The sequence below is a fragment of the Pseudomonas sp. SDO52101_S400 genome (assembly GCF_054071635.1).
Genome location: NZ_JBSVWF010000043.1, coordinates 1 through 55569 on the forward strand (window position 1 = coordinate 1; position 55569 = coordinate 55569).

The following is a 55569-nucleotide window of genomic DNA, read 5'->3' on the forward strand; positions in this document are numbered from 1 at the left end:
TCCGAAACCCCAATTGCGAAAGCAGTTGGGGTTTTGTTTTGCCCGCAGGAAAGTTTTTTGTCCGCGACAGCGAACAAATTTGCACAGTTATTTTCGAATCAGAACACTAGAATAGATCCCAACTTTTTCGGAGTCAGAGCCCTTATGTCAGATTCGGTTGACGCCCCCGGGCTGTCAGAATTACCGCTGGATGACTTGGTGGCCTGTCACGAGTGCGATCTGCTGATGCGCAAGCCCAAGCTTGCCCACGGCGAAAAAGCCCTCTGCCCACGCTGCGGTTACGAACTGTATGCCCACCGCCATAACGTGGTGCAGCGCAGCCTGGCCCTGGTCATTGCCGCACTGCTGCTCTACGTGCCTGCGAACTTTTTACCCATCATGCAGCTCAATGTACTCGGGCAGTCGTCGCAGGATACTGTCTGGAGCGGCGTTGTCGGCCTGTTCAATACCGATATGCGCGGCGTTTCAGTTGTCGTGTTCCTTTGCAGCATGGCAATTCCACTGCTGAAACTGCTGTGTCAGTTGATCGTGTTGCTGACGATCCGTTTCAACATCGGCCGTAGCTATGGCCTGTTGCTCTACCGCATTTATCACCACCTCAGAGACTGGGGCATGCTCGAGGTCTACCTCATGGGCGTTCTGGTGGCGATCGTCAAACTGGCGGACATGGCGGCCATCACCATCGGTCTCGGTCTCGGGTGTTTCATCGGTCTGTTATTGGTTCAGGTCTGGCTCGAAGTGGTGATGTCACCGCACCAGATCTGGCAGGCGTTATCAGGAGAAGATGCCCATGCGGGCGATTGATGCGGGCATTCTGATCTGTACTGAATGCCACGAACTGAACAAGCAGGATGCCGACAGCGATGTGCAGACCTGCACTCGATGCGGTGCGCTGGTTCACGCCCGGCGGCCCAATAGTCTCGCGCGAACCTGGGCGCTGCTGATCACGGCCGCGATTGTCTACATTCCGGCCAACGTCCTGCCGATCATGACGGTCAGCTCACTGGGCCAGGGTGATCCGAGCACAATCATGTCCGGTGTCATCCAACTGGTGCAGCACGGCATGATTCCAATCGCTGCCGTAGTGTTCGTCGCCAGTATCCTGGTGCCGACATTCAAACTGGTGGGCATCGCGCTGCTGCTGTTTTCGGTGCAGCGCCGCCAGCCATTGTCCGCACGCCAGCGAATCTGGATGTACCGCTTCATCGAGTTCATCGGTCGCTGGTCGATGCTCGACATTTTCGTGATCGCCATTCTGGTGGCGGTCGTCAACTTCGGCCGGCTTGCCAGCGTCGAAGCCAATCTTGGCGCCATCGCCTTCGCCAGTGTGGTGATTCTGACGATGCTCGCCGCTGTCACTTTCGATCCCCGACTGATTTGGGATAACACGGAGTCGGACGCCGACCATGACTGATTTGCCCGTAGCGAAAACCCGACCGGCTTCGAACTGGTCTGCCATTTGGGTACTGCCCCTGATCGCCCTGATCATCGGCGGCTGGCTTGGATGGCGAGCCTATACCGAAACCGGCATCGAGATTCAGGTGCGCTTCGAAAGTGGTGAAGGTATCCAGGCCAACAAGACCGAAGTGGTCTATAAAGGCATGCCCGTCGGCAAGGTCAAAGCCCTCAAGCTCGATGACGAAGGCGGCACCAAAGGCGTGATCGCCACCATCGAGATGAACAAGGATGTCGATCAATACCTGAAAACCAGTACCCGCTTCTGGCTGGTCAAACCGAGTGTGACGCTGGCCGGTATCACCGGTCTGGAAACTCTGGTATCGGGTAACTATGTCGCAATCAGCCCGGGCGAAGGCGAACCGACCCGCAAGTTCAAGGCCCTGGCCGAAGAGCCGCCGCTGTCGGATTCAAAACCCGGCCTGCACCTGACGATCAAGGCAGACCGCCTGGGTTCGCTGAACCGGGGCAGCCCGGTGTTCTACAAGCAGATCAAAGTCGGCCAGATCAAGAGTTACGTCCTGTCGGAAGACCAGAGCACTGTCGAGCTCAAAGTTTTCATCGAACCGACCTACGCCAAACTGGTGCGCAAACACACGCGTTTCTGGAACGCCAGCGGCATCAGCATCGACGCCAACCTGTCCGGGGTGAAAGTACGCAGTGAATCCCTGGCCAGCATCGTCGCCGGCGGTATTGCCTTCGCTACGCCAGAGAATCGCAAGGACAGTCCGCCCACGGATCCGAGCCTGCCGTTCCGTCTTTATGAAGACTTCGATGCGGCCGCGGCGGGCATCCGCGTGAAGGTCAAACTCAGCGATTTCGAAGGCTTGCAGGCCGGGCGCACCCCGGTGATGTACAAGGGCATTCAGGTCGGTAACCTGAAAGCGCTGAAGATCGATCCCGATCTGTCCAGTGCCACTGCCGAGCTGACTCTCGATCCTCTGGCTGAAGAATATCTGGTGACCGGCACCCAGTTCTGGGTGGTCAAACCGTCGATTTCCCTGGCCGGCATCACCGGTCTGGAAGCGTTGGTCAAAGGTAACTACATCGCTGTGCGCCCTGGCGACAAGGGCGGGGCTCCGCAGCGTGAGTTCGAAGCCCGGCCGAAAGCGCCGCCGCTGGATTTGAAGGCGCCGGGCCTGCACCTGGTGCTGTTCACCGATAGCCTCGGTTCGATCGAGGTTGGCAGCCCAATCCTCTACAAGCAGGTCAAGGTCGGCTCGGTGCAGAGTTATCAGTTCTCCAAGACCCGGAAGCAACTGGTGATCGGCGTCCATATCGAGAAGGAATACGAAAATCTGGTCAACGCCTCGACCCGGTTCTGGAACGTCAGCGGCATCACGCTGACCGGTGGTTTGACCGGCGGCATTCAGGTCAAGAGCGAATCGTTGCAGACCCTGATGGCCGGCGGCATCGCGTTCGAAACGCCGCAAGCCAAGGCGCCGTTGCAGAAGCGGATTCCGCGCTTCCGCCTGTTCGCCAATCACGACGAGGCCAATCAGAAGGGTGAGGTGGTGACCATCAAGGTGGACCGTGCCGACGGTTTGCGCAGTGGCACGCCGGTTCGCTTCAAGGGCCTGGACGTCGGCAAGATCGAAAGTGTCGACCTGACCGATGATCTGCAATCGGTGATCCTCACCGCGCGCATTACTGAAGTGCCGGAGAAGATTGCCCGGGTCGGCAGTCAATTCTGGGTGGTCAAGCCGGAACTGGGTCTGATCAAGACCTCGAATCTGGAAACCCTGGTTACGGGTCAGTACATCGAAGTTCAGCCAGCGGCGAAGAGCCTCGGTCCGCAGAAGAACTTTGTGGCCCTGGCCAATCCACCGGAAGTGAGCAAGCAAGAGGCCGGCCTCAGTCTGGTATTGAGTGCCGCCCGCCGTGGTTCTTTGAAGCCTGGCGTGCCGGTAACCTACCGCGAAATCACGGTGGGTAAAGTCACCGGTTACGAACTGGGTCAGACCGCCGACCGCGTTCTGGTGCATATCCTGATCGAGCCGAAGTATGCGCCGTTGGTTCGCAGTGGCAGCCGTTTCTGGAACACCAGCGGTGTCGGGTTCGACATCGGCTTGTTCAATGGCCTGACCGTACGCACCGAGTCTCTCGAAACGGCGATTCAGGGCGGTATCGCCTTCGCCACACCTGACGGCGAGCGGATGGGCAACCCGGCTCGGGCTGAACAGACCTTCCCGTTGTTCGACAAGTTCGAAGACGAGTGGCTGACCTGGGCGCCGAAAATCCCCCTCGGCAAATAATCCCGAGCCCATGAAAAAGGGCCGCGATCCAATGGATCGCGGCCCTTTTTTGTGTCCGTCAGCTAAGCATCAAACCGCATCCAGCTCCGGCTCGTCCGCTTCGACATTGATGGTGGCCTTCACCACATCGTGGCGACGGATGTACTTCCAGTCCGCCTCGTCGATGTAGATCCCGGCCGGGCCACTGCCGCCTTCCAGGTCGATGGCGACACTGGCGCAGACCTGCGGCTTCACACTCGCCAGAATCGGCACGAAGCCCAGTTGCAGACTGGTTTCCAGCAGGGCGGCCTGGTTCTTCTCGTCGATGTCCGCCGCCTCGTCGAGGTAGTACGGCAGACGCACACGACCAGCCAGGTCGCGGTCCATCAAGTGCAGCAACAAGTACATGTTGGTCAGCGCCTTGATGGTCATCGTGGTGCCGTTGGACGCCGCGCCGTCGATGTCGGTGTGGATAACCGGCTGGCCGTTGACCTTGGTGATCTCGAACGCCAGTTCGAACAAGTCCTTGAGGCCGAGCTGGTTGTGGTTCGCCGCCACCAGCCGCGCCAGGTATTCCTTGGCTTCTTCATTCTTGTTGTCCTGCTCGGCGCTCTGGCTCAGGTCGAACACCGACAGGGTTTCGCCTTCTTCGTACTGACCGGCGCTGTGGATGATCTGGTCGATGTGCTTGAGCGCTTCCTTGTTCGGCGCGAGCACGATGCGGAAACTCTGCAGGTTGGACACCTGACGCTTGTTGATCTCGCGGTTGAACAGCGCCAGTTGATGCTCGAGGCTGTCGTAGTCGCTGCGGATGTTGCGCAGGGTCCGCGCAATATCGGTGACCGCCGCGCGACGGGCCTTGCCCAGAGTCAGCGCTTCATCGGTACGGTGCGCGTAAGCGTTGATCAGCAGCGACAGACGGCGCTCCATGTCGTCTTCGCTGTCGAACTTGGCGACGCCTTTCAGACGCACCTGTGCGTACAGCGCTTCGATCTGGCCATCGGCGCGCAACAGGCCTTGCCAGCTGTCCTGATAGTCGTTGAGCAGCGGCAGCAGGTTGTCCATCGAATCGTCGACCGGATCCATGAATGGCGTACCGAACGGCAGGTCTGCCGGCAGCAACTGACGACGGCGCAGGGCATCGTCGAGGGTGCGTTGCTTGGCTTCCATGTCGGCGATCTGGCGGCCGACCAGTTGCAGCTTGGCCGACAGTTGCTGGACGCGCTCGGTGAACGCATCGCTGGAACGCTTGAGTTCGTCCTGCGCGGCTTCCATCTGCGCCAGTTGCTCCAGTTTGTCGCCTTCTTCGGCGCTCAGGGTCTGGGTGCGACGGAAATCTTCCAGAGCCTTCTGCGCATCCAGCACCTGCTGGTACAGCGCTTCGGTCTGGGTCTTGCTCGCGGCCCGGTCGGCAGCCACGGCTTGCTGGGTTTTCAGTTGCTTGAGCTCTTTTTCCAGACGCTCTTTCTGATCGCGCAACGCGGCACGGTCAGCCAAGGCCTGCAGAGCCGGCGGCTCGATGTTCGAGATGTCGATCGACAGGCCCGGCACTTCGAAACGCTCGCCCTTGAAGCCGTCGAGGATCAGCTCCACCGATTTGACCCACTCTCCGTCCTCGTCGAGGGTGATGCCGTGCTCACCCAGCGGCAGGCTGAACAGCGCGCTGTTGAACAGTCGCATCAGGCGCTCGACGTCCTGTTGCGAGAACTCTTCGCGCAGGCGGGCGTAGCTGTTGTTGTCGGCGTGATCGAGTTGCTGCTTCACCGACTTCAGGCGTTTTTCCAGATCTCGCATTCGCTCTTCGAGATCTTCGGCGCTGAACTGACGAGACTGCGCGAGCGCACCGGCGAGTTCATCGTGAGCGTCCTTGGCCGACAGCAGTTGCTGCTCCAGCACTTTGACGTCATCGACCAGCGCAAAGCGGTTCTTCAGTACCGACAACTCACCCAGCCAGCGCTGGATGCCGGAGATTTCCCGCTCCAGACGCATCAGCTCCTGAGTGCCGCCGCGCTGATCGTTTTGCAGATCGTCCTGCTCACGACGGTAGTGCTCGGCCTGAATGGTCAGCTCCTCCTTGCGCGCCGTGGCGTAGTCCGACCAGGTGCCGAGCAACGAGTCGAGCAACGGCGACAGGCGATGCAGCTTGCCGCGCAGCACATCACGCTGTTTGACGCCGTTGGCCAGGGCTTCGACCAGTGGACCGGCAGCGACCAGCGAGTTGTAGTCCTGTTCCATGCGACGCACGTCGCGAAACGCTTCTTCGCACGCCGCGATGTAATCGACGCTGCCGGAACGCAGGCTGTGTTCGAAGGCATCGAGGAACAGTTGCTTGAGCTTGGCTGCGGTGATTTCGCGCATGTGCAGCAGGTTGATGAACAGCGCGCGGAAAGTCTTCAGGCTCTGCTCGCTGGTGGAGCGCAGCGGGATCAGGGTCAGGTCGAGCGGGATCGACGTATGACCGCCAACCAGCAAACGCCGCAGTTCATCAGGCTTGAGTTCGTAAGCCTTCAGGCCTTCCTTCTCAAGGTTGCTGAACAGCTCTTTCTGGCGCAGGCAGGTATCGTTTTTCTGGTAATGCGCCAGATCGAGCTTGCCGGCATAGGCGAAGAACTGGTGACCGAAACCGCCACCCGGGCCGCGACCGACCACGCCGATCACATGCGGACCGTGGGGCAGGTTGACTTCGACGAGGATGTAGCTGGTGTCGGAAGCAAAGTAGAAGCGCCGGGATTGTTCCAGGCTGTATTTGCCGAAACTCATGTCCGACATGCGCGCCAGGATCGGGAACTGCAAAGCGTTGATCGAGGCGGATTTACCGAGGTTGTTCGCGCCGTAGACCGACAGCGGTTCTTCCAGCGGAAACAGGCCAAGGCTGTAACCGGCGGTGTTCAAAAGGGCAAAGCGGCGGATGCCGTAGCGTTCCTGACTCATGCGTCGGACTCCTGTTCTTCGGCAATGGCGCGGGCCAGTGCGTCTTCTTCGCTCTCTTCTTCAAATTCGCTGAGATCGAGCGGGTCGTCGGTGGCGAGGAATTTCGCCTCGGCCTCCTCGTCGATCAACACTGGCGCCGGCAATGGCAGAACGCTGTGCACGCTGGCCGCCAGATCGCGGTCCTGCTGGACCGACAGACAGACGTCGAGGAAGCGGTGCATCGGCGGCAGGAAACGGTACACGCCGTTTTCTTCGCCGGCGAAACCGAGCTGGGTCATGCGGCGCATGATCTTTTCTTCGAGCTCTTCAACGGTCTGCACTTCGGCCTGGATGAACAGGTCGCGGTACTTTTCCAGCAGCGATGGCAGCTCTTCGCGGCCGAGGCTGCCGCCGTCGAGCACGGCGATCGGATCGCGGCCCTGATCGGCGAGATGCTCGACGAGGATGAAGGTGAACAGCGCCAGACGCTGGGCGGTCTTGTTCACCGCCGCAGCGGCCATGTCCGGCACGAAGTAATAGAAACCACGGGTGTCGCAGACCAGTTCGAACCCCAGCGCCTTGAACAGCGTGCGGTACTGGTCCTGGAAGTTCGACAGTTGGGCGTACAGCTCCGGATCGCGGCGGCTGACGTGGTAACCCTTGAACAGCTCGCGGAAGATCGGCGCGAGTTGCGACAGTTCGGAAAGATCAAGATGCATTGGGGATGCTCGCAGAATCCTCGGCGGCGGCGTCGCCGGCCGAGAGCAGGGCGAAGGAGCGCAGGCTGACCTGGTGCTCGTGAGTGTGGTATTCGCGGCGTTCCAGACGCTCGCGCTTGAAGCGTTTTTCCCGCGACAGGCGCGAGAACCAGTAAAGCAATTCGTCGGTAGCGCCGTCCGGCTCCTGCTCCAGCAGCCAGGTCATCAGGTCCGGCATCGGCAGGGATTCTTCGCAGCGGTCGACCATCTCGCGCACGGTGCGCGGTGCGCGCGGGGCATCGCCGGTCTTTTGCGACTTGTGCGCCTTGGGGAAGCGCGCCGGTTTCGGCTCGAAACGGGCCAGGGCGTAGACGTAGGCTTCAACCTGACTGGCGCTGCCGAGAAAGGTGCTTTGAGGCCGGGTGAACAGCGGCATCGCGGCTTGCGGCACGGCGTCGATGCCTTTGCGGCGGATCGCGGCCAGCGCCAGCGCAGCTCCACGGGTCACGGCGTTGTGCCGGCGGGCTTCTTCACGCAACGGCAGCAGCAGTTCCCGGGCATGACGCAGGGTCAACTGGGCGCTGGTCTGCATTTCGAGGATGCGTGCGTGGGTGCGCAGCAGCATGTCGTCATCGACCAGATGGCCGAGGCGCTGCTGTTCGCTGAGCATCTTCAGCAGCACGGTTTCGACCTTGCGCACGCCTTGTTCGAAGGCGCCGTCGGCGTTCACCAGATCGATCATCGGCTCGACGTATTCGTCCCAGGTCGCCAGTACTTCGGCGTAACGCTGACGCAGCGGGATCTGCCGATCACTGGTCTTGGCCCGTTCGGCCACGGCCACCAGCGCCTGTTCGTCGTTGTCGAGCTTCTTCAGAACGTCGCGCACGCGCATGTCGAGCAGACGCAGCTGGCGCGCCAGATCACTGCCGTCACGGACGTCGAACGCATCCTGGATGTAACCGGCCAGACGTTCGAGGTGACGCAGATAGGCTTCGATCTCCAGGCACAGGCCCAGACGGTGTTCCCGACGCAGGTAGGCGAGGAAGTCGTGAATCTGCGCGTTCAGCTCGAAACGGTTCGGGCTTTTGGCCACAGGCACCAGAATGTCGAGGCGAATCCACACGTCGAGCAGGCTGGTGATGTCCTGCGGCGTGCTGTCCAGTTGTTGGGCGGCCAGTTGCGTGCGCAGTTCGTTGAGGCTCAGGGTGCCTTGGTCGAAGTGCTCGCACAGTGGCTCCAGAAGTGCCCAGTGTTCAGCGAGGGCGCGCAAGACGCGCTTGGGTTCGATCATCGGAATGGCCGGCTGGTTGGCGATTAAAAGCCGCGATTGTACTGCATCACGCGGGATGCGATTCACTCTCGGGACGGGCTGTCGCTTTTCTTTGCGTCAAGGTATCGGTCAAGACTATCGATCAACAGCGGGCGATCTTGAGCGAAGGGCGGTAGAATCAGCGCACTTCAGTTATCCACAAGTGGCCGACCCTTGCTAATCGAGTCCCGCCGCCGCGCCTATTTGAACGCCATGCAGGTGGTCAACTGGCTGCCGCGCACCGAATTGCCCTTTGCCGCGCCGTCACGGCCCGAGCTGCTGGATGTTGTCGAGCCTGAGCCCGAAGCTCCGGTGCTCGTGGCACCAGCACCGCAGGCGGATGCGCCGGTGCAACCTGCCGCACGTTCGGTCGAACGGCCGAAGGTCGAGGTCCCGCGACCTTCGCTGGCCAGCACCCGCACGGGCGCCAAACCGGTGGAAGAGGTCGACGAAACGCCCGTGGTGGTCAAAGCGGCGCCAATACCACCACCGCGTTTTACCCTGCAATTGCTGCGGGCCGGTCGCTGCCTGCTGTTGGTAGAGTTACCCACAGGCGATTCTTTCCAGTCCCGCGATCCGGCCTATCTGTTGCTCAAGGACATGCTGCGCGCCGCCGGTCTGCCGGATGCGCCGCAGATCGTCGGCGACCCGGTGCGTTGGCCGTTGCTGGTGCGTGGCTCGATGGATCAGGGACCTGACGCGGCCCGGGACTTCGTCCAGGGGTTCCTGTCGGTTCAAATGGAGACTGCGCCGTGCGCCTGCCTGTGGCTGATCGGCCTGCCGGCGGTGCGTTTTGCCGGCGAAGCGGATGCCGAAGCGTTCAACCGCGAGTTGCAAATCGAGGGTCTTGGCCTGGCGTGGGCCGTGCCGGGGCTTGAATTGTTGATGGAAGAGCCACAGCGCAAGGCCGCCGTGTGGCAAGCCATGCGTCGGCTGATGGCGCGCTGGAAAGAATCGAATGAGTGACGCTGTAACGTTTCGCCCGATGATCGAAGCCGATCTGGACGCAGTGCTGAAAATTGAATTCGCGGCCTATAGCCATCCCTGGACTCGCGGGATTTTTCTCGATGGCCTGGGCAAATACCAGATCTGGCTGATGTTCGAAGGCGAGCAACAAGTCGGACACGGCGTGGTGCAGATCATTCTGGATGAGGCGCACCTGCTCAACATCACGGTCAAACCGGAGAATCAGGGGCGGGGCCTTGGGCTGATTCTGCTTGAGCACCTGATGTCCCGCGCCTACGCGGCGCACGCGCGGGAATGTTTCCTCGAGGTGCGCGACAGCAATACCTCGGCATTTCGCCTGTATGAGCGCTATGGCTTCAACGAAATCGGCCGGCGCCGGGATTACTACCCGGCGGTCGGCGGGCGTGAAGACGCCGTGGTCATGGCCTGCACCCTGGTCGACTGATCGGATTCAAAAAGCATTGCCCGCCGCTCCCACATTGGAATGCATTTCCGTGTGGGAGCAAGCCTGCTGGCGATAGCACGCTGACCGGCGATGCAGATCAACGATTCCCATCCATCGGATCGCGCCGCGCCAGTTCCGCCTCGTCGAGCCCATTGCCACCGCCGATGTCGTCCTCATGGACAATGCTCAAGTCCCAATCGGCCTGATTGCCTGTCCCGAGTTCGTCCGCATCGCGCGCGCCGTCTTCGTGGATCAGGGTTTCCGGGCTCAGGTCATCGTCGGTCGGCTCGTGATCAGCTACAGAGGCGCCGGTCATGCCAGCCTCCCGCACCCGTTCACGCGGCATCAGATGTTCACGCTCGGTTTCCGGCAGTTCATCACCGATCCTGGCGCTGGGCTGTTCGTCGTCGAAATCCAGCTCGTGCACCGATCCCATGCGGTCTTCGTTGTCATCGATGGGCTCCGGTTGCGCCGCGTCGAAGGGACGTCGTGAATCAGTCATGGCAAATCCTCATACTGTGGGCCTTACTGAGGTGGACTCACCGGGCACACGAGAAATTCCAACGAAATCACCTGCGATCCTTTCGTGACCCCGACGGACGGTTGTCTGTCAAAGCAGGGCATCTTTCTTGAGGCCTTACAGCATGCATGACTTACAAGACCTGATTGATAACAACGAGCGTTGGGCTGACGCGATCACCAAGGAAGACCCGGATTTCTTCGCCAAGCTGGCTCGCCAGCAGACGCCGGAATATCTGTGGATCGGTTGCTCCGACGCGCGGGTACCGGCCAATGAAATCGTCGGCATGTTGCCGGGGGATCTGTTCGTTCACCGCAACGTTGCCAACGTGGTATTGCACACAGACCTTAATTGCCTGTCGGTGATCCAGTACGCCGTGGACGTGCTCAAGGTCAAACACATCCTGGTCACTGGCCACTATGGCTGCGGCGGTGTGCGGGCGTCGATGCAGGATCGCCAGTTCGGCCTGATCGATGGCTGGCTGCGGTCGATCCGCGATCTGTATTACGAAAAGCGTGAAGAACTGGCCAGGTTGCCGACCGAAGAAGAGCAGGTCGATCGTCTGTGCGAGCTCAACGTGATCCAGCAAGTGGCCAACGTTGCCCACACCAGCATCATCCAGAACGCCTGGCATCGCGGGCAGAGCCTGTCGATCCACGGCTGCATCTACGGCATCAAGGATGGTCGCTGGAAGAGCCTGAACACGACCATCAGCGGTTTCGAACAACTGCCACCGCAATACCGTTTGCGGCCGGTCGGCGCGCCTTGATCCGCTGTTCAGCGTAAACCCTGGCGCCACCAGGCCTGCAAATAGCGCTGGCCTTCAAGATTGGGTGATTCGTCGTAGCCGGTGATCCACCCACGGCAGCGTGAACATCCGCAGCCGCAGGCAAACTGCCGCAACAGTTTGTCTTCGGTGGCGGTGTAATCCACGGTCAGTCGTTCTCCCTCGGCGATGTCTCGCAATGCCCATAGCCATAACTCGCTCATGTCGAGAAAGGTATTGGGATCGCAAGAGTGCTCGAGCACGCCGCAAAAGCGCGGATCGTAAAGATGGATGCCAACCTGCAGTTGCCGGGTCTGTCGGCACCGATAGGGCAGCAGTTGCCCTGAAACGCGGCACATTCGGCTGATGCGCAGGAAATCCCGGCACGCGACGACGGCGGTGGCCACTCCCTGTGGATCGTGAACAATCTCGAAGTCGCGCTTTGAAGGAAACCCCAGGCGGACCGGGAGTCCGGCAAAAGGATAGATGCCTTCGGTATCGTTCGGCGGTAATCCCTGTCGAGCATGAGTGTTCATAACGATCCCTGTTGGCCCAAGTGTCACGACTTTTACGGGCTGACCTCCTGTCAGTCCTGTAACACAGCAATTGGATCCAAGATCCATTAAATGACACTAGCGGTCTACTGTCAGATCTGACAGGCGAGATAGACGTTTTCCCGAGTCAGCCAAGGCTGACACGGGAATTTCACGCGTTGTTTCAGAGGTGGGGAGCCGGTGCGGCCATGGCCGGCAGCGGACCGTTCAGCTGTTGCAACTGGGTCTTGATCGGCGCGGTGGCGCACTTGGCAGCCGCCTGTTCGGCAGTCAGGTTGCGGATCGAGGTGTAGAACAGCTCACAGGTCTTGACCTTCTGCGTTACTTGCCAGGTCTGCGTGCAACTGTTCAGCAAGGTTTTCGGATCAGTGCCCGGTTTGCTGCCCATCCCGGCCTGCCAGCAGGCAGCGCTCAAGTCTTGCCCCATCACTTTCAAACCTGCCGCATCGGCCTTGGCCTGGGCATCGTCGCCGGTGTAGTTGGCCGGGTCGGCGGCGTACCAGATGTAACTCGGGTGGTTGGAACCCAGCACCGGCACGTTCACACCTGCACTTGGACTGATGGTGGCCAGGCCCAGTACATTCACGGTGGCGCCGTATTGCTGTTTGATCCAGTTACGCACTGGCGCGCCGAAAGCGACCATTGGCAGAGTGGCGCCTTTGGCGTTCTGACTGACTTCCTTGACCATGGTGGTCTGGTAGTCCTTGAAGTAGTCGTAGACCCCTTCCAGGGTGCTGCCTGCGCTGGCGGGCGCGGCAATCGGCGCGATGTCGATGATGGTCTGGTAGCCCGGCGTCTGGTCGGCAGGAATGCCGTTGTCGGTCAGCAGCGCAGCCCAGCGGTCGGTGGTATTGGAGCGCAGGTAATCCTGGGCCTGGGTCAGCGAGTAATCCGGCGGGAAGTGCAGCAGTTCGACGCTTTTACGGTTTTCCAGGGCCATGCCCAGTGGCAGGAACAGATACCAGCTGTACGCCCATTTGCCATCGGCGTTGAGCTTGCTGGCGCCGGTGTAGGCCAGGTCGCCGGCGTCCAGCAGCGCGGTCAGCGGCTTGTCATAGCCTTTCGGCACGCCGCTGATCTCGGCATAGATCTGCCCGTTGTCATTCTTCACCAGCACCTTGGCACCGGCGTAGCCATCGCGCTGCACGCTTTGGCTCAGGTAATGGGCGACCGTCTGCTCAAGCGTCCAGTTGCGAAAGCAGATCACGCTGCAATTGTTGGGATAAGCGAAGAGGCGGGTGACGCGTTCGGTGCTGCCCAGTTTCAGATCGACATCGGCATGGGCGGCTGCGCTCAATGTGAGCGCAGCGAGGGTGAGTCCTGCGAGTTTGAACATGCTCAGATCCTTTTCAGCGTGGGTTCCCCGTTGTTCGGGTGCGCCACATATTGGATCAGCTGTGTGATGGCGAGAAGCCGTCAGTCACAGTTTTTTGAGCTGTACTGCAGGACCTGTCCTCAGGCCTTGAAATGCAGGGCGTTGGTCAAGTCGCCCATTGGCTTCTGGCCCCGGCCGATCATCGCATCGTCACGTTGCTTGATACCCGCCAGTGTCTCCAGCTGGAAGACTCGGGTAATCAGACGCAGGATCGAAGCGGTGTCATAGACCGTGTGATCCACCGTGCCTTTGCGGGCAAACGGTGACACCACCAGCGCCGGCACCCGTGATCCCGGGCCCCAGCGATCGCCCTTGGGTGGCGCGACGTGGTCCCACCAGCCGCCGTTCTCATCGACGGTCACGATCACCACCATGTTTTTCCACTGTGGGCTTTCCCGCAGCACTTTCAGGGCACGAACGATGTGGCGGTCGCCCGAAGCCACGTCGGCGTAACCGGCGTGCATGTTCAGGTTGCCCTGGGGCTTGTAGAAGCTCACGGCCGGCAACTTGCCCGCTTCGGCATCGGCGAAGAATTTGTTGGTGCTCGACTCATCGCCCAGGCCGGCGTCGCGCAGGCGCTTGCTGCGCTCTTCGGGATGCTCCGGGCCTTGTTGCTGGAAGTAGTTGAACGGCTGATGGTGGTACTGGAAGTTGGGGATTTTCGGGATGCCACCCGAATCCTTGTACTGATCCAGCGTCGCCTGCCAGGCACCGGCGTACCACGCCCAGTCGATGTTCTTCTTCGACAGCTTGTCGCCGATGTGCTCGTGGGTCTGGGGCACCAGGACGTTCGGCAGATCGGCTTTGGAATAGGCCGGACGCTCCGGGTCGCGGATCCATGTCGGCCAGTAGGGCGGGGCGAGGGTGTTGACCCCGTAACCGTCCGGGGTCAATGCGCTCGGGCCGAACTGTGGCGGCCCGGTCATGGCGCTGGCCGGGGATGGCTCAAGCGGCTTGAGGCGCGGATCCGCCGGGTCATCACTTTGCAGCGCGGCGATCTGGCTTTTGGCGACCGAACTGGCGGCGTTCGGGTAGAACGGCGCGGTGGCGCTGATCAGGTATTGATGATTAAGGAACGAGCCACCGAAGGCGCCCTGGAAGAAGTTGTCGCACAGCACGAATTCCTGGGCCACGTCCCACAGGCGCAGGGAATAACGGCTCTGGGCGTAGTGTCCCATGGTCAGACCACCGGAGTCGGCCCAGGCGACAAAACCGTCGTTCTTGCCGCCGTTGATCTGCATCTGGTTCTGATAGAACACGTGCCACAAGTCGCGAGTCACCAGACCGAGCGGCAAGTCCTCGGCGTTCGGGCCTTTGAGGGCGAAAGGCGCGTTGGGCAGGTTTTCCTGAAACTGCACGGCGTTGGGATAGGTCACGCCGTCGAGCGTTTGCGGGCCGATCTGCAACACACCGCCCCAGGCCGGCGGCAGGGTCTGCAGCAGGCTGCCGTCGCGGTCGCGCTGTTGGTATTCCTCAGGCTTGAGTGCTGACAGCGGTTTCTCGACACCGGGGAAATCACCGAACAGGTTATTGAAGCTGCGGTTCTCGGCGTAGATCACCACGACGGTCTTCACCTGATCGCGCAAGGCCTTGTCCAGTTCGGCAGGCGAGAGTGGGCGCTCCTCGGGTTTGCCTGGCTGATCGCCGGCATTCCCACACCCGGCCAGCGTGGCGCCCACACCCAGGACGGCGACACCGCCGAGAAAGCGGCGGCGACTGGTATCAGTGGGATTGTCGGATTCAGGAGAGGAGGGATCTTTGCCGTCGGTGTCGTCGTTCATGTAGAAGTCCGTTTTTTGCTTAATTGTTTCAGTATGTTTCGGGCGGACGCTAGCAAGGGAATGTGACGGTTGGGTGACAAAAGGTGCGGTGTTTGCCACCCGCCACCACTGCTAGACTGGCGCAGTATTGAATCCGGCCCAGGTGAAACCATGAAGCCTTCAGTAGTACTTGATCTGCAACGAGCCGCCATTCGTGAATTGGTCGATCGCTTTCCGACGGCCAACCCTCGTGTCTTCGGTTCGGCATTGTTGGGGACTGACGTAGAAGGCAGTGATCTTGACCTGTTGGTCGACCCACTTCCCGGGGCAACGCTGTTTGACCTTGGCGGGCTTCAGGTTGAGCTTGAAGACTTGTTGGGCATTTCTGTCGATCTGTTGACGCCGGGAGACTTGCCCGTGAAGTTCCGTCAACAGGTGCTGGATCAGGCCCGTCCCGTATGATCGAGAATCGGATTGGCGATTACCTCGAACACATGCGCCAAGCCGCAGGCGATGCGCTGATCTTTGTCGAGGGACTGAATAAAGACGAGTTCGTTGAAGATAAGCGCACCCAGCAAGCGGTGATCATGAGTCTGGTCATCATTGGCGAAGCGGCTACCAAGATCATGGATCGTTTCCCGGAGTTCGCGGCTCAAAATAACCAGGTTCCGTGGCGCAGCATGCGCGGTATGCGTAACCGGATCGCTCACGGCTATTTCGATATCAATCTCGATGTGGTTTGGGACACGGTTCAGAGCGCCCTGCCTGAGCTGTTGAAAGTCTTACCTCTACAGCCAAGCTGACCACGCCTGCTGGAAACAGGCGTGGTCATTTCAAATTACGGCATCACCGGCGGCGTATACGCCAATGTCGTCCCCAGCGCCCACAGCAACAGCAGCACCAGCGGCGTGTGCACCAGCAGTTGCACGAACGAGAAACCGATCAGGTCCCGCGCCTTTAACCCCAGCACGCCCAGCAGCGGCAGCATGTAGAACGGGTTGATCAGGTTCGGCAGGGCTTCGGCGGCGTTGTAGATCTGCACGGCCCAGCCCAGGTGGTACTTCAGATCGGTGGCCACCTGCATCACGTACGGCGCCTCGATGATCCACTTGCCGCCGCCGGACGGAATGAAGAAACCGAGAATCGCCGAGTACACGCCCATCAGCAGCGCATAGGTGTCGTGGGAAGCGATGCTGACGAAGAACGTCGAGATGTGATGGGCCAGGGTCTGGGCGTCGGTGCCCTTGACCGTGGTCATCAGCGCGGCAATCGAGCCGTACAGCGGGAACTGGATCAGTACGCCGGTGGTGGTCGGCACCGCGCGCGCCACCGCATCGAGGAAACTGCGCGGGCGCCAGTGCAGCAAGGCGCCGAGCATGATGAACAGAAAGTTGTAGGTGTTGAGCCCGGAAATCGCGGTGATCGCAGGTTTGGTCGAGAACTCGTGGAACAGCCATCCGGCGGCGAGCAGCACCAGCACGATGATCAGCAGCGGACTGTGTTCCAGCCATTCGCCGGGCCGTGTGCGCGGTTGCAGCGGAGGCAGGTTGAAGGCCGGGTCGATGCCGCAGGCCTTGGCATCGCGCGCCGAGTTCGGGCCGGGTGCGGTGGCGTAGGCGATGATGATCGAGATCACCACCAGCGCAAGCAGCATCACGCCCGACTGCCAGAGAAAAATCGTCTGAGTGAAGGGAATCACCCCGGTGATCGACAGAATCGACGGCGGCAGGCTGGCGGGGTTGGCTTGCAACTGTGCGGCAGAGGACGACAGGCCCAGTGCCCACACCGCGCCAAGGCCCAGATAAGCCGCGGCACCGGCAGCACGGTAGTCCATTTTCAGATCGGTGCGGCGGGCGAGGGCGCGCACCAGCAGACCGCCAAATACCAGCGACAGGCCCCAGTTGAGCAACGATGCGACCATCGAGATCAGCGCGACCCAGGCCACGGCGGAGCGGCCGTTCTTCGGGATCCGCGCCAGTCGATCGATCAGTTTCACGGCGGGCGGTGAGCTGGCCACCACGTAACCGCCGATGACCACGAAAGCCATCTGCATGGTAAAGGGGATCAGGCTCCAGAAACCGTCACCGAAGGCCATGGCGGCGTCGCCAGGTTTGGCCCCCATGGCCAGGGTGGCCAGCGCGACGATGATCACCGCCAGTGCAGCGAACACCCAGGAGTCGGGAAACCAGCGTTCTGCAAAACTGGAGCAGCGCAAAGCAAAGCGCGCAGAGCGGCTATCTTCGATATCAACGGCCACGGGAGTACCTCGGATTTTTATGTTTATTGTGGTCTTCGGGGCTTGGCCGGCCCGTCTGGACAGGTGCCAACAGTAAATCAACCGGCGGATTTTTGTGACCGTGTTTTGCTGAATCAGACTATGGTCTAACGGGTTGTTCAACGGCCCATTTGCGTAGACCATGGGCGCCTTGGTTTTTCGCCTGCCAGAGTTCTTTGACATGACTGCCCATTCCACTGCCCGACCGGCGCCGTTCAGCCGTTCCGACTACAAGACCCTCGGCCTTGCGGCCCTGGGCGGGGCGCTGGAGATCTACGATTTCATCATTTTCGTGTTCTTCGCCCTGACCCTCAGCCAACTGTTCTTCCCGCCGGAAATGCCTGAGTGGCTGCGCCTGCTGCAAAGCTTCGGGATCTTCGTCACCGGGTATCTGGCGCGGCCGTTGGGCGGGATCCTGATGGCGCATTTCGCCGACCGGCTGGGGCGCAAGAAGGTCTTCAGCCTGAGCATCCTGATGATGGCGCTGCCGTGCCTGCTGATCGGGATCATGCCGACCTACGCGCAGATAGGTTATTTCGCACCTTTGTTGCTGTTGGCGTTGCGCATCCTGCAAGGCGCGGCGGTGGGCGGTGAAGTGCCGAGCGCCTGGGTCTTCGTGGCCGAGCACGCGCCGGCCGGCCATCGCGGTTATGCACTGGGCTTTCTGCAGGCCGGGCTGACCTTTGGCTACCTGATCGGCGCACTGACTGCGACCTTCCTCGCACAAGTCTTCACCCCCGCCGAAGTGCTGGATTACGCGTGGCGCTATCCGTTTCTGCTCGGTGGTGTGTTCGGCGTGATCGGCGTCTGGCTGCGTCGCTGGCTGAGCGAAACCCCGGTGTTCATGGCCATGGAAGCGCAGCGTGAGACACGGGTCGAACTGCCGTTGCGCACGGTGTTGCGCGAGCATCGTCTGGCGATGCTGCCGGCCATGCTGCTGACGTGTGTGCTGACTTCGGCAGTGGTGGTGTTCGTCGTCATCACCCCGACGATGATGCAAAAGACTTTCGGCATGACTGCCAGCCATACCTTTGCACTGAGTGCCCTGGGCATCGTTTTCCTGAACATCGGTTGCGTGATTGCCGGCGGGCTGGTCGATCGCATCGGCGCCTGGCGCACTGTCATGCTCTACAGCCTGTTGTTGCCACTGGGCATCGGCGTGCTCTACACCTGCCTAATTGTCGGCGGTGACTGGGTCGGTCTGGCTTACGCCATCGCAGGGCTTTGCTGTGGCGTGGTCGGTGCGGTGCCGTCGGTCATGGTCAGTCTGTTTCCGGCACGTATTCGCGTATCGGGCATTTCCTTTACCTACAACATTGCCTACGCCGCCTGGGCCAGTGTCTCACCGTTGCTGCTGATCGGTCTGATGCCGTGGAGCCCATGGATCTGCGTGATGTTCTGTGCGGTGATGGGTCTCGTGGGCATCGCCAGCGCGGCGTATTTCGGCTCGCGGATGCTGCGTGCAGGACATTGTCAGGTGGCTGGAGCAGCCTGATTTACCGAGGCGTAACTATTTTTGTAGGACAAGGCTAAAACGCACTTCAGAAAAGATCTCCAAGGCCGATGGTTAGGCTGCAACCCCGCTTTCCATCCAGTCCATCGGTGCTTTCCCATGTTCAACAAACGCCTCAAGCAAGAGCTGGCGGCTCTTCGTGAAGAACTCTCCAGCCTTCTGCAAGTGAAGGAGAGCCTGGAAAGCGAGATGCTGGTGCTGACCCTTGAGCCCGACGGGCGGATTCAATCGGTCAACCAGAACTTCCTCAATGAAATGCTCTACAAGAGCCATGACCTGGTCGGTCGCGCCATCGAAGACATCGTGCCGGCCCATGTGAAGTCCGACGAATTTCATCACCGTTTCAAGGCTGCATTGACCCGCGGCGAGCATTTCGCCGGTGCCGTGCGTCTGTCGCGCGGCAATGGCGAAGAGGCATGGCTGCGTTCGATCGTTCAGCCGATCCGCTCATCGGACGGGCGGATCAAGCATTTCTCGATTTTCTCCAGCGACCTGACCCGAACCATCGAAGCCTCCCGCGAGCACGAAAACCTGATCGGCGCGCTGGTGCGTTCGACGGCGGTGATCGAGTTCGACCTCAACGGTAACGTGCTGAGCGCCAACGATCGCTTCCTTCAGGGCATGGGCTACAGCCTGGCGCAGATCAAGGGCAAACATCACCGTATGTTCTGTGAGTCGGGCGAGGCCAACAGTGCCGAATATCAGAATTTCTGGCGTCGCCTGAATAACGGCGAATTCGTTGCCGGACGCTTCAAGCGGATCGACTCCCATGGTCGGGAGGTCTGGCTGGAGGCGTCCTACAACCCTGTACTCGACGCCAACGAAAAACTCTACAAAGTGGTGAAGTTCGCCACCGTGATCACCGATCAAGTCAATCAGGAGCAAGCCGTCGCCGAGGCCGCCAACATTGCCTACAGCACGTCCTTGCAGACCGACAGCACCGCCCAGCGCGGAACCCGTGTGGTGACTGAAGCGGTCAATGTGATGCGCGATCTGTCGAAGCACATGCAGACCGCCGGCGAAGGCATCGAAGCGCTGAACGAGCAATCGCAAGTGATCGGCACCATCGTCAAGACCATCAGCGGCATCGCCGAACAGACCAACCTGCTGGCGCTCAACGCCGCCATTGAAGCCGCCCGTGCAGGGGAGCAGGGCCGTGGTTTTGCGGTGGTGGCCGACGAAGTGCGGCAACTGGCTTCACGCACCAGCCAGGCGACCGAGGAAATCGTCGGAGTGGTGCGCCAGAACCAGGACATGGCGCGCAACGCCGTGGCGCTGATGACCGACGGCAAGCTTCAGGCAGAGCAAGGTCTGGCCCTGGCGGCGGAAGCGGGGACGGTGATCGTCGAGATCCAGGATGGCGCGCAGAAAGTGGTGGACGCGGTGGGCCAGTTCGCCAACCAGCTATCCAGCTGATGCCTGCCAGGCGAAGGGATTGTCCATGGCAATCCCTTCGCTGTTTTTATCCCGCTACAATCGGCTCTTTTTCCCGGAGCAGATCCCATGAGCGAGTCCTTCCGTCGCCCGGTTCCCCTGAACAAAGCCTACCGTTTGCTCAATCACGGGCCGACCGTGCTGGTCAGCGCCGCCCATGACGGGCAGCGCAATATCATGGCTGCAGCCTGGGCCATGCCGCTGGATTTCGAACCGCCGAAAATCGCGGTGGTGCTGGACAAGTCCACCTGGACCCGGCAACTGCTCGAGGCCTCGGGCACCTTCGTTCTCAACGTTCCTTGCGTGAATCAGGCCGACATTGTGCAGACCGTCGGTTCGACTTCGGGCCTGGAAATCAATCGTGAACAAGGGCAGGACAAGTTCCAGGCATACGGCTTGCTGAGCTTCTCTGGCGAGCAGGTCGAGGCACCGATGCTCGACGGTTGCGTAGCGTGGCTCGAATGCCGGCTGCTGCCGGAGCCGCGCAATCACGAACAGTACGATCTGTTCCTGGCCGAGGTGATTGCGGCGCAGGCTGATTCGCGGGTGTTCAGCGATGGGCGTTGGCATTTTGAAGGGCATGACGGTTTGCGCACTTTGCACCATGTGGCCGGTGGGCATTTCCTGACGATTGGTGATCCGGTGGATGGCAAGACGCTGTCCGTCTGAGCGCCGCTTGATGGCAAAACGTCGCTGGATGTTGCAAGGTAGGGGCATTGTCTAATCCATCAGGCGTCTGCCCCATGTTTTCCAGTTACCTTGCACCGTTGTTGTCGCTGGCGCTGCTGTGGACGGTTGCCGTGGTGACCCCCGGGCCGAACTTTTTCAACATCGCGCAGCTGGCCGTCAGTCGTTCCCGACGCCATGGAGTGGTGGCGGCGCTCGGCGTGGCGAGCGGAACGGTGTTATGGGGGCTGGCCGGTGGCCTGGGCATCCAGTCGTTATTCAGTGCCGCACCAGCGCTCTATCTGAGCTTCAAGATTGCCGGCGGCTGCTACCTGATCTATCTCGGACTCAAGCAATTCAAGCGAAAGGCCCCTCTCACGCAAGGGGCACCTGACGCTACTGAGCAAACGTTGCTCGGTGCCTATGGGCGAGGTTTTCTGGGCAACATGACCAACCCCAAATCGGCGCTGTTCGTGGCGACGATCTTCGCCACCGCCATGCCGGCCCATGTGCCGCCGATGCTGCTTGCGCTGGCGGTCCTGACCATGGCAACGCTGTCTTTCAGTTGGTACTGCAGTGTGGCGCTGTTCTTCGCCAGCCGACGGATTGCCGGCGTCTACGAGCGCTCACGCACATGGCTGGATCGGCTGGCGGGTGGTTGCTATTTGCTGTTCGGTGCGCATCTGGTGGCGAATCGCTGACCGGAAATCAGGCGGCGGATGACGCTTGTTTCGCTGTCATCAATTGCTCGACGGAGCTTAGATTCTGACCATCGGAATGCTCGGCCGAACGGATTCATGGACATACAAAAAAGGCTTACCTCTCGGTAAGCCTTTTTCAGTTGGCTGGGAGATTCAGCGTAGGCAATACATTTTGAGGTGCCTGCATGGCTGTTTTTTTCAGACTGACTTCATGGGCTTGATCAGACTTTCCGCCGGAATACCGAACAACTCGTGAAGTTTCCAGATCATGGGAAGCGTCAGAGCACGTTTGCCATTCAGCACCTCATAAACGCGATTTGTCCGGCCAATTGCAGGGGCGAGATCGGCTGCCGACAGCCCGGACTGCTCCATCCGAAACCTTATGGCATCAATCGGGTTGGGCAGATCAAGTGGGAAGTGCCTGGCCTCATAGGACTCGATAAGGGTGATCATGATGTCGAAGTAATCACCTTCAGGCGTGCCGGGTTCTGGCTCATTCTCGAAAAGAGCGGACACGTCTTTGAGCGCCGCACGGTAGTCTTCTTCGGTATGAATCGGACGTATGTTCATGGGTTACTCCATTTCGACGGTATCAGCGTCGATTGCGTTGTACTGTTTGTGAGAGCTCTGCATGCACTCTATCCCGGACAGCATTTTTCCGATGTAGGAAAAGGCAATGTGATTTAGCCGAATCGGATTCATGGACATACAAAAAAGGCCTACCTCTCGGTAAACCTTTTTCAGTTGGCGGAAGGGATTTCAATCCCCCAACGCTACGCCTTCACGCCGAGGATCCGCCCCACCGGCCAGTGTTGATTTCCCCTGCGTATCCTTGACCCGCACGATGGCCTGGGTGCCGCTGGTCATGTCGATTTCGCTCACGGCGTGGCCCTTGTCCTTGAGCGCCTGAATCAATCCGGGGGTGAACTGACCCTGCTCCAGCTCCGTCGGGCCGTTGCGGCTGCCGAAGTTGGGCAGGCTGATGGCGCTTTGCGGGTCGAGGTTCCAGTCGAGCAGGCCGACCGTGGTTTTGGCCACGTACTCGATGATCTGCGAGCCGCCAGGGGAGCCAACGGTGGCGACGAACTCGCCGCTGTTGCGATCGAAGATCAGGGTCGGGGCCATTGATGAACGCGGGCGTTTGCCGGGTTCTACGCGGTTGGCGACTTTCTGGCCGTTTTCTTCGGGGATGAACGAGAAATCGGTCATCTGGTTGTTGAGGAGGAAGCCCTGAACCATCAGGTGCGAGCCGAACGCTGCCTCGATGGTGGTCGTCATCGACACGGCGCCACCGAAGTCATCCACGGCCACCACTTGCGAGGTGGAGATGCGCAGCGGCGAGCGGTCTGGTGCGTAGGCCACCTGCACGCCCGGCGGTGTGCCGGGTTTGGCGCTGCCCATGCTGCGTTCGCCGATCAGGCTGGCACGGCTGGCCAGGTAACCCGGATCGACCAGGCCCTTGACCGGCACCGGCACGAAGTCGGTATCGGCTACGTACTGCGCGCGGTCGGCGTAGGCCAGGCGCTCGGCTTCGGCGATCAGGTGCACGGCTTGCGGCGCAGGTTCGGTACCGGCGGGCTTATCGGTCTTCACAGGCTTGAGCGGCGTCAGGGACAGACGCGGGTCGCGAGTCTCCAGTGCCTGCAAGGTGCCGAGAATCTGCGCCACCGCAATCCCGCCCGATGAGGGTGGCGGCATCCCGCACACCTGCCAGCGTTTGTAGTCGGTGCACAGTGGCGCGCGCTCCTTGGCCTGATAGTGCTGAAGGTCGTTCAGCGACAGGCTGCCGGGGTTGGCGTGGCCCTGAACCTTGGCCACGATCTCTTCGGCGATCGGGCCTTTGTACAGTGCATCCGCACCTTCATTGGCGATGCGTTTGAGCACGGCGGCCAACGCCGGGTTCTGCAAGCGAGTGCCGACGGCTTTGACGCTGCCGTCGCTGTTCAGAAAATACCTGGCCATGTCCGGCGAGCGGCGAATCACCGGGTCGGATTCCAGCAGCGAATACAGGCGCGGCGAGATCGCAAAACCCTGCTCAGCGAGTTTGATTGCCGGCTCGAACAACGTCGCCCACGGCAAGCGGCCGTGCTTTTTGTGCGCCAGTTCCAGCGCTCGCATCACGCCCGGCGTGCCGACGGAGCGTCCGCCGATCTGCGCCTGAGGGAACGGCATCGGTTTGCCGTCGGCCTGTAGAAACAGCTTCTCGGTCGCACCGGCCGGTGCGGTTTCGCGACCGTCGTAGGTGCGCACCTGTTTGCCATCCCACAGCACGATCATCGCGCCACCACCGATCCCCGAGGACTGCGGTTCGACCAGGGTCAACACGGCTTGCATCGCGATGGCGGCATCGATGGCGGAACCACCCTGACGCAACATTTCGCGACCGGCTTCGGCGGCCAGCGGATTGGCAGCGGCGGCCATGTGTTTCTCGGCGTGGCTGGCTTGCAAGCCAGTGCGGTAACCGGAGGCGGCTTCCGGTGCCAGCGGCAAGGTCGAGGAGGGCGGTGCGTTGCAGGCGGCGAGGGTGATGGCGCTGACAATCAAGGTCAGCGCAGGCAGGCGAAAGCGGCTCAGGGGCAGGGCTGGAAACACGCGGGGCTCTCCGTCCGTGGGATAAAAGTCTGACGGACTGTATCGGCCGACCGTGCAGGACGCAAACCGTCGGTACGTTTGCCCTTCATGCCTTGGCGAATTTTCTGTAGGGTCAGGGGCAAATGTGAAGCCAGAACAATCAACAAGAGGCCACCATGCACAGCGAGTTTCCGACTCAGTCCAGCTACCGCCATCAACGCGAACAGTTTCTTGCCGCCGCCACCGCGGCCGGTGCGACGCTCACCTCCTACGCACATCCGCGCTGCGGGCCGTCTGGCGAGCCGTTGAGCTCCGACGTTGCAGTGCTGGGTGATCCGCAAGCCAAACGGCGTCTGGTGGCGCTCAGCGGCACCCACGGGGTGGAGGGCTATTACGGTTCGGAATGTCAGATCGACTGGTTGAAGCATTTCACTCCAGGCTCGCTGCCAAAGGATGTGGCGGTAGTGATGATCCACCTGATCAACCCTTGGGGCACCGCGTGGCTGCGGCGGGTCAACGAAGACAACATCGACCTCAATCGCAATCATCTGGATTTCAATCAACCGCTTCCGGACAACCAGGCTTACGCCGCGCTGCATGAGATCTACGCCTGCACCGATTTGAACGGCCCCGAGCGGCAGCGCGCCGATGCCTTGCTCGATGCGCAAATCGCCGAGCACGGCTGGCCGGCGGTAATGTCCATTGTCGAGGGCGGGCAGCACAGTCATCCCGATGGATTGTTCTTTGGCGGACTCGCGCCGAGCTGGTCGAATCGCACGCTGCATTCAATCATCGAGAGTCATCTGGCCGGTGCTGAAACCGTGATGTGTTTTGACCTGCACACCGGCGCTGGCGAGTACGGGCATCCGATGCTGCTGACGATAACCCAGGCGCCGTATCCGGCACAGGCCCAGGCGCAATCCATTTACGGCCCGTGGCTCTACACGCTGCACACCGGTGCCGAAACCTTGAGTGATACCGGCGTTGCAGCAACCGCCACCGGGTACACCTCGCAGGCACTGCTCAATGCGCTGCCGAATGTGCAGCTGATGCCGTTCGTGATCGAGTGCGGCACTTATCCGGGGCCGGACGTGCATCGTTACTTGCGCGACGATCACTGGTTGCATCTGCATGGCGATCCGCTGGACGCGACGGGGCGCGAGATCAAATTGAATCTGCTGGAGCAGTTCTATCCGGCGGATCCGGACTGGCGGGCGATGGTCGGTTTGCGCACGCGGCAGATCTGGGCGAAGGGGTTGGCGGCGTTAGTGGGCGAGGGATAAACAAACGGCTTACCTTTTGGTAAGCCGTTTTGACTATTAGGTCGTGCGCAGCCTTGGACTATGAGTGCCAGATGGTTACTGCTTGAAGCCTGGCAGCCCGTTGGCAGCGCGCCACTTTTTCACCGTTTCTGTGATGCCTTCGGGAGTGCATTGCGCGTCGTCCTCTGGCCAGTAGATCAAGTCGGATCCTGCCGGGTGCTCACTGAGACGTTCAAACTCAAAAAGTAACGGATCAAGTATTTCATCGGGACTTGTATTGGCCGCCAGCACAGAGTTCAGAAAATCAATGAACTCGGCTTCTGTGTAGTCAGAAATGGTTTTTTTCATGGCTGTCCACTTCGGTGGTTTTCAATGTGGTTTTTTGGAGTGTTCACTCGTAAGTTGTCTATGTCGTATACCGCACCGTTATTGGCAATATGCTCGACGTGATGCAACTCATAAGATGTTCTATCTCCCGCTCTGTCTTGCCTACGAGCCTTTGGCGACAAACCAGCGCGCATTCGCTCGAGGTTCCCCTGTATGAAGTGTTCCGCCAGATCGGGATCATTAGCCACTTCTTCCCAAAACGCCTCCCTGAATTTGTCAAAGCTAGAAAACTCTCGCCCTTTGAGGCGATCCGCAATCCGTGTCGGGATCGGCACACCAATCCCCGTTCCTGCTCCCGCCAGCCATACACCGGAAACATCCTCACCAATCCCGGTCACCGTCCCCGGCATCAATCTGGCCGGTTTCGAAAACACCACATACAACGACTTGAGCCCGGTCTCCGCCGGAAACACCAGAATACAATCCTCGGCGGTGATGTCTTCGCCGGGCAGGATTTCTATCTGGCTGTCGGTGTTCGCAGCGATCGGGTGGACGAGGATCGTGCTCAGTGCTTCGCCGTGCTCCGGATGAACCAGCGGCGGCATCGATCCCAGAGGCCCGCGTTGCGGCGTCCACAAAATCGTGATGCCGTTGAGCTTGGCCTCCATGGCGGTCTTGTCGTTGTTCCACCCGACTTTTACGGTACGCACGGAGTCGTCGCCAAAGGCGCCGGTGTGGATGCCGTAGACCTGCATGACCCCTTCGGCATCACGCCGGAACTGGAAGCGCACGCGAGTGGTGGCGTGGGGCAGGTTGCGCAGTTGTTCGTCGGTATAAAGGGTGCCGTCGCCCATTCTGGTCGGCAGCATCCCGAGGATGAACACACTGGCCGGCCCGCCTGCACCCCGTATGGCCCAGTTGAGGCGTTGCTGCAGGATTCCACCACCTGCCATGCGCCCCAAGGCCAGATCGGCGCCGATTGCTTTCGCTACGACCCTGCTGGCAGCGGGAATGCGCATGGCGCCCGCCACCATGACTTTGCCGAAGTGAGAGGCGGGCTCAGGTGTTGTGCCTGCATCCGTTCGGCACCAGTTGCCCGGCATGCAGGACTTGGCAAAAACCAGATCGTCGCGAGGTTTTGGGGATGGCCATTCGTCTGTCGGGACGTATACGGGCTCTGGTTCTCGGGGCGGATTCCAGGCAACCCACGAGGCGCCGCCGTTCGGACGCTTTCGGCGCCGGATATCACCGAAAAGGTCTTTGTCCAGGTCCATGACAACTCCCTGTCTGTCTTTGGATAGAGACAGGGGAGCTTGTCGGTCAGTCGGGATGGCGATCAAATCGACTTGCAGGGATGCAGGTGCTTGAACGAACGAAAAGTCCTCTTCGTACGCTTTTCGAACTCTGTTCCTACGGAATCAGATGGCACACGGAGGAGGGCACTTTTCTCGAGGCATAAAAAAACGGCCTACCTTTCGGTAAGCCGTTTTTAGTACTTGGTGGCTACACAGGGACTTGAACCCCGGACCCCAGCATTATGAATGCTATGCTCTAACCAACTGAGCTATGTAGCCAAGTGGCGCGCATTATTCCCCTGAAATGGAAAAGCGTCAAGCGTAAATTCAAAATATTTCTTCTTATTTTCAACCGCTTATCCTCCCGCGCCGAAAATCGGGGCGGGAAGGGCTTTCATCGCAGCTGAAATCTCCCGGTATTCGCACTCAAGGCATGGCTGCCCTGACTCAAGGTGTCCGCCGCGAGGTTCACCGCTCGTGCGCCTTCAAGCAGGCGAACTGCCGCCTGATCCACCTGTTGGATATTGCCGCTGACCTCATCGGCGGTGCTCGCTTGTTCTTCGACTGCCGTGGCGATTTGCGCGAGGGTGTCAGTGACGCTCTGCACCGCGCTTGCGATTTCACCAAGTCGTTCGCCCAGCCCGGTGACGGCTTCGGCATCCGATTGCGCCTGGCCGCATGCCGCTTCCATCAGGCTGACCGCTTCGTTGACTGTCGCACGCAGGCTGTCGACCGTGCCGGCGATCTGCGCGGTGGACGATTGCGTGCGTTGCGAGAGGCTGCGCACCTCGTCGGCCACCACAGCAAAGCCGCGACCCTGTTCACCAGCGCGAGCAGCCTCGATGGCCGCGTTGAGCGCCAGCAGGTTGGTCTGCTCGGCGACTCCGCGAATGGTATCGACCACCAGTTGAATCTGCTGCCCTTGCTCGCTGACCCGGCCGAGCGCTGCGGCAGTTTCGTTCAGGCGTTGATTGAGCTGTTGAATACTCGCCGTGGTGCGCTGACTGTCGCGGCTGCTGTCAGCGGCAATGCGTCGGGTGTGCTGGGCGCTTCCGGAGGCCTGTTCACAACTCTGCGCGACGCCCTGGGAGGTGGCAGCCAGTTGCGTGGCCGCTGCGGCGATCTGGCTGATCTGCAATTGCTGCGCTTCGACTTCGCTGAGAGCACCGCTGGAGTGATCGTTGAGGCTGCGCACCGCGTTGCTCAGTTGTGAAGTCTCGTGATCGACGCCCAGCAGGCTGTTACGCAATTGCACCACGGCCACGTTGAGCGCGGTGCTGATCGATGCCAGTTCATCTCGGCCCACGACGGGCACTTGCAGGCTCAGATTGCCGTCGCGCAAGGCTTCGGCGAGCACCGTAATGCCGCTGGCACTGCGGCGGATCGAGGCTTGCAGGCAGACGAACAGATAAAGTGCCGCCAGCAACAGGCAACCGAAGACGGTTGCCACCACGATGAACTGACGAATCGCCGATCCGTGATAGTCATCCAGGCGCTGGTCCAGCGACACCAGCGATTGCTGGCGCAGCGTGGCGAGGTTGCCGAGCAGGGCGTCCAGGCTGCGCTCGAAATCTTCCGGCTTGAGATTGATGCTGCCGCCGAACACGCCGTCATCCAGCACTTTCAACCCGGCATCCAGTTGCTTGAGGCTGTCGTGGTATTGCCCGGCCCAGCCTTGCAGGGCGCTCGGCAGACGCGCTTCTAGCAGGCCGGCTGTTTTTACAAGCTGTTCGCGGGCATCACCGATGCGGCTGCGCAGATCGCGCAGTTGCAAACGACTTTGCAAGGTGAACTGACCGGACACCACAGACGCCTGGCCAACGGCTGCCAGTCGGCCGACCCGTTCGATCAGGTCTGGTGCGTGCTGGGTGGAAATCTGCGTCAGCAGATAGGTTTCCAGCCATGGCGCGAGGATCAGGCGATTATCCATCGCTATTTGCTCGCGCAGGGCTTGCAGGGCGCTGAGGGCATTGGTGAAGCGATCGTAACCGTCCGGCCACCAGCCGACGCCGGCCAGGCTCTTGGAGTCCAGGCCGCCAAGCGCAGTCTGGAGGGCCTGATAACGAGCCAGTGTTTCACCTTCCGCGCCTTCGGCTTTCAGCGCATTACCCAGATCCAGCGTGGCCTGAGCGACGGCGGGTTGCACGCCATCGAATGCGGCCATGGCCGCGAGAGTCGCGGGCGTCGGTTGGCGGTTGGTTTCCGTGGCACGCCAGCGGGCAGCGCGGTCGCGCTGAGCGGCGAGCAGGTTGTCGAGCGCATCGAGGGCGAGTAACTGACGCACACCTGCGCGTTCGCCGGAAATCAGGTTGAGCTTGTCGCGATAGTCCTGGCCGATCATCAACAGGCTGCCGGCCAACGGCAGGATAAACAGCAGAAACAACAACTGGAATTTACGCGCGAAGCCAAACCGCCCCAGCAATCTGATCCCCGGTGATAAAAAAGCCTGCATGCCCCATGACTCCTCTGGACACCACGCACCATTGGCGTGCACCGCGTTCGTTGCGAGCGCGATCAGTGCCCTGCTAAAAGGCTTCGAAAGTCCACTCTTGTCCGCTCTGTAGGCCGACTCTGTAGCAAAACTTCCCATTCTCGATCCCCTTTGTAAGGGGGCCGCGTTCAAGCGGAGAAGCAAGGCAAGAATCAGACCATGGCTTTGCGCTATCACCTTCGTCGCGACGACTGAATAGTTCGTTAGCTGGCTAAGGGGATGGCGCTGGCGCACCGAAAAATGGCACATTGGCGCACCTGCCTGTGTGCACCCATCTGCTGTACGGAAACTCCCATGGCTATCAGCAACGTTCAGACCGCCGCTGCGTCGGCGTCCGCTCCTCCCCAAAGCAGTCCTCTGGTGATGCGCATCATCGGCGCGGTGGCGCTGGCGCATTTGATCAACGACCTGATCCAGTCGGTGCTGCCGTCGATCTATCCGATGCTAAAGGCCAACTACGGTTTGAGTTTCACCCAGGTCGGCCTGATTACCCTGACGTTCCAATTGACCGCGTCACTGTTGCAGCCCTGGGTTGGTTATCACACCGACCGGCATCCGAAACCGTGGCTGTTGCCGGCCGGTTCCGTGTGCACGCTGATCGGTATTGTGATGATGTCGATGGTCGGCAGTTTTCCGTTGATTCTGCTGGCGGCGGCGCTGATCGGCATCGGCTCTTCGACCTTCCACCCGGAAGCTTCTCGTATCGCCCGGCTGGCCTCGGGCGGTCGTTTCGGTCTGGCGCAATCGACGTTCCAGGTCGGTGGTAACGCCGGTTCGGCATTCGGTCCGTTGCTGGCGGCGGCAATCATCATTCCCTTTGGGCAGGGCAATGTGGCGTGGTTCGGGCTGTTCGCCGTGTTTGCGCTGTTCGTGCTGTACCGCATCAGCCGTTGGTACGCTCATCACCTGAACCTGTTCAAGCTCAAGGCCGGCCAGGCAGCGACCCACGGGCTCTCGAAGGGCAGGGTGACCAGCGCGTTGGTGGTGCTTGGGCTGCTGGTGTTCTCCAAGTATTTCTACATGGCCAGCCTGACCAGTTACTTCACCTTCTACCTGATCGAGAAGTTCGACCTGTCGGTGGCAAGTTCCCAGCTGCATCTGTTCCTGTTCCTCGGCGCGGTGGCGGCGGGCACGTTCTTCGGTGGACCGATTGGCGACAAGATCGGGCGCAAGGCGGTGATCTGGTTCTCGATCCTTGGCGTGGCGCCATTCACGTTGCTCATGCCGCATGTCGACCTGTTCTGGACCACTGTCCTGAGCGTGGTGATCGGCTTCATCCTGGCTTCGGCGTTCTCGGCGATTGTGGTGTACGCGCAGGAACTGGTGCCGGGCAACGTCGGGATGATCGCCGGGGTGTTCTTCGGTCTAATGTTCGGCTTCGGCGGTATTGGCGCGGCGTTGCTCGGGCATCTGGCGGACATTCACGGCATTGAGTACGTGTATTTCCTGTGTTCGTTCCTGCCGTTGTTTGGTGTGCTGGCGATCTTCCTGCCGAGAACCAAAAAGGCCTGACGGGCTGAATGTCAGGCACAAAAAAGCCGCGTATCAAACGCGGCTTTTTCTTGGGTGCAGCTTTTACACGTTGAAGCGGAAGTGCATGACGTCGCCGTCCTTGACGATGTAGTCCTTGCCTTCCAGGCGCCATTTACCGGCTTCCTTGGTACCCGCTTCGCCCTTGTACTGGATGAAGTCGTTGTAGGCGATCACTTCGGCACGGATGAAGCCTTTCTCGAAGTCGGTGTGGATCACGCCAGCGGCTTGTGGTGCGGTGGCACCGACGCGGACGGTCCAGGCGCGGACTTCTTCGACACCGGCGGTGAAGTAGGTCTGCAGGTGCAGCATTTCGTAGCCGGCGCGGATCACGCGGTTCAGACCAGGCTCTTCCAGGCCGAGGGCCTCGAGGAACATGTCTTTCTCTTCACCGTCGTCCAGCTCGGCAATTTCCGCTTCGATCTTGTTGCAGACCGGAACGACCATGGCGCCTTCTTCTTCGGCGATGGCCTTGACCACGTCCAGGTGCGGGTTGTTCTCGAAACCGTCTTCAGCGACGTTGGCGATGTACATGACCGGCTTGGTGGTCAGCAGGTGGAAGCCCTTGATGATCGCTTTCTCGTCGGCGCTCATGTTCTTCATCAGGCTGCGTGCAGGCTTGCCTTCGCTGAAGTGCGGGATCAATTGTTCCAGCAGGGCCTTTTGGGCCACCGCGTCCTTGTCACCGCCCTTGGCGTTGCGCGCGACTTTCTGCAGTTGCTTCTCGCAGCTGTCGAGGTCAGCGAAGATCAGTTCGAGGTCGATGATTTCGATGTCGCGCTTCGGGTCGACGCTGTTGGAAACGTGGATCACGTTCTCGTCTTCGAAGCAGCGTACGACGTGAGCGATCGCGTCGGTTTCACGGATGTTGGCCAGGAACTTGTTGCCCAGACCTTCACCTTTCGAGGCGCCGGCCACCAGGCCCGCGATGTCGACGAATTCCATGGTGGTCGGCAGGATGCGCTTCGGATTGACGATGGCCGCCAGAGCGTCCAGACGCGGATCCGGCATTGGCACGATGCCGCTGTTCGGCTCGATGGTGCAGAAGGGGAAGTTCTCGGCCGCGATCCCGGATTTGGTCAGGGCGTTGAACAGGGTGGACTTGCCGACGTTAGGCAGGCCGACGATGCCGCAATTGAATCCCATGGTGTTTTCCCCGAGGAGTAGAGTCAGGCCTTCTGGCTGTGCAGGTTTTTCATCGCACGGTTCCATTCACCGGCGAGGATATCCGGCAGCACGCCGAGGGCAAAGTCGATGCTGGCATCGAGTTTTTCCTGTTCGGCGCGTGGCGCACGACCCAGGACGAAATTTGAAACCATACTGGCGACGCCCGGGTGGCCGATGCCAAGCCGCAGGCGGTGGAACGTATTCTGATTGCCCAATTGCGCAATGATGTCGCGCAACCCGTTGTGACCGCCGTGACCACCGCCAACCTTGAGTTTGGCGACGCCCGGAGGCAGGTCGAGTTCGTCGTGTGCCACGAGGATTTCTTCGGGCTTGATGCGGAAGAAACCAGCGAGTGCCGCCACGGCCTGGCCGCTGCGGTTCATGTAGGTGGTGGGAATCAGCAGACGAACATCCTGACCCTGATGCGAAAAACGCCCGGTCAGGCCGAAATACTTGCGATCGGCCACGAGACTCACATTCTGTGCGTGGGCGATGCGCTCAACAAAAAGGGCCCCTGCGTTATGCCGGGTCTGGTCGTATTCGGCGCCTGGATTTCCCAGGCCAACGATCAGTTTGATGGCAGTCACGATAGGGGCCCTTCCTTTGAGTGGTGAGTAACATCGCCGCGATCAGGGAAGGCGGCGAAAGAGGACGAAAATTGCTCATTTACCATGAATGTAAACTCCGCGTTCTCGCCCGCTTTCTCGCTACGTTCCAGTCCGCGATGTTACTTGCTCACTCAGGCGTTACAGAGTGAATTACTCTGCTGCGCCTTCTTCGGTAGCTTCTGGAGCAACACGTGGAGCGTGGACGTTGGCAACAGCCTTGTCATCGCCGTGTGCCAGAGCAACGAATTCAACGCCTTTCGGAGCTTTCAGGTCCGACAGGTGAATGATCGAACCGATTTCAGCGTTAGCCAGGTCGACTTCGATGAACTCAGGCAGATCTTTTGGCAGGCAAGTCACTTCGATTTCAGCAACAACGTGCGAAATCTCGCCGCCTTTCTTCACTGGAGCAGCTTCGTTGATGAAGTGCACAGGAACGATAGCGGTCAGTTTCTGGCCAGCTACAACGCGTACGAAGTCAGCGTGCATCACGTGGCCTTTGGCCGGGTGACGCTGCAGAGCCTTGATGATTACGTTTTGCTTGGTGCCACCAACGTTCAGCTCGATGATGTGGCTGTAAGCCGCTTCGTTTTCGAGCAGTTTGGCAACTTCTTTGGCCAGCATGCTGATGGATTCAGGGGCTTTGTCGCCACCGTAAACAACAGCTGGAACCAGGGCGGCGAGACGACGCAGGCGGCGGCTCGCACCTTTCCCCAGGTCGGAACGCGCTTCAGCATTCAGAGTAAAATCGTTCATTTTGTATCTCCAAAATAGCCATGACCGAGTGGCGTTTGCGACCAGCGCCGAACACGGTATGGGCAAAAAAGCCCCGCCCCGGCAGAGATGCCGGGGCGGGGCGCTTTTCGTCAACGAGACATTTCGAGAAGGGCAGGGCCCTTAACGGAACATCGCGCTGATCGATTCTTCATTGCTGATGCGGCGAACCGCTTCGGCAACAACCGGTGCGATATCCAGTTGACGGATACGTGCACAGGCTTGTGCTGCAGCGGACAGCGGGATGGTGTTAGTGACCACCAGCTCGTCCAGCACGGAATTTTCGATATTCTCGATGGCCCGGCCCGACAGCACAGGGTGTGTGCAGTAGGCAAAGACCTTGGCTGCGCCATGCTCTTTCAGGGCCTTGGCCGCGTGGCACAGAGTGCCGGCGGTATCGACCATGTCATCGACCAGAATGCAGGTACGCCCTTCGACATCACCGATGATATGCATCACTTCAGAGTGATTGGCTTTCTCACGGCGTTTGTCGATGATCCCGAGATCAACGCCCAGGGACTTGGCAACGGCACGTGCACGCACGACGCCACCAATGTCCGGGGACACGATCATCAGATTCTCGAAGCGCTGATCTTCGATGTCATCCACCAGAACCGGGGAGCCGTAGATGTTATCTACCGGAATATCGAAGAAACCCTGAATCTGGTCAGCATGCAGATCAACCGTGAGAACACGGTCGATGCCGACTACGGTAAGCATGTCAGCGACGACTTTCGCGCTGATAGCCACACGTGCGGAACGCGGACGGCGATCCTGACGGGCATAACCAAAATAAGGAATAACAGCAGTGATACGAGTAGCCGAGGAGCGGCGGAAGGCATCAGCCATCACTACCAGTTCCATCAGGTTATCGTTGGTCGGAGCGCAAGTCGGCTGAATAATGAAGACGTCTTTACCACGAACGTTTTCATTGATCTCGGCTGTAATTTCGCCGTCGGAAAACTTACCGACAGAGATGTCACCGAGAGGGATATGCAGCTGACGTACGACACGCCGAGCCAGATCGGGGTTAGCGTTCCCCGTAAAGACCATCATCTTGGACACGCGCAGTACCTAGAGGCTGAGGGTAACCTGGATGAGTATAGAAAATGGCAGGGGCGGCTGGATTCGAACCAACGCATGGCAGGATCAAAACCTGCTGCCTTACCGCTTGGCGACGCCCCTGTATCTGTTGCTTGCAAGTGCCGGGCACTTGGTTCCTTTAGAGCAGACTTTGCAGCTTGCGATGCAACATCGAAACGTTGCTTCCTTTCGCTACAAACCCTGTAAGGGTCTCTGTCAGAAGGGCCGAGACTTTATCAGCTTCAGCTTTGCTTGGGAAGCCCCCAAACACACAACTTCCAGTTCCGGTGAGTTTTGCTTCGGTAAAATTACCTAACAAATTCAATGCGTTACGTACTTCTGGATAACGTCTTGATACCACCGGCAAGCAGTCATTTCGACTGTTTCCCTCGGGAACGGGGCGCACTTTAATGGGCGGCGTGTTACGTGTCAACAATGGATCTGAAAAAATTTCTGCCGTACTAACAGAGACTTGCGGAACGAGCACGACATACCACGGTTCGGCGGGTTCGACAGGGGTCAGTTTCTCACCGACACCTTCGGCGAAAGCCGCGTGCCCACGCACGAAGACCGGGACGTCGGCACCCAGGCTCAGGCCCAGTGTTGCCAGCCGGTCTTCATCCCAGCCCAACTGCCAGAGATGATTGAGACCGAGCAGGGTGGTCGCCGCATTCGAGCTGCCCCCACCGATGCCGCCGCCCATCGGCAGGATCTTGTCGATCCAGATGTCGATGCCGAGGGCGCAACCGGATTGCTCCTGAAGTTTTTTTGCTGCACGCACGATCAGGTTGCTGTCGTGGGGCACGCCGTCGAATTCGGTGTGCAGGCGAATCACGCCATCGTCACGCACGGCGAAGGTGATTTCGTCGCCGTAGTCGAGGAACTGAAAAATCGTCTGCAACTCGTGATAGCCGTCTTCACGGCGACCGAGAATGTGCAGCATCAGATTGAGTTTGGCCGGCGATGGCAGTGTCAGGCGTGGAGCGGTCATGCTTATTGCCCCAACTTGCGCGGTTGCCAGGTCTTGATCACCAGCGTCACGTCCAGATCGGTGCCGTGCAGTTTGATCCGCTCGGGTAGCCAGTAACCATTCTGTTCGGCATAACCGAGGTATTCGACCTGCCAGCCGTCCTGTTCCAGATTGGCCAGACGACTGTCTCCATCGAGGGTCAGGCGGCTCTTGCTGGCCGGAGCCGGCAGGCCGCGAACCCACCAGGCCAGGTTCGATACCGGCAATTTCCAGCCGAGCTGTTCTTCCAGCAGGACTTCCGGGGACTGTGCGTCATAGCGGCCCTGATTGGCGACTTCCAGCGAGACCTTGCCCGGGCGACCGGTCAACCGTGCTGCGCCACGACCCAGCGGGCCGGACAGGCGGATGTCGTAATAATCCTGGCGCTGCAGCCAGAACAGCGTGCCGCTGCCCGAGTCTTTCGGGGCGCGGATGCCGATCTTACCGTCGATCTGCCAGCCATCGAGGCCGGTCAGTTGCTGTTTGTTAGCGGCCCATTGTGCCGGGCTGCCATGGCCCTCGACCGATTCGCGAGCGCCAAAACCCGCGCAACCGGCGAGCAGGGCGATGAAGCTGAAAACTATGACGTGGCGCAAAAACATGAGTTAAAGAGTCTCGGATCCGGTCAGGCGCTTAATGGTGCTGCGCAGGATGGTGCTGTCGGGCTGATCCTTGAGGAACTTGCCCCAGATTTGTTTCGCTTCGCGCTGATTGCCTTTGGTCCACAGCACTTCGCCCAGGTGAGCGGCGACTTCGTGATCGGGGAAGCGTTCGAGGGCCTGGCGCAGGTACTTCTCGGCGTCATCCAGGTTGCCCATGCGGAAATTCACCCAGCCGAGGCTGTCGAGTACCGCCGGGTCTTCCGGATTGATCTGGTGGGCCTGCTCGATCAACGCCTTGGCTTCGGCGTAGCGCGTGGTGCGGTCGGACAGGGTGTAGCCGAGGGCGTTGAGGGCCATGGCATTGTCCGGATCGCGCTTGATGATCAGGCGCAGGTCTTTTTCCATCTGCGCCAGGTCATTGCGTTTTTCCGCCTGCATGGCCCGGGTGTAGAGCAGATTCAGGTCGTCCGGGTATTGCAGCAACGCCTGTTGCAGGGTTTTCCAGGCCTTGTCGCCCTGATTGTTGGCGGACAGGGTCTCGGCTTCGATCAGGTACAGCTGAATCGCGTAATCCGGCTGCGCATCACGTTCGGCGGCCAGTTTGCTCTGGGCTTCGGCGGTCTTGCCGTTGTTCATCAGAATGTCGGCCTGACGCAGTTGCGCCGGCAGATAGTCGTTGCCCGGGCCGACCTGGGCGTACTCGATCAGCGCGCCTTGCGGGTCGTTGCGTTCTTCGGCGATGCGGCCCAGGTTCAGGTGGGCCGAATCGACATGGCTTTCGCGGGCGATCAGGTCTTCCAGGTAACCCTTGGCCTCGTCCCAGGCCTTGGCTTCCAGGCACACCAGTGCCAGCGAGTAACGCAGTTCGTCGTCTTCCGGGTATTGCTGGACCAGGGTGGAGAACTCGACTTTGGCGTCGTCCATCCGGTCCTGTTCCACCAGCATTCGTGCGTAAGTCAGGCGCAGGCGCTTGTCGTCCGGGTACTTCTTGATGTTCTTCTGCAGCAGTGGCAGGGCCTCGTCGCCACGGTTCAGCCCTTGCAACAGTCGGGCACGCAGCAGGATCGGGGCGATTTCTCCGTCATCCGGCGGATTGTCTTCGAGCAGGGTCAGCGCACCTTTGGTGTCGCCGTCCTGCTGCATCAACAGGGCCTTGCCGAAAATCAGCTGATTGTTGTGCGGATGACGCTGCAACAGACGGTCGAAACTCTTCATCAGGCCGTTGCGGGTTTCCTGATCGGTGTCGGCGGCCGACAGCGCGAGGAAGTCGAAATGGGTGTCGCCCTTGCCCTGCAGGACTTTCTCCATGTAGACCATCGAGTCGTCATAACGCCCGGCGCGTGCCAGTTGAACGGCGGCGGCCCGTTGCGCTTCGAGGTCGTCCGGCGCGTTTTTCGCCCAGATCAACGCGGTATCCAGCGCCGGTTGATCCGCGCCCAGGTACTCGGCGATACGGAACGCCCGCTCGGAAACACCCGGATCCTGGGTATTGATGGCCTGGGTCACGTAGTTGTCCAGGGCAATGTCGAAACGATTGCGCTGGCCGGCGAGTTCGGCGCTCAGCAGGCTGAACACCGTTTCCTCGCTGAACGAGCTGTAAACCTTGGGCTTTTCAGGGGCTGGCGTGGTGTCTTCGACCGATGAGGTGCCATCGTGCGAAACGGGGGCCAAGGCCTGGCAGCCGCTGAGGAAGACAAAAGCAAGGAGCAACGCGGAAGATCTATTCATATAGGAGAAGGACGACTAACCTGCGGTCGGATCATCATGACACAAGCCTTCGGCCAAACATAACCGAGTCTCGATTGTGGCCATTATAGGGGCCGACAATTGGGACAATAGTCAGCGGTAGTTGTTCTGAATCTGACGAAGTAGGACAATTGCCGGCTTCACGTCACCATCAGCGACCTTGAATGGCCTTCCTTGCACTCGGTATCAACCACAAGACTGCTTCAGTAGACGTCCGCGAGCGCGTGGCCTTTACCCCTGAGCAGCTGGTGGAGGCCTTGCAGCAGCTCTGCCGACTCACCGACAGCCGCGAAGCTGCGATCCTTTCCACCTGCAATCGCAGTGAACTGTATATAGAACAGGATCAGCTTTCGGCCGATATCGTGCTGCGCTGGCTGGCCGACTATCACCATTTAAGCCTCGATGAGCTGCGCGCGAGTGCTTATGTGCACGAAGATGATGCGGCAGTTCGTCACATGATGCGCGTCGCCTCCGGGCTCGACTCGCTGGTGCTGGGCGAACCGCAGATCCTCGGCCAGATGAAATCGGCCTACGCCGTGGCTCGCGAGGCCGGCACCATCGGGCCGCTGCTCGGGCGTTTGTTTCAGGCAACGTTCAACGCTGCCAAACAAGTGCGTACAGATACCGCCATCGGTGAAAACCCGGTGTCCGTGGCGTTTGCCGCCGTCAGCCTGGCCAAACAGATTTTCAGCGACCTGCAACGCAGTCAGGCCCTGCTGATCGGCGCCGGCGAGACCATCACCCTGGTCGCCCGCCATCTGCATGAGCTGGGGGTCAAGCGCATCGTCGTGGCCAACCGCACACTGGAGCGCGCCAGCCTGTTGGCCGAACAGTTCGGCGCCCACGCGGTGCTGCTGTCGGACATCCCGGCCGAACTGGTGCGCAGCGACATCGTCATCAGCTCCACCGCCAGTCAGTTGCCGATCCTCGGCAAGGGCGCGGTGGAAAGCGCCTTGAAGCTGCGCAAGCACAAACCGATCTTCATGGTCGACATTGCCGTTCCCCGGGATATCGAACCGGAAGTCGGCGAGCTCGACGACGTTTACCTTTATAGCGTCGACGATCTGCACGAAGTGGTCGCCGAAAACCTCAAGAGCCGTCAGGGCGCAGCGCAAGCGGCCGAAGAGATGGTTTCGGTCGGTGCCGACGATTTCATGGTGCGTCTGCGTGAACTGGCGGCGGTCGACGTGCTCAAGGCCTATCGTCAACAGAGCGAACGCCTGCGCGATGAAGAGCTGCAAAAGGCCCTGCGCCTGCTGGCCAACGGCGGCAATGCCGAAGACGTTCTCGGGCAACTGGCCCGTGGCCTGACCAATAAACTCCTGCACGCCCCGAGCGTGCAGTTGAAAAAGCTTTCTGCCGAAGGCCGCCTCGATGCGCTGGCCATGGCCCAGGAACTCTTTGCCCTCGAGGGCTCACCGGATAGCTTTTCGGATAAAAAACCGCAATGAAAGCGTCACTGCTCAATAAGCTGGATATCCTCCAGGACCGTTTCGAGGAACTGACGGCGCTGCTCGGCGACGCCGAGGTCATTTCCGATCAGACCAAATTCCGCGCCTATTCCAAGGAATACGCCGAAGTCGAGCCGGTCGTCGAAGCCTATAAACAGCTGCTCAAGGCCCAGGCCGATCTGGAAGGCGCCCAGGCGCTGCTCAAGGACGGCGACCCGGACATGCGCGAAATGGCCGTGGAAGAAGTCCGCGAAACCAAAGAGCAACTCATCGAGCTGGAAGCCACGCTACAGCGCATGCTGCTGCCCAAGGACCCCAACGACGGGCGCAACGTGTTCCTCGAAATCCGCGCCGGCACCGGTGGCGACGAGGCGGCGATCTTCTCCGGCGACCTGTTCCGCATGTACTCGCGTTACGCCGAGAAGCGCGGCTGGCGGGTGGAAATCCTCTCGGAGAACGAAGGCGAACACGGCGGCTATAAAGAAGTCATTGCCCGGGTCGAAGGCGACAACGTCTACGGCAAGCTGAAGTTCGAGTCCGGCGCCCACCGCGTGCAGCGCGTGCCGGCCACCGAATCCCAAGGCCGGATCCACACCTCGGCCTGCACCGTGGCGGTATTGCCGGAACCGGACGAGCAGGAAGCGATCGAGATCAACCCGGCGGACTTGCGCGTCGACACGTACCGTTCTTCCGGGGCCGGTGGTCAGCACGTCAACAAGACCGACTCGGCGATTCGTATCACCCACTTGCCGACCGGCATCGTGGTCGAGTGCCAGGAAGAACGTTCCCAGCACAAGAACCGGGCGCGGGCGATGGCCTGGCTGTCGGCCAAGCTCAACGACCAGCAGACCGCAGCAGCGGCGAACGCCATCGCCAGCGAGCGTAAGTTGCTGGTGGGTTCCGGTGATCGCTCCGAGCGTATCCGTACCTACAACTTTGCCCAGGGCCGGGTCACCGACCACCGCGTCAACCTGACCCTGTATTCCCTCGACGAAATCCTTGCCGGTGGCGTCGAAGCGGTGATCGAGCCGTTGCTGGCCGAATACCAGGCCGACCAACTGGCAGCGATAGGTGAATAAATGACCATCATCGCCAGCCTGTTGCGCGCCGCCGAACTGCCGGACTCGCCCACGGCGCGTCTGGATGCCGAATTGCTCCTCGCCGCGGCGCTGGGCAAGTCCCGCAGTTTTCTCCACACCTGGCCTGAGCGTATCGTGCCGAGCGAAGCCGTCCTGGTGTTCGCCGAGTACCTTCAACGCCGTCGCAGCGGTGAACCGGTGGCCTACATTCTGGGCCAGCAAGGGTTCTGGAAGCTCGATCTGGAAGTCGCGCCGCACACGCTGATCCCGCGCCCGGACACCGAACTGCTGGTGGAGGCCGCACTGGAATTGCTGCCGGTGACCCGGGCCAAGGTTCTCGACCTCGGCACCGGCAGCGGGGCGATTGCGCTCGCTCTGGCCAGCGAGCGTCCGGCGTGGAACGTCACTGCCGTGGATCGCGTGCTGGAAGCTGTGGCCCTGGCCGAGCGCAACCGTCAGCGTCTGCATCTGAACAATGCCACGGTGCTCAGCAGCCACTGGTTCAGCGCCCTCGAAGGCAAGCGGTTTGAACTGATCATCAGCAACCCGCCCTACATTCGCGCCGCCGATCCGCACCTGGTCGAAGGCGATGTGCGTTTCGAACCGGAAAGCGCCTTGGTGGCTGGCATCGACGGGCTCGACGATCTGCGTCTGATCATCGCCCAGGCCCCGGCACATCTGGAGGCCGGAGGCTGGCTGATGCTCGAACACGGCTATGATCAAGCCGAAGCCGTGCGCGATCTGCTGCTGACGCAAGGTTTTGAAGAAGTCCACAGCCGCACCGATCTGGGCGGCCATCAACGGATCAGCCTGGGGCGCCTGCCGTGCTGAATGATCAGGAATTGTTGCGCTACAGTCGGCAGATCCTGCTGCAACACATCGATATCGATGGTCAGTTGAAGCTCAAGGACAGCCGCGTGCTGATCGTCGGCCTTGGTGGTCTCGGCGCGCCGGTTGCCTTGTATCTGGCGGCGGCGGGTGTCGGCGAGTTGCATCTGGCAGACTTTGACACGGTCGACCTGACCAACCTGCAACGCCAGATCATTCACGACACCGACAGCGTCGGCATGACCAAGGTCGACTCGGCGCTCAAACGCCTGAGCGCGATCAACCCTGAAATTCAACTGGTGCCCCATCGTCAGGCACTGGACGAGGACTCCCTCGCTGCCGCCGTGGCAGCGGTGGATCTGGTGCTCGACTGCTCGGACAATTTCTCCACCCGCGAAGCGGTCAACGCTGCATGTGTGGTGGCGCGCAAACCGCTGGTCAGTGGTGCGGCGATCCGCCTCGAGGGGCAACTCTCGGTGTTCGACCCGCGTCGCGCCGAGAGCCCGTGCTACCACTGCCTGTACGGGCACGGCAGCGAAGCCGAACTGACCTGCAGCGAAGCCGGCGTGGTCGGGCCGCTGGTCGGTCTGGTCGGCAGCCTGCAAGCGCTGGAAGCGTTGAAATTGCTGGCAGGTTTCGGTGAGCCACTGGTAGGGCGTCTGCTGTTGATCGATGCGTTGGGTTCGCGATTCCGTGAACTGCGGGTCAAGCGTGATCCGGGATGCAGCGTCTGTGGTTCGCACCATGCGTGAGGCGCCGATCGCCGTATTCGACTCCGGCGTTGGCGGCCTGTCGGTGCTGGCGGAAATCCAGCATCTGCTGCCCAATGAATCGCTGCTCTACCTCGGCGATTGCGGCCACATTCCTTATGGCGAGAAAACCCCGGAATTCATACGCCAGCGTTGCAGCGTGATGGCCGGTTTTTTCCGCGAGCAGGGCGCCAAGGCGCTGGTGATCGCTTGCAACACCGCGACGGTTGCCGGCGTCGCCGATCTGCGGCGTGATTTTCCCGACTGGCCGATTGTCGGCATGGAGCCCGCGGTCAAGCCGGCCGCTGCAGCCACCCGCAGCGGCGTGGTCGGTGTACTCGCCACCACCGGCACATTGCAGAGCGCGAAGTTTGCGGCCCTGCTGGATCGTTTTGCTACCGATATTCGGGTGATCACTCAGCCGTGCCCGGGGCTGGTGGAGCTGATCGAAAACGGCGACCTGCACAGCGCCGAGCTGCAATTGTTACTTCGAGGCTACGTCGAACCGCTGCTGGCCGCGGGTTGCGACACGATCATTCTCGGCTGCACGCACTATCCGTTTCTCAAGCCGATGCTCAAGACCATGCTTCCCCAGGACATCAGCCTGATCGACACGGGCGCTGCCGTGGCACGGCAACTTCAGCGTCTGCTGGCCGAGCGCGAACTGCTCGCCGAGGGCCCGAACCGTCCCGCCAGATTCTGGACCAGTGCCGATCCGCAATCCTTGAAAAACATCCTTCCGCTGCTGGGACAATTGCCCGGCGATGTGCAAAGCTTCGGTTTGTAAAAAAGATGTGTCATAACTAAAAATCAGCTGAACTTCTGTTCACGCGCCGATTTCTATAGCGTCAAGCAAACTAAAAACCATACGACCGTTCGGAAAAGGATGTTTCAAGTGAAGCGACTATTCTGCTTGGCTGCGATTGCGGCCGCACTGGTGGGGCACAGTTTTACCGCGCAAGCCGCGGGCGTGGAATTCGGGGTTGGGGCAACCAGCGATTCAACGATGACTTATCGCCTGGGGATGAATTTCGACTGGGACAAGAGCTGGCTGCAAAGCGATGTCGGTCGCCTGACCGGTTACTGGAGCGGCGCCTATACCTACTGGGAAGGTGACAAGGGCTCCAGCAACAACAGCCTGTCGTTCTCGCCGGTGTTTGTTTACGAGTTCTCGGGCGAATCGATCAAGCCCTACGTCGAGGCTGGTATCGGCGCTGCGGTGTTCTCCAACACCGAGTACGAAGGCAACAAGATCGGCCAAGCCTTCCAGTTCGAAGACCGCATCGGTTTCGGTCTGCGCTTCCATGGCGGGCACGAAGTGGGGATTCGCGCGACTCACTATTCCAACGCCGGCATGTCGAGCAACAACGACGGGGTAGAAAGCTACTCGCTGCACTACACGATGCCGTTGTAAACCCATGAAAAAGGAGCGCCTGGCGCTCCTTTTTGGTATTCAGCGATACGCCGTCGCAATCCCCTTGCGTTCCTCGATGCACTCCGGCGCGCCCATTTCGAATTCGCGGCAGATCAGCGGGCGTTTTTCGTAGATCGTGCACATCATCGTGTCGCGATCCAGCGCCGCGCACCAACCGTCGTCCAGACGCAGCATCACTTCCCCGCCCCAATCATCGGTATCGATATAGCGCTCGGGCACGCCGGTGTCGGTGATCAGCATGACTTCGAGCTGACAGCAGCAGGCCGCGCAGGTCGAACAGGTGACTGCGGGCTCGTCGATTTGCTGGAGGGGAATGGTTTTCATGGACGCCAGTGTACGGCAGTGCCCGATGGACGTGTGAAAGCCCTGACAGACGATTAGCCTTCCAGACGCCCGGACAGTTGGTGCAACAACGGAAACAGCAGCGCCCACAACAGACCGATACCGATCAACGTCGGTAACTCGCCGTAGGGAAATTGCACCCCGGCCAGTCGTCCACCGGCGCAATACGACAACGCGCCACCGACGGCCCCGAGCACACTCGCCAGCCACCAGGGCCGCGCGCTCCATTGCAGGCAATGGCGCAACGTCGTGGCGAGCAGTGCCCACAGCAACATCAGCCACAGCGGAATCAACGGCGACAGGTCCTTGAACTCGAAGACCCCGAGGCCGCGCAGGCCACTGTCCACGGCGGTGCCCAGAATCACCACGCTGAGGATCAGCCGACCCTCTGCCGCCCAACTGCCGATCCAGCGCAGATGAATCACCAGTACTGCCAACGCCACCAGCAACCACAGACTGTTGCCGCCGAGCACGCAGGCCAGCCAGCCGATCTGGAACAGAACTGCGTTCGTGATCCGCTCAAGCATCGAAGCGTCCGAGCAGCGGGGCCGGCATGGCCGCCGGTTTGGCCAACAGCAATTGTGCGGTGCCGATAGTGCGTTCGAGGAAGCCGCCCTCGCAGTAGCACAGATAGAATTCCCACAATCGCAGGAAATAATCGTCGTAGCCCAATTCGCTGAGGCGACCGTGGGCGTGGCGAAAATTCTCATGCCACAGGCGCAGGGTCCGGGCGTAGTGCAGGCCGAAATCTTCCATGTGCAACAGGTTCATGTCGGTGTCGCGGCTGACGATTTCGAGCATCTTCTGCACACAGGGCAGGGCGCCGCCGGGGAAGATGTAACGCTGGATGAAATCCACACCGCGTTTCGCTTGCTCGTAGCGCTGGTCCCGGATGGTGATCGCTTGCAGAAGCATCAGGCCGTTGCTCTTGAGCAGGTGCGCGCATTGCTTGAAATAGGTTGGCAGAAAGCGATGGCCGACCGCTTCGATCATCTCGATCGACACCAATTTGTCGTACTGGCCGGTGAGGTCGCGGTAGTCCTTGAGCAGCAGCGTTACCCGGTCCTGCAAGCCGAGGGTTTCGATGCGCCGGGCCGTGAACGCGTATTGCTCCTTGGACAGCGTGGTCGTGGTGACTTTGCAGCCATAGTGCTGCGCGGCATACAGCGCCATGCTGCCCCAGCCAGTGCCGATCTCCAGCAGGTGATCGCCGGGTTCAAGTGCGAGCTTCTGGCAGATCCGCTCCAGTTTGTTCAGTTGCGCCTGTTCCAGGCTGTCGTCGGGGCGCAGGAACTGCGCCGCGGAATACATCATGGTCGGGTCGAGAAACTGCTCGAACAGATCGTTGCCGAGGTCGTAGTGCGCGGCGATGTTTTTCTGCGAGCCTTTGCGCGTGTTGCGGTTGAGCCAGTGCAGGCCGCGCACCAGCGGCCGGCCGATTTTCGCCAGTCCGCCTTCCATGCCGTCGAGCACCTCAAGGTTGCTGACGAAGACCCGTACCACGGCCGTCAGGTCCGGCGAGCTCCAGTAGCCATGAATGAAGGCTTCACCGGCACCGATCGAGCCGTTACCCGCGACCATGCCCCACACCGCCGAGTCGAGAACATGAATCTCGCCCGACAAGTCACTGCCCGGCGTGCCGAAGACCTGGCGTTCGCCCTCTTCGATCACCACCAGTTGCCCATGCTTGAGCTGTGCGAGCTGACGAAGTACACCGCGACGCAGCAGCGAACCGGTGATGCCGTGTGTACTGAACGGGATGGCGGCTCTGGCTGAAACGCTAGAGGATTTCATGGCGGTGCTCCTCGGGAGTCGCAGTGGCGGTTCGAAAGCTGTCGTCAGCAGTCCGATGGGAAAACAGTGGGGTGCGCTTGAGCAGCAATCGCAGGGCCTGCCAATAGATTGCGAGGGCGGTCTTGGCGGTCATCCATGGAAAACGCCACAAATGCCGGTGCAGATTGCGTCGATCAAGGGTTTCGCGTTTGAGGTTGAGTGTGGCGTCGAACAATTTGTGTTCGCCCTGCCAGTCGGCCATGTGCACGCCAAGGGTTTGCGCGGCGGGGCTGAAGCTCATGCGGTATTCCAGATCCGGCGGCAGGAACGGAGACACGTGAAACGCCTTGGCCACGGCAAAGTGCTGGTGAAAGTCGCGCACATTGTTGGGCGCTCGAGCCGGGAGCACATAGTGATAGCGCTCGCGCCACGGCGTGTTGCTGACTTCGCAGAGAATCGCCGCCAGTTGCCCGTCGGCTTCGTGGCAATAAAAGAAACTCACGGGGTTGAATGCCAGGCCCCAACTGCGCGGCTGGGTCAGCAGGCAGATCGGGCCCTGCGGCTCGTGACCGAGGGCCTCACCGACCAGCAGACGCACGGCATCAATCAACCGCACGCCGCGCCCGGTAAAGGTCTTGAGGTAGTCGGTCTCGCGAAATGAAAACGGTGCAAAGCGGCTCGCGCCCGCCAAGGGTGACAGGTTCAGTACGGCGTCCTGCTCGGTCAGGTCGAGGTAGATCAACCCGATCCGGTAGCGGAACTCATGCCGGCGTGGGGCAAATCGCCGATGGGCGATCCAGCCACTGTAGAGCGCGCTGTTCACAGGCTTTCTCCGAACGTTGCGGCGACGCGTAACGCGCTGACCACGCCGTCTTCATGAAAACCGTTGGCCCAATAGGCGCCGCAATAATGGGTGTGTTGCGCACCGTCGAGTTCGGCCCAGCGCTGCTGCGCGGCCACCGCTGCAAGGTTGAATTGCGGATGGGCGTAGGTGAAGCGGGCAAGCACTTTGGACGGGCTGATACCGGCGCTCTGGTTGAGGCTGACGCAGAACGTGGTGTCGCTCTGGATGCCTTGCAGGATGTTCATGTCGTAAGTCACGGCAGCCTGGGTATGACCGGCCCCGCCGAGGCGATAGTTCCAGCTGGCCCAGGCCCGTTTGCGGGTCGGCAGCAGGCGGGTGTCGGTGTGCAGCACCACTTCGTTGTCGGCGTAGGGCAGGGCACCGAGGATTTCTCGCTCGGCACGGCTCGGATTGGCCAGCAGACGCAGCGCCTGATCGCTGTGGCAGGCCAGCACGACTTTGTCGAAGTGTTCGATGCCGACGGGGCTGTGGATAACCACACCGTGTTCGTTGCGTTCAATCCGGTTTACCGGACAGTTCGTGCGGATCCGCTCTTTGAATGACTCGGTCAGCGGCTCGATGTAAGCACTCGAGCCTCCCTCGATTACCCGCCATTGCGGACGATTGCTGACCGACAACAAACCGTGGTTCTCGAAGAACCGCACAAAGAACTGCAATGGAAAATTCAGCATCTCGGCCATCGGCATCGACCAGATCGCTGCGCCCATCGGCACGATGTAGTGCAGGATGAAGCGCTCGCCGTAGCCGCCGGCCTTGAGGTAATCGTCCAGCGTGGTATCGACGGTAATCCGCTGTTCGGCGAGGTCGCGCCGGGCTTCCTTGTTGAAGCGCAGGATATCGCGCAGCATGCCCCAGAACCCCGGTGACAACAGATTGCTGCGTTGGGCGAACAGGCTGTCGAGGTTGTTGCCGTTGTACTCCAGACCGGTGTCGGGGTCGGTCACCGAGAAGCTCATCTCGGTAGCTTTGGCAGTCACGCCCAATTGGCCGAGCAGGCGGATGAAGTTCGGATACGTCCAGTCGTTGAACACGATGAATCCGGTGTCCACCGCGTAATCACGCCCATCCACCGTCACGTCCACCGTGTGCGTATGTCCGCCGACCCAGTCGCCGGCCTCGAACACCGTGACCTGATGTCGGCGATTGAGCAGGTAGGCGCAGGTCAGGCCTGCGATTCCGCTGCCGACAATGGCAATGTTCATGTCGCATCCCGCAGCGGTGGTGTGCTGCGCACCATGCGCTTGCCGATGGCCAGTTGCACCCGGGCGGGCATTTTCGACAGTGGCCACAGGACCGCCATGAACAGCGCTGGAAAGGCTATTTCCAGCGGCTGCTCCTTGAGCTTGGCAAAAATGTGCCGTGCAGCTTTATCCACAGGCCAGCTCAACGGCATCGGGAAATCGTTTTTCGCCGTCAACGGTGTTTCGACAAAGCCCGGGCTGATGACCGTGACTTCAATGCCTTCGTCCGCCAGATCGATGCGCAACGATTCGAACAGATAACGCAACCCGGCCTTCGACGCGCCGTAGGCTTCGGCGCGGGGCAATGGTACGTAAGTGACGGAACTCGCCATTCCCACCAGATGCGGCGCGGTTCCCTTGCGCAACAAGGGAAGGGCGGCTTCGATGCAATAACTGCTGGCGAGCAGGTTGGTGCGCACCACATGTTCGACGATCGAGGCGTCGAACTGCTGGGCATCGACGTACTCGCAAGTGCCGGCGTTGAGGATCACGCTGTCCAGCGATCCCCACTCCAGCGCGATCTGTTCGCCGATCTCGCGTACGGTCTGGCTGTTGGTCAAATCTCCCGGTACCACCAGCACTTGTCCAGGATAGCGTTGTGACAACACTTTGAGCGGTGCGACCTGACGGGAACTGACCGCCAGGTGCGCGCCGGTTTTCAGTATTTCTTCGGCAAGTGCTGCACCGATGCCACTGCTGGCACCGGTCAGCCAATAACGTCTTGGAGTTGTACGACTCATCCCATTCTCCCTTTCAGCCAGGTAATTACCCGTCCCAATATTGGTAGATGTTCGTAAAGCAATGCCCCGGCATCGAAGTAATCCCGGTGGCGATAAACCTTGTCGCGCCAGAGCAGGTGCGAACACCCCGTGACACGGATAAGCCGACCGCCGGCCAGACGCGGGTGGCGGTAGCTCATGACCCAGCGCAGGTAGCCTTCGCAGTCGCCGATCTGGTCGAAACCATGGAAGTCGAACCGCAACTCGGTGACGTTGGCGTACAGCTCACTGAAGTAGTCGCGCAATTGCGTCAGCCCCTGCACCTCGTGCAGCGGATCGGTGAAATGAATGTCCTCGCTGTAGAGCGCGTCCAGGTTGTGCAGGTTGTCTTTGTTCAACTGCGCGAACTGGCGTGCGAAACGGCGCAGGAATTCACTCATACCCGCCTCCGGCCGCCTGGCGTTGGGGCAGGTTCTTGAACGCGGTCAGCGCCCGCTCCCGCGAAGTGCTCAGGTTGACGATCGGCGGCGGATAATTCGCCACCCCGAACAGCCCGCCGGCACTCGCCGGGTTGTGTACTTCTTTCTTGTTCAGGCCGGCCAGTTCAGGCAGCCAGTGCTTGATGAACAGGCCTTCGCTGTCGAATTTTTCCGACTGGCTGACCGGGTTGAAAATCCGGAAGTACGGCGCCGCATCGGTGCCGGTCGATGCGCTCCACTGCCAGCCGCCGTTGTTTGCCGCCAGGTCGCCGTCGATCAGGTGGCGCATGAAAAAGCGTTCGCCTTCGCGCCAGTCGATCAGTAGGTTCTTGGTCAGGAACATCGCCACCACCATCCGCAGACGGTTGTGCATCCAGCCGGTTTCGAGCAATTGGCGCATGGCCGCGTCGATGATCGGCAGGCCAGTGCGGGCCTCCTGCCAGGCCGCGAGCTCCTGCGGCGCATCGCGCCAGGCCAGGGCTTCGGTTTCCGGGCGGAACGCGCGATGCCGGGATACCCGTGGATAGCCCACCAGAATGTGTTTGTAGAACTCGCGCCACAGCAGCTCGTTGATCCAGGTGACGGCGCCGACCTTGCCGCTTTCGAATTCGCCCTGATTGCTTTGCAGCGCGGCATGCAGGCACTGGCGCGGCGAGATCACCCCGGCGGCAAGATAGGCCGAGAGCTGACTGGTGCCGGGCTTGGCCGGGAAGTCGCGTTCGCTTTTGTAATAGTCGATCTGCACATCGGCGAAGGTGTCGAGGCGTCGTCGGGCTTCGGCTTCACCGGCGGGCCACAGGTCGCGCAGGGATTGGCCGGGTGTCGGGAAACCCTCGATCGACTCGGGCACAGGATCGCTGGCGATGTTCAGCGGGGCCTGCGCGGACGGCGCTTTTATCAGCGGCGGCATCGAACGATGCAAACGTTCATAGCAGACTTTGCGGAACTGGCTGAACACCTGAAAGTAGGTGCCGGACTTGGTCAGCACGCTGCCGGGTTTGAACAGCAACTGATCAAGGTAGCTGTGGAACGAGATGCCTTCTGCTTTCAACGCCCGCTCAACCGCTGCATCGCGGCGGCTTTCATGAATGCCATATTCTTCGTTGACGTGAACGGCCTCGACCTGCAATTGCCGGCACAGCTCAAGCAGCACCACGGGGGCTTGATCCCAGCGCGGAGCGCTGCGGATCAGCAACGGGATGTTCAGTTTGCCGAGGCTCTCGCTCAGCTTCTGCAGGTTGCGTAGCCAGAAGTCGATCTTGCACGGTGCGTCGTCATGTTCCTGCCATTGTTCGGGGCTCAACAGGTACACGGCCACGGTCGGGCCACGCTCGGCGGCGGCCGTCAGGGCGGTGTTGTCATGTTGGCGCAGGTCGCTGCGCAGCCAGATCAATTGCATGGCGTTCTCGACACTCTTCATTAAATCAACCCACGCTCTATCAGCACCTGATGGGCCGACAGAGGATCTTCGGCCAGGTACAGATCAGCGATCTCGGAGGTTCTTACGGATAACTCGGCGTGGTGGATGCACACCGTTGGTCCGGCAATCATTTTGGGGCAAGTGACGCCGTTCAACAGTTTCGGCAACTGCGCAGGGTTCATGGCTTTGCTGGAATACAGCAGTACACCACGGGCTTGCAGATGATCGATCGCCAACGCCAGCTCTCCTGCCGGCAACGGCCAGTCGAACACCTGCACCGGGCAATCGGCGCTGCTGATCAACCAGGCGCAGAGCCACAGGTGCGGCTCCAGCAGTAAGTCCGATTGATTGACCAGCAGCAGCGGTGCGCTGCGCAACTGACGGTTGTTATGGTAGATGCGCGCGCCGAATTTGCTACGCAGCCAGGCGTGAAAGAACACCCGTTCCATCTGCGCACCGAACTGGCCCTGCCAGCGCTGTTCAAGATCTGCCAGCAACGGCATCAGCAATTGCTCGCACAGGGTTCGTGGCGGGTACAACGCCATGGCCTGATTGACGCTGTCGTCGAGGCTGCGCTCGTTCAATTGGGTGACCGCCAGCAGTGCGGCCTGATGCAGCGGCTGCCATTCGTTTTCCAGCGGCTCGTTGAAGGCTTGCGGTGTGTCGAGCAGCGGTTTGACCTGACTGACCGCCACGCCCCGATTGAGCCAGGTGAGGATGGTCTGGATGCGCTGCACGTGTTCGGCCGAATACAGGCGGTGACCTTTGGGTGTGCGCTGGGGCACGATCAGTCCGTAACGGCGCTCCCAGGCGCGCAGGGTGATCGCGTTGACGCCGGTCTGGCGCGCGACCTCGCGGATCGGCAGCCAGCCTTCGTCGAGGGCTTTCTTGAAGTCGGCGCCGAGGTCTTCGCGGGCGCTGGTGTCGGGTGAGTCGTTCATCAAATGGCGTTTCGCAGGCTGAGGTTTTCCGGGTGCGGCTGCAGGTAAACCTGTTGCGCGATGTACGGATCGGGGTGTTGGCGAAAGTGATGTTTGAGCAGCGTCAGCGGCACCACCAACGGCACGATGCCGTGGCGGTATTGGCCGATGACGTGCTGCATTTCCTGTTTGTCTTCGGCACTGATGGCCCGTTTCAGGTAACCGCTGATGTGCTGCAACACGTTGCTGTGGGTGCGGCGGGTGGCGCAGGTGCTCAGCGCCGCCATCAACTGGCTGAAGTAGCGCGGGCCGAGCTCCACGGGATCGATGCCGCTCATGTTGCCCAGCAGATTGCCCAGCGCCTTGTATTGCACCGGGTTGTGAGCCATCAGCAGGTATTTGTAGCGTGAGTGGAAGTCGGTCAGGGCGCGGCGGCTCAGGCCCTGTTCGAGCACCTGCTGCCAGTCGCTGTAGGCAAAGACGCGGGTGATGAAGTTTTCCCGCAGGACCGGATCGTTCAGACGTCCGGCTTCTTCGACCGGCAGGTCCGGGTGCCGGGCGCAGAAGGCTTGGGCATAGATCCCGCGCGCGCTGCCAATCGGTGCTCCGTTGTGGTGATAGACCTTGACCCGCTCCAGCCCGCAGGATGGCGATTGCTGCATGAAGATGTAGCCGCAGATGTCATCGAGTTCGGTGGCCATTTTCTGGCCATAAGCGGACAGCGCGTCGGTGACGTCGGTCTCGCGATGAACAGTGCCGAGGGCCTGCGGATGATCCGGGTCGCCCACCAGCCGGATCGGCTCGCGCGGAATGCCCAGGCCGATCGCGACCTCCGGGCACACCGGGACAAACTGGAAATACTCAGTGAGGGTGCGGGTGCACAGCCGAGACTCTTTGTGTCCGCCGTTGTAGCGCACTTCGGCGCCCATCAGGCAGGCGCTGATGGCGATTTTGGGTGGAGACTGTTCGGACATGAAGGCACCTCGAATCCAGATTTGTACAGAAGTCTTTATCTGTACAACATGCCATCAGCATAGATTCAAAGCTGTACAAGTCAAACTATTTGTACAAGATTTTGGAGGGGGCTAAAGCCAGCCCATTTTCCAGTGCGCCTCGTCCTGCAATGCCTGCCAGTCCAATTGTTGACTGCGTCGGGTCAACACGGCCTGCAACTCGATCTCCAACACCGTGCCGTCCTCGTCGCGGAACAGTTCGGTCACCAGAAAATGCTTTTCTCGGTTTTGCGGGAGGGCTGCTGTCCATTTCGACAGCAGCAATTTGCTCGGATTGAAACGGTTCACAGCAGGTGTTCCTGCAAGCGGCGCGCAGCTTCCTGACCGCTTAGCCATGCCCCTTCGACCCGTCCCGACAGACACCAGTCACCGCACGCATACAGCCCCAGATCGGCATCCGCCAGTGTGCCCCACTCATGGCTGGTGGAGGGGCGGGCATAGAGCCAGCGGTGAGCGAGGCTGAAGGTGGGTGCCGGCATGGCGCTGTGCAGCAACTCGGCGAAGGCACCGTGCAACTGCTCGATCACAGCCTCCTTGGGCAAGTCGATGTGCTGCCGGCTCCAGGCGCTGGTGGCGTGCAGTACCCAGGTGTCGAGCGTGTTGTCGCGTCCCGGTTTGCTGCGGTTGCGTGCCAGCCAGTCGAGGGCGCTGTCTTGCACGAAGCAGCCTTCGATGGGCGTATCCAGCGGCTTGTCGAAGGCGAGAGCGACAGCCCAGGTCGGGTCCATCTTCACGCCTGCAGCGGCCCCGGCCAGTTTCGGCGCAGCGGCCAGCAACGCGGTGGCCTGCGGTGCAGGAGTGGCGATCACCACATGGCTGAACGGCCCGTGGGTGAAGCCCTCGGCATCTTGCAGGTGCCAGTGTTCTTCGCCGCGATAGACCTCGGTGATCCGGCAGGCGAAGTGCACTTCCAGGCCGTCGAGCAAACCACGGGTGATGGCGCTCATGCGCGGGGTGCCGACCCAGCGGGTCTGCTCGTCCGGTGACAGGTTCAACTGCCCGCCATGAAAGGTGTAGAGCTGAGGTGTCCATTCGGCGACCCAGCCCTGGCTTTGCCAGCGCTGGACTTCGGTGACGAAGCGTCGGTCGCGGGCGGTGAAATACTGCGCGCCCATGTCCAGCGAGCCAGCGTCACTGCGCTTGCTCGACATGCGTCCGCCGCTGCCACGGCTTTTATCGAACAACTGAACGGTGTGCCCGGCATCCGTCAGGGCCTGGGCGGCGGAAAGTCCGGCGATGCCGGTGCCAATGATTGCGATAGGTACAGTCATAGGGGCCTCGTTTACCTTTCTGTACAGACTACGCCGTGGATGAAACCTGTACAATTTTGTTTTTTGGTATAACTTCCAGCGTTTTCGTTCTGACAGCTTGGCCTATTGTTAAACAATAGAGCCTGCCCGATAGAAAAGATCCCTGCTTATAAAAATAGACTAGGGATCGGGGTAAAACGCCACGCGAGGAAGATGTCATGCACATATTGCTGACCGGCGGTACTGGATTGATCGGACGTCAGCTCTGCCGGCACTGGCTGGGGCAGGGGCATCGCTTGACTGTACTGAGTCGTCGTGCGGACAAAGTCGCAAAAATCTGCGGGGCGCCAGTGCGTGGCATTGCGCGCCTGGAGGACTTTGGCGACGAGCCGGTCGACGTGATCGTCAACCTCGCCGGCGCGCCGATTGCCGACCGTCCGTGGACCCATCGGCGCAAAACCGTGCTGTGGAGCAGTCGCATCACGCTCACTGAATCACTGCTCACGTGGCTGGAAAACCGCGGGCAGAAACCGTCGTTGCTGATTTCCGGTTCGGCGGTGGGTTGGTACGGTGACGGAGGCGAACGCGAATTGACCGAAGAATCGCCACCGGTGATCGACGATTTCGCCAGTCAGTTGTGTATTGCCTGGGAGGAAACCGCGCAGCGTGCCGAAGCGATGGACATTCGTGTGGTGCTGGTGCGAACGGGGCTGGTGCTGTCGGCCGAGGGCGGTTTTTTGTCGCGCCTGTTGCTGCCGTTCAAGCTCGGACTGGGAGGGCCTTTGGGCAATGGTCGGCAGTGGATGTCGTGGATTCATATCGATGACCAAATCGCCCTGATTGATTTTCTTCTGCATCGCGATCAGGCCAGTGGTCCTTATAATGCGTGCGCACCGAAACCTGTGCGCAATCGCGAATTCGCCAAGACGCTGGGCAGCGTGCTGCACCGCCCGGCGTTCATGCCGATGCCGGCCCTGGCCTTGAAGGTCGGTCTCGGCGAGATGTCATTGCTGTTGCTGGGTGGCCAACGTGCCACGCCGACACGCTTGCTGGAAGCCGGATTCACTTTCCGGTTCACGGATTTACGCGCGGCCCTGGACGATCTCTCCAGCCGCCTCTGAAATAGGACGTTGCATGACCGATCACGCCTTGCTTCTGGTCAACCTGGGTTCGCCGGCCTCCACTTCGGTGGCCGACGTACGCAGTTACCTCAATCAATTTCTGATGGACCCGTATGTGATCGACCTGCCGTGGCCGGTGCGGCGTCTGTTGGTGTCGCTGATCCTGATCAAGCGCCCCGAGCAGTCGGCCCATGCCTACGCCTCGATCTGGTGGGACGAAGGCTCGCCGCTGGTGGTGCTCAGTCGTCGCCTGCAACAGCAGATGAAGGCGCAGTGGACCCACGGCCCGGTTGAACTGGCCATGCGTTACGGCGAGCCGTCGATTGAAACCAGCCTGCTGAAGCTGGTCGCGGCGGGGCACAAGCGCATCACCCTCGCGCCGCTTTATCCACAGTTCGCCGACAGCACCACGACGACGGTGATCGAAGAAGCCAAACGAGTCGTGCGCGAGAAGAAACTCGATGTGCAGTTGTCGGTGTTGCAGCCGTTCTACGATCAGCCGGAATACCTCGACGCGCTGGTGGCGAGCGCCAAACCGCACTTGCAGCAGGATTACGATCACCTGCTGTTGAGCTTCCACGGTTTGCCGGAGCGGCACCTGACCAAGCTCGATCCGACCGGCAATCATTGCTTCAAGGATGACAACTGCTGCAAGAATGCCTCGGCTGCCGTATTGGCCACTTGTTATCGCGCACAATGCCTGCGCACGGCGGCATTGTTCGCTGAACGCATGGGGCTGCCGGACGGCAAATGGTCGGTGTCGTTTCAGTCACGGCTGGGCCGGGCGAAATGGATCGAGCCCTACACCGAAGCACGGCTGGATGAGTTGGCCAAGAGCGGT

Annotated in this window: 53 protein-coding genes, 2 tRNA genes and 2 pseudogenes (1 of these 57 only partly in view); 23 read left to right on the forward strand and 34 right to left on the reverse strand. The window is 60.5% G+C overall.

Translation table 11 applies throughout. The features are described 5' to 3' along the window. Positions 1-144: 144 nt before the first annotated feature. The 3 genes from ACW9HX_RS20380 to ACW9HX_RS20390 are packed head-to-tail and all read left to right on the forward strand — an operon-like array spanning position 145 to position 3710. On the forward strand, positions 145-804 hold the full coding sequence (locus tag ACW9HX_RS20380) for a paraquat-inducible protein A (RefSeq protein WP_457382028.1): 660 nt from the start codon (positions 145-147) through the stop codon (positions 802-804). Beyond that, positions 791-1414, forward strand: coding sequence for a paraquat-inducible protein A (locus ACW9HX_RS20385; RefSeq protein ID WP_457381984.1), 624 nt, complete (start codon positions 791-793; stop codon positions 1412-1414). Before ACW9HX_RS20380 ends, ACW9HX_RS20385 begins: the two co-directional genes overlap by 14 nt. After that, positions 1407-3710, forward strand: a complete 2304-nt coding sequence (locus ACW9HX_RS20390) for an MlaD family protein (RefSeq protein ID WP_457381985.1) — start codon at positions 1407-1409, stop codon at positions 3708-3710. The genes ACW9HX_RS20385 and ACW9HX_RS20390 overlap by 8 nt, the downstream gene beginning before the upstream one ends. Before the next feature lie 69 nt (positions 3711-3779). Here the strand turns inward: ACW9HX_RS20390 and mksF are convergent, their stop codons facing one another. Genes mksF through mksB form a run of 3 tightly spaced genes read right to left on the reverse strand, consistent with a single transcriptional unit; the run spans position 3780 to position 8588 of the window. After that, on the reverse strand, positions 3780-6620 hold the full coding sequence (gene mksF / locus ACW9HX_RS20395; RefSeq protein WP_457381986.1) for an Mks condensin complex protein MksF: 2841 nt from the start codon (positions 6618-6620) through the stop codon (positions 3780-3782). After that, entirely contained in the window at positions 6617-7318 is a 702-nt protein-coding gene (gene mksE, locus ACW9HX_RS20400; RefSeq protein WP_186622818.1) for an Mks condensin complex protein MksE, read from the reverse strand. The genes mksF and mksE overlap by 4 nt, the downstream gene beginning before the upstream one ends. Then, entirely contained in the window at positions 7308-8588 is a 1281-nt protein-coding gene (mksB, locus tag ACW9HX_RS20405) for an Mks condensin complex protein MksB (protein WP_457381987.1), read from the reverse strand. Before mksB ends, mksE begins: the two co-directional genes overlap by 11 nt. 231 nt (positions 8589-8819) lie before the next feature. On the opposite strand from mksB, the gene ACW9HX_RS20410 reads away from it, so the two are divergent. Both ACW9HX_RS20410 and rimI read left to right on the forward strand, forming a co-directional pair. After that, on the forward strand, positions 8820-9572 hold the full coding sequence (locus ACW9HX_RS20410) for an energy transducer TonB (RefSeq protein WP_457382029.1): 753 nt from the start codon (positions 8820-8822) through the stop codon (positions 9570-9572). Then, positions 9565-10017: a ribosomal protein S18-alanine N-acetyltransferase gene (gene rimI, locus ACW9HX_RS20415; protein ID WP_457381988.1), complete on the forward strand. Its 453-nt coding sequence runs from the start codon at positions 9565-9567 to the stop codon at positions 10015-10017. The genes ACW9HX_RS20410 and rimI overlap by 8 nt, the downstream gene beginning before the upstream one ends. Before the next feature lie 97 nt (positions 10018-10114). Here rimI and ACW9HX_RS20420 read toward each other — a convergent pair whose 3' ends face one another. Beyond that, positions 10115-10519 carry a serine kinase/phosphatase gene (locus ACW9HX_RS20420; protein WP_457381989.1) on the reverse strand — a complete coding sequence of 135 codons (405 nt, stop codon included), beginning with the start codon at positions 10517-10519 and terminating at the stop codon, positions 10115-10117. A gap of 142 nt (positions 10520-10661) precedes the next feature. Here ACW9HX_RS20420 and can point away from each other — a divergent pair, with 142 nt between their 5' ends. Continuing rightward, positions 10662-11306, forward strand: a complete 645-nt coding sequence (can, locus tag ACW9HX_RS20425; protein ID WP_011335942.1) for a carbonate dehydratase — start codon at positions 10662-10664, stop codon at positions 11304-11306. 8 nt (positions 11307-11314) lie between these two features. On the opposite strand, the gene ACW9HX_RS20430 is transcribed toward can, so the two are convergent. The 3 genes from ACW9HX_RS20430 to acpA form a co-directional block, all read right to left on the reverse strand. Further along, entirely contained in the window at positions 11315-11839 is a 525-nt protein-coding gene (locus tag ACW9HX_RS20430; protein WP_457381990.1) for an SET domain-containing protein-lysine N-methyltransferase, read from the reverse strand. 181 nt (positions 11840-12020) lie between these two features. Next, positions 12021-13193 carry a hypothetical protein gene (locus tag ACW9HX_RS20435; protein WP_457381991.1) on the reverse strand — a complete coding sequence of 391 codons (1173 nt, stop codon included), beginning with the start codon at positions 13191-13193 and terminating at the stop codon, positions 12021-12023. 119 nt (positions 13194-13312) lie between these two features. Beyond that, positions 13313-15013 (reverse strand): acid phosphatase, encoded by a 1701-nt coding sequence (gene acpA, locus ACW9HX_RS20440; protein WP_457381992.1) that lies wholly within the window; start codon positions 15011-15013, stop codon positions 13313-13315. A 150-nt stretch (positions 15014-15163) separates the two neighbouring features. Between acpA and ACW9HX_RS20445 the strand changes: the two genes are divergently transcribed. Further along, a complete protein-coding gene (locus ACW9HX_RS20445) occupies positions 15164-15454 on the forward strand; it encodes a nucleotidyltransferase family protein (protein WP_457381993.1) in 291 nt (96 codons plus the stop codon). Further along, a complete protein-coding gene (locus ACW9HX_RS20450; RefSeq protein ID WP_457381994.1) occupies positions 15451-15795 on the forward strand; it encodes a HepT-like ribonuclease domain-containing protein in 345 nt (114 codons plus the stop codon). The genes ACW9HX_RS20445 and ACW9HX_RS20450 overlap by 4 nt, the downstream gene beginning before the upstream one ends. 35 nt (positions 15796-15830) lie before the next feature. Here the strand turns inward: ACW9HX_RS20450 and ACW9HX_RS20455 are convergent, their stop codons facing one another. Beyond that, positions 15831-17249 carry a short-chain fatty acid transporter gene (locus ACW9HX_RS20455; protein WP_457381995.1) on the reverse strand — a complete coding sequence of 473 codons (1419 nt, stop codon included), beginning with the start codon at positions 17247-17249 and terminating at the stop codon, positions 15831-15833. Between the two features lie 199 nt (positions 17250-17448). Here ACW9HX_RS20455 and ACW9HX_RS20460 point away from each other — a divergent pair, with 199 nt between their 5' ends. The 5 genes and pseudogenes from ACW9HX_RS20460 (at position 17449) to ACW9HX_RS20480 (ending at position 21581) form a co-directional block, all read left to right on the forward strand. Next, positions 17449-18762: an MFS transporter gene (locus ACW9HX_RS20460; RefSeq protein WP_457381996.1), complete on the forward strand. Its 1314-nt coding sequence runs from the start codon at positions 17449-17451 to the stop codon at positions 18760-18762. Between the two features lie 207 nt (positions 18763-18969). Continuing rightward, positions 18970-19656 (forward strand): annotated as a pseudogene (locus ACW9HX_RS20465) (PAS domain-containing protein); the annotation flags it as partial. A 108-nt stretch (positions 19657-19764) separates the two neighbouring features. Next, a pseudogene (locus ACW9HX_RS20470) lies at positions 19765-20196 on the forward strand (methyl-accepting chemotaxis protein); the annotation flags it as partial. Positions 20197-20283: 87 nt separating this feature from the next. Further along, positions 20284-20883, forward strand: a complete 600-nt coding sequence (locus ACW9HX_RS20475; RefSeq protein WP_457381997.1) for a flavin reductase family protein — start codon at positions 20284-20286, stop codon at positions 20881-20883. Positions 20884-20957: 74 nt separating this feature from the next. Next, entirely contained in the window at positions 20958-21581 is a 624-nt protein-coding gene (locus ACW9HX_RS20480; RefSeq protein ID WP_457381998.1) for a LysE family translocator, read from the forward strand. A gap of 198 nt (positions 21582-21779) precedes the next feature. On the opposite strand, the gene ACW9HX_RS20485 is transcribed toward ACW9HX_RS20480, so the two are convergent. Continuing rightward, positions 21780-22151 carry a helix-turn-helix domain-containing protein gene (locus ACW9HX_RS20485; RefSeq protein WP_457381999.1) on the reverse strand — a complete coding sequence of 124 codons (372 nt, stop codon included), beginning with the start codon at positions 22149-22151 and terminating at the stop codon, positions 21780-21782. A gap of 189 nt (positions 22152-22340) precedes the next feature. Then, entirely contained in the window at positions 22341-24173 is a 1833-nt protein-coding gene (gene ggt, locus ACW9HX_RS20490) for a gamma-glutamyltransferase (RefSeq protein WP_457382000.1), read from the reverse strand. Between the two features lie 155 nt (positions 24174-24328). On the opposite strand from ggt, the gene ACW9HX_RS20495 reads away from it, so the two are divergent. Further along, positions 24329-25435, forward strand: a complete 1107-nt coding sequence (locus ACW9HX_RS20495) for a DUF2817 domain-containing protein (protein WP_457382001.1) — start codon at positions 24329-24331, stop codon at positions 25433-25435. A 75-nt stretch (positions 25436-25510) separates the two neighbouring features. On the opposite strand, the gene ACW9HX_RS20500 is transcribed toward ACW9HX_RS20495, so the two are convergent. From ACW9HX_RS20500 to ACW9HX_RS20515, 4 genes are all read right to left on the reverse strand, one after another. After that, positions 25511-25762 carry a bacteriocin immunity protein gene (locus ACW9HX_RS20500; protein ID WP_457382002.1) on the reverse strand — a complete coding sequence of 84 codons (252 nt, stop codon included), beginning with the start codon at positions 25760-25762 and terminating at the stop codon, positions 25511-25513. Beyond that, positions 25759-27015: an S-type pyocin domain-containing protein gene (locus ACW9HX_RS20505; RefSeq protein WP_457382003.1), complete on the reverse strand. Its 1257-nt coding sequence runs from the start codon at positions 27013-27015 to the stop codon at positions 25759-25761. Before ACW9HX_RS20505 ends, ACW9HX_RS20500 begins: the two co-directional genes overlap by 4 nt. 223 nt (positions 27016-27238) lie before the next feature. Then, positions 27239-27315, reverse strand: a tRNA-Met gene (locus tag ACW9HX_RS20510). Positions 27316-27430: 115 nt separating this feature from the next. Further along, on the reverse strand, positions 27431-29488 hold the full coding sequence (locus ACW9HX_RS20515; protein ID WP_457382004.1) for a methyl-accepting chemotaxis protein: 2058 nt from the start codon (positions 29486-29488) through the stop codon (positions 27431-27433). Positions 29489-29821: 333 nt separating this feature from the next. On the opposite strand from ACW9HX_RS20515, the gene ACW9HX_RS20520 reads away from it, so the two are divergent. Then, complete coding sequence (locus ACW9HX_RS20520) at positions 29822-31039, forward strand: MFS transporter (protein ID WP_457382005.1); 1218 nt, start codon at positions 29822-29824, stop codon at positions 31037-31039. 63 nt (positions 31040-31102) lie between these two features. Here the strand turns inward: ACW9HX_RS20520 and ychF are convergent, their stop codons facing one another. From ychF to ACW9HX_RS20560, 8 genes are all read right to left on the reverse strand, one after another. Next, positions 31103-32203: a redox-regulated ATPase YchF gene (ychF, locus tag ACW9HX_RS20525; protein WP_007951727.1), complete on the reverse strand. Its 1101-nt coding sequence runs from the start codon at positions 32201-32203 to the stop codon at positions 31103-31105. Positions 32204-32226: 23 nt separating this feature from the next. Beyond that, complete coding sequence (gene pth, locus ACW9HX_RS20530; RefSeq protein WP_457382006.1) at positions 32227-32811, reverse strand: aminoacyl-tRNA hydrolase; 585 nt, start codon at positions 32809-32811, stop codon at positions 32227-32229. A 171-nt stretch (positions 32812-32982) separates the two neighbouring features. Next, positions 32983-33585: a 50S ribosomal protein L25/general stress protein Ctc gene (locus tag ACW9HX_RS20535; RefSeq protein ID WP_457382007.1), complete on the reverse strand. Its 603-nt coding sequence runs from the start codon at positions 33583-33585 to the stop codon at positions 32983-32985. 141 nt (positions 33586-33726) lie between these two features. Further along, a complete protein-coding gene (locus tag ACW9HX_RS20540; RefSeq protein ID WP_003171603.1) occupies positions 33727-34668 on the reverse strand; it encodes a ribose-phosphate pyrophosphokinase in 942 nt (313 codons plus the stop codon). 45 nt (positions 34669-34713) lie between these two features. Then, positions 34714-34788, reverse strand: a tRNA-Gln gene (locus ACW9HX_RS20545). A gap of 37 nt (positions 34789-34825) precedes the next feature. Beyond that, a complete protein-coding gene (gene ispE, locus ACW9HX_RS20550) occupies positions 34826-35677 on the reverse strand; it encodes a 4-(cytidine 5'-diphospho)-2-C-methyl-D-erythritol kinase (RefSeq protein WP_457382008.1) in 852 nt (283 codons plus the stop codon). A 2-nt stretch (positions 35678-35679) separates the two neighbouring features. Next, positions 35680-36297, reverse strand: coding sequence for a lipoprotein insertase outer membrane protein LolB (gene lolB / locus ACW9HX_RS20555; protein WP_096822732.1), 618 nt, complete (start codon positions 36295-36297; stop codon positions 35680-35682). Positions 36298-36300: 3 nt separating this feature from the next. After that, positions 36301-38025: a tetratricopeptide repeat protein gene (locus ACW9HX_RS20560; RefSeq protein ID WP_192558981.1), complete on the reverse strand. Its 1725-nt coding sequence runs from the start codon at positions 38023-38025 to the stop codon at positions 36301-36303. A 182-nt stretch (positions 38026-38207) separates the two neighbouring features. Between ACW9HX_RS20560 and hemA the strand changes: the two genes are divergently transcribed. The 6 genes from hemA to ACW9HX_RS20590 all read left to right on the forward strand — a co-directional run bounded on the left by hemA (position 38208) and on the right by ACW9HX_RS20590 (position 43564). Next, positions 38208-39494: a glutamyl-tRNA reductase gene (gene hemA / locus ACW9HX_RS20565; RefSeq protein ID WP_007951716.1), complete on the forward strand. Its 1287-nt coding sequence runs from the start codon at positions 38208-38210 to the stop codon at positions 39492-39494. Next, the gene (prfA, locus tag ACW9HX_RS20570; RefSeq protein WP_457382009.1) at positions 39491-40573 is read left to right on the forward strand and encodes a peptide chain release factor 1; all 1083 of its coding nucleotides are present in this window, start codon (positions 39491-39493) and stop codon (positions 40571-40573) included. Before hemA ends, prfA begins: the two co-directional genes overlap by 4 nt. Then, positions 40574-41404: a peptide chain release factor N(5)-glutamine methyltransferase gene (gene prmC / locus ACW9HX_RS20575; RefSeq protein ID WP_457382010.1), complete on the forward strand. Its 831-nt coding sequence runs from the start codon at positions 40574-40576 to the stop codon at positions 41402-41404. Beyond that, positions 41398-42153 carry a molybdopterin-synthase adenylyltransferase MoeB gene (locus ACW9HX_RS20580; protein WP_457382011.1) on the forward strand — a complete coding sequence of 252 codons (756 nt, stop codon included), beginning with the start codon at positions 41398-41400 and terminating at the stop codon, positions 42151-42153. Before prmC ends, ACW9HX_RS20580 begins: the two co-directional genes overlap by 7 nt. Then, on the forward strand, positions 42146-42937 hold the full coding sequence (gene murI / locus ACW9HX_RS20585; RefSeq protein WP_457382012.1) for a glutamate racemase: 792 nt from the start codon (positions 42146-42148) through the stop codon (positions 42935-42937). Before ACW9HX_RS20580 ends, murI begins: the two co-directional genes overlap by 8 nt. Positions 42938-43045: 108 nt before the next feature. Continuing rightward, the gene (locus ACW9HX_RS20590; protein WP_457382013.1) at positions 43046-43564 is read left to right on the forward strand and encodes an acyloxyacyl hydrolase; all 519 of its coding nucleotides are present in this window, start codon (positions 43046-43048) and stop codon (positions 43562-43564) included. Positions 43565-43603: 39 nt separating this feature from the next. On the opposite strand, the gene ACW9HX_RS20595 is transcribed toward ACW9HX_RS20590, so the two are convergent. The 12 genes from ACW9HX_RS20595 to ACW9HX_RS20650 form a co-directional block, all read right to left on the reverse strand. After that, positions 43604-43909 (reverse strand): YkgJ family cysteine cluster protein, encoded by a 306-nt coding sequence (locus ACW9HX_RS20595; protein ID WP_457382014.1) that lies wholly within the window; start codon positions 43907-43909, stop codon positions 43604-43606. Between the two features lie 53 nt (positions 43910-43962). Then, positions 43963-44454: a DUF2878 domain-containing protein gene (locus tag ACW9HX_RS20600; protein WP_457382015.1), complete on the reverse strand. Its 492-nt coding sequence runs from the start codon at positions 44452-44454 to the stop codon at positions 43963-43965. Continuing rightward, positions 44447-45721, reverse strand: coding sequence for a class I SAM-dependent methyltransferase (locus tag ACW9HX_RS20605; protein ID WP_457382016.1), 1275 nt, complete (start codon positions 45719-45721; stop codon positions 44447-44449). The genes ACW9HX_RS20600 and ACW9HX_RS20605 overlap by 8 nt, the downstream gene beginning before the upstream one ends. Further along, complete coding sequence (locus ACW9HX_RS20610; protein WP_457382017.1) at positions 45708-46523, reverse strand: DUF1365 domain-containing protein; 816 nt, start codon at positions 46521-46523, stop codon at positions 45708-45710. The genes ACW9HX_RS20605 and ACW9HX_RS20610 overlap by 14 nt, the downstream gene beginning before the upstream one ends. Beyond that, a complete protein-coding gene (locus ACW9HX_RS20615; protein WP_457382018.1) occupies positions 46520-47767 on the reverse strand; it encodes an NAD(P)/FAD-dependent oxidoreductase in 1248 nt (415 codons plus the stop codon). The genes ACW9HX_RS20610 and ACW9HX_RS20615 overlap by 4 nt, the downstream gene beginning before the upstream one ends. Beyond that, positions 47764-48546: an SDR family NAD(P)-dependent oxidoreductase gene (locus tag ACW9HX_RS20620; RefSeq protein WP_457382019.1), complete on the reverse strand. Its 783-nt coding sequence runs from the start codon at positions 48544-48546 to the stop codon at positions 47764-47766. The genes ACW9HX_RS20615 and ACW9HX_RS20620 overlap by 4 nt, the downstream gene beginning before the upstream one ends. After that, the gene (locus ACW9HX_RS20625; RefSeq protein WP_457382020.1) at positions 48543-48965 is read right to left on the reverse strand and encodes a nuclear transport factor 2 family protein; all 423 of its coding nucleotides are present in this window, start codon (positions 48963-48965) and stop codon (positions 48543-48545) included. Before ACW9HX_RS20625 ends, ACW9HX_RS20620 begins: the two co-directional genes overlap by 4 nt. Further along, the gene (phrB, locus tag ACW9HX_RS20630) at positions 48958-50403 is read right to left on the reverse strand and encodes a deoxyribodipyrimidine photo-lyase (protein ID WP_457382021.1); all 1446 of its coding nucleotides are present in this window, start codon (positions 50401-50403) and stop codon (positions 48958-48960) included. The genes ACW9HX_RS20625 and phrB overlap by 8 nt, the downstream gene beginning before the upstream one ends. A gap of 20 nt (positions 50404-50423) precedes the next feature. Further along, the gene (locus ACW9HX_RS20635; RefSeq protein WP_457382022.1) at positions 50424-51365 is read right to left on the reverse strand and encodes a MerR family transcriptional regulator; all 942 of its coding nucleotides are present in this window, start codon (positions 51363-51365) and stop codon (positions 50424-50426) included. Continuing rightward, positions 51365-52318, reverse strand: coding sequence for a YbgA family protein (locus ACW9HX_RS20640; RefSeq protein ID WP_457382023.1), 954 nt, complete (start codon positions 52316-52318; stop codon positions 51365-51367). Before ACW9HX_RS20640 ends, ACW9HX_RS20635 begins: the two co-directional genes overlap by 1 nt. Before the next feature lie 111 nt (positions 52319-52429). Beyond that, entirely contained in the window at positions 52430-52645 is a 216-nt protein-coding gene (locus tag ACW9HX_RS20645) for a TIGR02450 family Trp-rich protein (protein ID WP_457382024.1), read from the reverse strand. Further along, positions 52642-53628, reverse strand: a complete 987-nt coding sequence (locus ACW9HX_RS20650) for an NAD(P)/FAD-dependent oxidoreductase (protein WP_457382025.1) — start codon at positions 53626-53628, stop codon at positions 52642-52644. The genes ACW9HX_RS20645 and ACW9HX_RS20650 overlap by 4 nt, the downstream gene beginning before the upstream one ends. 197 nt (positions 53629-53825) lie before the next feature. Here ACW9HX_RS20650 and ACW9HX_RS20655 point away from each other — a divergent pair, with 197 nt between their 5' ends. Beyond that, complete coding sequence (locus ACW9HX_RS20655; RefSeq protein ID WP_457382026.1) at positions 53826-54728, forward strand: TIGR01777 family oxidoreductase; 903 nt, start codon at positions 53826-53828, stop codon at positions 54726-54728. A 13-nt stretch (positions 54729-54741) separates the two neighbouring features. Further along, positions 54742-55569, forward strand: the 5' portion of a protein-coding gene (hemH, locus tag ACW9HX_RS20660; protein ID WP_457382027.1) for a ferrochelatase. Its footprint extends 198 nt past the window's final position; the window shows 828 of its 1026 coding nt (coding positions 1-828); its start codon is at positions 54742-54744; its stop codon lies off the right edge, out of view.

Bases quoted from the DNA above. Each gene is read 5' to 3' on its own strand.
- ACW9HX_RS20625 (WP_457382020.1), bottom strand. From the start codon at position 48,965: ATGAGTGAATTCCTGCGCCGTTTCGCACGCCAGTTCGCGCAGTTGAAC.
- mksE (WP_186622818.1), bottom strand. From the start codon at position 7,318: ATGCATCTTGATCTTTCCGAACTGTCGCAACTCGCGCCGATCTTCCGC.
- ACW9HX_RS20635 (WP_457382022.1), bottom strand. From the start codon at position 51,365: ATGAACGACTCACCCGACACCAGCGCCCGCGAAGACCTCGGCGCCGAC.
- ACW9HX_RS20520 (WP_457382005.1), top strand. From the start codon at position 29,822: ATGGCTATCAGCAACGTTCAGACCGCCGCTGCGTCGGCGTCCGCTCCT.
- ACW9HX_RS20655 (WP_457382026.1), top strand. From the start codon at position 53,826: ATGCACATATTGCTGACCGGCGGTACTGGATTGATCGGACGTCAGCTC.
- ACW9HX_RS20390 (WP_457381985.1), top strand. From the start codon at position 1,407: ATGACTGATTTGCCCGTAGCGAAAACCCGACCGGCTTCGAACTGGTCT.
- ACW9HX_RS20385 (WP_457381984.1), top strand. From the start codon at position 791: ATGCGGGCGATTGATGCGGGCATTCTGATCTGTACTGAATGCCACGAA.
- ACW9HX_RS20500 (WP_457382002.1), bottom strand. From the start codon at position 25,762: ATGAAAAAAACCATTTCTGACTACACAGAAGCCGAGTTCATTGATTTT.
- ACW9HX_RS20450 (WP_457381994.1), top strand. From the start codon at position 15,451: ATGATCGAGAATCGGATTGGCGATTACCTCGAACACATGCGCCAAGCC.
- mksF (WP_457381986.1), bottom strand. From the start codon at position 6,620: ATGAGTCAGGAACGCTACGGCATCCGCCGCTTTGCCCTTTTGAACACC.
- ACW9HX_RS20495 (WP_457382001.1), top strand. From the start codon at position 24,329: ATGCACAGCGAGTTTCCGACTCAGTCCAGCTACCGCCATCAACGCGAA.
- ACW9HX_RS20605 (WP_457382016.1), bottom strand. From the start codon at position 45,721: ATGAAATCCTCTAGCGTTTCAGCCAGAGCCGCCATCCCGTTCAGTACA.
- ACW9HX_RS20435 (WP_457381991.1), bottom strand. From the start codon at position 13,193: ATGTTCAAACTCGCAGGACTCACCCTCGCTGCGCTCACATTGAGCGCA.
- ACW9HX_RS20640 (WP_457382023.1), bottom strand. From the start codon at position 52,318: ATGTCCGAACAGTCTCCACCCAAAATCGCCATCAGCGCCTGCCTGATG.
- ACW9HX_RS20535 (WP_457382007.1), bottom strand. From the start codon at position 33,585: ATGAACGATTTTACTCTGAATGCTGAAGCGCGTTCCGACCTGGGGAAA.
- ispE (WP_457382008.1), bottom strand. From the start codon at position 35,677: ATGACCGCTCCACGCCTGACACTGCCATCGCCGGCCAAACTCAATCTG.
- ACW9HX_RS20485 (WP_457381999.1), bottom strand. From the start codon at position 22,151: ATGAACATACGTCCGATTCATACCGAAGAAGACTACCGTGCGGCGCTC.
- can (WP_011335942.1), top strand. From the start codon at position 10,662: ATGCATGACTTACAAGACCTGATTGATAACAACGAGCGTTGGGCTGAC.
- ACW9HX_RS20600 (WP_457382015.1), bottom strand. From the start codon at position 44,454: ATGCTTGAGCGGATCACGAACGCAGTTCTGTTCCAGATCGGCTGGCTG.
- ACW9HX_RS20505 (WP_457382003.1), bottom strand. From the start codon at position 27,015: ATGGACCTGGACAAAGACCTTTTCGGTGATATCCGGCGCCGAAAGCGT.
- ACW9HX_RS20475 (WP_457381997.1), top strand. From the start codon at position 20,284: ATGAGCGAGTCCTTCCGTCGCCCGGTTCCCCTGAACAAAGCCTACCGT.
- ACW9HX_RS20595 (WP_457382014.1), bottom strand. From the start codon at position 43,909: ATGAAAACCATTCCCCTCCAGCAAATCGACGAGCCCGCAGTCACCTGT.
- lolB (WP_096822732.1), bottom strand. From the start codon at position 36,297: ATGTTTTTGCGCCACGTCATAGTTTTCAGCTTCATCGCCCTGCTCGCC.
- ACW9HX_RS20615 (WP_457382018.1), bottom strand. From the start codon at position 47,767: ATGAACATTGCCATTGTCGGCAGCGGAATCGCAGGCCTGACCTGCGCC.
- murI (WP_457382012.1), top strand. From the start codon at position 42,146: ATGCGTGAGGCGCCGATCGCCGTATTCGACTCCGGCGTTGGCGGCCTG.
- ACW9HX_RS20560 (WP_192558981.1), bottom strand. From the start codon at position 38,025: ATGAATAGATCTTCCGCGTTGCTCCTTGCTTTTGTCTTCCTCAGCGGC.
- ACW9HX_RS20420 (WP_457381989.1), bottom strand. From the start codon at position 10,519: ATGACTGATTCACGACGTCCCTTCGACGCGGCGCAACCGGAGCCCATC.
- mksB (WP_457381987.1), bottom strand. From the start codon at position 8,588: ATGATCGAACCCAAGCGCGTCTTGCGCGCCCTCGCTGAACACTGGGCA.
- phrB (WP_457382021.1), bottom strand. From the start codon at position 50,403: ATGCAATTGATCTGGCTGCGCAGCGACCTGCGCCAACATGACAACACC.
- hemA (WP_007951716.1), top strand. From the start codon at position 38,208: ATGGCCTTCCTTGCACTCGGTATCAACCACAAGACTGCTTCAGTAGAC.
- acpA (WP_457381992.1), bottom strand. From the start codon at position 15,013: ATGAACGACGACACCGACGGCAAAGATCCCTCCTCTCCTGAATCCGAC.
- ACW9HX_RS20460 (WP_457381996.1), top strand. From the start codon at position 17,449: ATGACTGCCCATTCCACTGCCCGACCGGCGCCGTTCAGCCGTTCCGAC.
- ACW9HX_RS20650 (WP_457382025.1), bottom strand. From the start codon at position 53,628: ATGACTGTACCTATCGCAATCATTGGCACCGGCATCGCCGGACTTTCC.
- ACW9HX_RS20380 (WP_457382028.1), top strand. From the start codon at position 145: ATGTCAGATTCGGTTGACGCCCCCGGGCTGTCAGAATTACCGCTGGAT.
- ACW9HX_RS20480 (WP_457381998.1), top strand. From the start codon at position 20,958: ATGTTTTCCAGTTACCTTGCACCGTTGTTGTCGCTGGCGCTGCTGTGG.
- ACW9HX_RS20620 (WP_457382019.1), bottom strand. From the start codon at position 48,546: ATGAGTCGTACAACTCCAAGACGTTATTGGCTGACCGGTGCCAGCAGT.
- prfA (WP_457382009.1), top strand. From the start codon at position 39,491: ATGAAAGCGTCACTGCTCAATAAGCTGGATATCCTCCAGGACCGTTTC.
- rimI (WP_457381988.1), top strand. From the start codon at position 9,565: ATGAGTGACGCTGTAACGTTTCGCCCGATGATCGAAGCCGATCTGGAC.
- prmC (WP_457382010.1), top strand. From the start codon at position 40,574: ATGACCATCATCGCCAGCCTGTTGCGCGCCGCCGAACTGCCGGACTCG.
- ACW9HX_RS20430 (WP_457381990.1), bottom strand. From the start codon at position 11,839: ATGAACACTCATGCTCGACAGGGATTACCGCCGAACGATACCGAAGGC.
- ACW9HX_RS20515 (WP_457382004.1), bottom strand. From the start codon at position 29,488: ATGCAGGCTTTTTTATCACCGGGGATCAGATTGCTGGGGCGGTTTGGC.
- ACW9HX_RS20410 (WP_457382029.1), top strand. From the start codon at position 8,820: ATGCAGGTGGTCAACTGGCTGCCGCGCACCGAATTGCCCTTTGCCGCG.
- ychF (WP_007951727.1), bottom strand. From the start codon at position 32,203: ATGGGATTCAATTGCGGCATCGTCGGCCTGCCTAACGTCGGCAAGTCC.
- ACW9HX_RS20445 (WP_457381993.1), top strand. From the start codon at position 15,164: ATGAAGCCTTCAGTAGTACTTGATCTGCAACGAGCCGCCATTCGTGAA.